Raw genomic sequence first — 56,598 nt, 5'->3', positions numbered from 1 at the left:
CCGGGCACGGGGCGGGCGGGCTGCGCCGGGCCCTGGAGGTCTCCGTCGAGGGACGCCGGGTGCTGCGGGCGGTGGTCTCCCGCAGGGCGCGCGGGCGGGGCTGACCCGGACGGGCGGGGCGTACCGCCACTCCGGGCGTGCCGTGCCGTCCGTTCAGGTGCGCCGCCGGGTCCGGGCGTGCCGCGGGCTCCGGAGAGCCCTCGGCTCGGCGGGACCGCCCGCTCACCGGCTCAGGAGTGCAGCCACTTCACCACCGCGTCGCCGTACCGCGCGGTCGTCGTGTAGAAGGCCGTCAGGTCGGCGTGGGCGGAGGCGAAGACGGCACGGGTGCGGGCCTCCTGGGCCGGGCCGCCGTAGCGGGGGAGCAGCTCGGGGCGGACCGGGCGCCACAGGTCGTCGAAGTCGGACGTGGCGAGGAACGCCGCCACCCGTGCCGTCTGGGCCGCGGTGAGCAGCAGGAACGGCGGCTGCTTCGGGCCGGTGGCGTAGACCCGCTGGCCGCCGAGGACCACATGGGCCCCGGGCCCGGCGTCGACGTGCTCCGGCGGGGCGTCGGCGTACAGGAGCTGCTGGTCGGGGTAGCGGCCGTCCAGGATCTCCTCGCGGTGCCGTCTGATCCGGCCGCGCATCGCGTCCTGGTCGTCCTCGAAGAGTCTCCGCAGCCAGCCGGCGCTGTTGCGCAGCGCCGAGGCCGGTACGGCGCGGAAGTGGAAGTACGCGCTCATCACTCCGGCAGCGCGCGGGCGGGCGCAAGTGTCACTCCCGTGTCCGTCGTGCGGGGAAGACGGGGCGGTCCCGCGCCGGTTCCGGGAACAGCCCGGCGCGCGGTGACGGAATGCGGGCGGACCTCGCTGTTCCGTATGTGACGTGGAATGTGACTCAGGACGCGACGGGCGCCGTGACGGACGCCGTGACGGGGGCTCCGGCACCGGGGCAGACCCAGCCGGGCGGCCGGCCCTCCGCCGCGGCCAAGCCGGCGCGGTGGGCGGCGGACGCCGTGAGCGCGCTGCGCGAGGGCGCGCGGCTGCACCTCGACTACTCGGCGCGGAGCCTGTGGCGCGTCGACCGGGTGATCGACGAGCTGCGCCGCGAGGAGACCCCGTACGGCGCCGTCGAGAACGTGCTGCGCGGGCTCGGGGCGTACGGCGGTGAGGTGATCGTCCGCGAGACCGGCGGCGAGTGGTGGGCGACGGGCGGCGACCACTGGGTCCGCACCCCCGACGGGCGGCTGTGGGACCCGGTCGACGAGGCCCGCCGCTGCTTCGGCGGCCACGGCTCCCTGCGCCTGCTGTGCCGGGACGCGACCCTCACGGACCGGGCCTGACCACGGTGCGGCCCGCGGCCGCCGCCACGGACCCGCACGGCACGGCGCCCTGCTCACCGCCGGTGTGACCAGCGACACAGTCAGGACCCGTGATGCTTGCGCGCACCGATCCGCTGGGGCAGGCGGAGGGACCCGACCCGACGGTCCCGCCACCCGAGAGGAGGGGCGGCGCCATGGACGACGCGGACGGCATGAGAGCCCGCGCGGCCGGATTCGTCGCGCGCGTCGGCGCACGCGGCCGGCTGCCGCTGGACTACTCCGTCGCCAGCCTGCGCGTCGTCGACTTCCTGGTCGACGGGCTCCGCAAGGGCGGCGCCGACCGGGAGCGGGCGCACGACACGCTCGTCGAACTCGGGGCGTACGTGGGGGAGGTGCTGGTCCGCCGGGCCGGCGCGGTGTGGGTCGACCTCGACGAGCGGCAGCGGGCCTGGCTCGGCCAGTCCGTGGGGGTGCGCATGCCGGACGGACGGGTCTGGAACCCCCTCGGCAAGGTCGTCAACCGCTTCGAGGCGGGCGGCACCGACGAGTCCCTGCACACCTTCTACCTGACCCTGCACGGCAGGGCCCGCCGGACACCGGGCAGGGGCGCCCCCGCCAGGGGGGCGGCCGCCTGACCCGGGGGTGCGTCGCCGGCACCGGCACGGTCCCACGGGGGTGGGCCGAGCCGGCGCCGACGGCGTCCTGTGACACTTCTGTGAGGCCTGACGCTGATGACCGTGGGGGCGAGGACGCGACCGGGACCGGTGCACGGCGCGTTCGTCACGCACCCGCCACGAACTCCGCACGAACGAGGACAGTCTTGGGCCAGGGAGGGGAACCCCGGCGCGCGCAGGCGTACGACGGGGAACTGGGCGCGGCGGTAGCGCGGGCGCAGGACGGCGACGAGGCCGCGTTCGCGGTCGCGTACCGGATCGTGCAACCGGGGCTGCTCGGCTATCTGCGCGGCATCGTGGGCGACGACGCCGAGGACGTCGCCTCCGACGCCTGGCTGGAGATAGCCCGAGACCTCGGGCGGTTCAAGGGCGACGGCGCGGGATTCCGGGGCTGGACGGCGACCATCGCCCGGCACCGGGCCCTGGACCACCTGCGCAGGCTGCGCGTGCGGCCCCGGGCCGCCACGCTGGAACAGGACGTCCTCGACCTGCCCGGCCGGCACGACACCCACGACCAGGTCGTGGAGTCCCTGTCCACCGAGCGGGCCCTGGAGCTGGTGCGCGGACTGCCGCGCGACCAGGCCGAGGCCGTCCTGCTGCGGGTCGTGGTCGGCCTGGACGGGCCCGCCGCGGCCCGTGCCCTCGGCAAGCGCCCCGGCGCGGTCCGCACGGCCGCCCACCGGGGCCTGAAACGGCTCGCGCGCCAGCTCGGCGGCGAAGGTGTGACGGATGACGGCCCCCGGACGCTGGGGGAGTCGAAATGAACGGTGACGGTCGCGGCCCGTATGGATCAGGGGCGGCGGACGCGCCCGGAGGCAGAGCTCGCACAAGCACGACAGGCGGAATCGGACATGGGTGAACGGATGAGCGGCGGCGAGGACGTCCATCGCCGACACGCCCGCCCCGCCCGCCCCGTACCCGGCGACGACGACGGTCATGCCCGGGTGGAGGCGCTGCTCGCGCGTGCCCTGCGGGACACCTCCGGCGGCGCCGAGCGCGAACGGCAGGCCGTCGCCGCCTTCCGGGCCGCGCGGGACGCCGGCGCGCACCGTGCCCGTACCCGGCGGCGGGACGACTGGCGGCCCCGTGGACAGCGGCACACCGTCCGCTCGCTGCGGGCCACGCTCTCCGTGGTCCTGGCCAGCCTCACCCTCGGCGGTGTCGCGGTCGCCGCGATCGGCTCGGCCGGCTCCTCGGCGGACACCGCGGACGGCGCCGGCCGCGGCACGTCGTCGGCGAGCGCGTCGTCGGCGAGCACGCCGGACGGCCGGCGCGCCGGAGCCGCCGCCACGCCGTCCTCCGGCGCCGCCGCGGACCGGGACCGGCCGCCGTCCGCCGAGGACACCGAGGCCCACTGCCGCGCCTACGAGCAGGTGGCGGGCCGGGGCAGGGCGATGGACGCGACGGCGTGGCAGCGCCTGGTCGCCGCCGCGGGCGGCGAGGAGAACGTGACCGCCTACTGCGCGGCGCGGACCGCGTCGCCCACGGCGACCCCCGGGAACGGCGGCGAGGGCAGGGGCGCCGGCTCCGCCGACCCGGCCGGCGGGAACACGGGAAACACCGGCAACACCGGCACCACGGGGAACGCGGGCAACACCGGCACCACGGGGAACGCGGGGAACGCGGCGAGTGCGGGAACCGCCGGGAACAGCGGAACCGGAACCGGAACCGGAACCGGAACGGCCGGGAACACCGCGACCTCCGGAACCGCCGGAAACACCGGAGGCTCCGGAAACACGGAGAACACCGGGAACACCGGAAACACCGGAAACGGTCGGCCGTAGCCCGCGAGGACGCCGAAAGCCGAGTACGGACGGGGACCGGTGGCCGTCCACCGGCCGGCCTGTCGAGGGTGCCGTCGTGACGAGCCGGCCGCAGCCGTGGTGCCGTCATGAGGAGCCGTCCCGGCGGCGGTCGGCACTGCCGCCGAAGCGACGGCCGGAGCCGCCACCCCCCACAGGAGAGGCCCCGGCCGTCGCGCGGCACGGGCCGCGCGGCGACCCGTACCTCCTACAGCGCCGTGCGTGCGTTTTGTGTCACACCCGGTGCCCGCGCGTCCGCGTCACGACTGGGTTGCAGCTTGTGCGGACGTGGACGATCGGTGGTTTCAGGTCGTAACGTGCCTTTCGCGCCGGAGGGCGGAAGGGCTGGAGCAGTGTGACCGACTGCGGCCGCCACCATCAGCGGCCCCGGCCGACTGCGGTCGGCGAACCGCACCATCGACCGAGGAACCACCACGTGGGGGACGACGCGGAGCTGACAGCCGCGGTGCTTGCGGCACAGGACGGGGACGAGGCCGCCTTCCGCGCGGTGTACCGCTCGGTGCACCCGCGGCTCCTCGGGTACGTCCGCACCCTGGTCGGTGACCTCGACGCCGAGGACGTGACCTCGGAGTCCTGGCTCCAGATAGCGCGCGACCTGGAGCGGTTCGACGGGGACGCCGACCGTTTCCGCGGCTGGGCCGCCCGGATCGCCCGCAACCGCGCGCTGGACCACATCCGGATGCGGGGGCGCCGGCCCGTGGCCGCCGGCGACGAGACGGAACTGACCGGCCGGGCCGCCGACTCCGACACCGCCGGCGAGGCCATCGAGGCGCTCGCCACCGGCCGCACCCTCGATCTCATCGCCCGCCTGCCCCAGGACCAGGCCGAGGCGGTCGTCCTGCGGGTGGTGGTGGGCCTCGACGCCAAGACGGCCGCCGAGACGCTCGGCAAACGGCCCGGCGCCGTACGTACGGCCGCGCACCGCGGGCTCAGGAAGCTCGCCGAGCTGCTCGGCGAGGACCCGGACACGGCGGGCGTGCTCGACGCGCTGCCGGCGCAGCGGGCGCCGAGGGGGCGCGCGGTGGCATCCGGCGGTGTGACGCATGCGTGCGCGCCGACGCAGAAGGACGTGTGATGGCCGACGATCGCTGTGTCCTCCCCGGAGACGCCGGAGACACGGAGCCCCCGGCAGGCCCCGCAAAGGGCCGTTCCACCGGCCGCTGGCTGACCCGCGAGACGGCGGAACGCCTGCTGGCCGGGGAGGCGGCGGACAACGCTGTCGCGCCCGTCCACCGCCACGAGGCCGACCGGCTCGCCAGGACCCTGGGTGCGCTCGCCGCGATGTCGGCCCCGCCCGCCCCCGAGGACGAGGAACTTCCCGGTGAGGCGGCGGCCCTCGCCGCGTTCCGCAAGGTCCGGGCGGACCGCGCGCCGGACGCCGTCCCGGCCTTCTCTCCCGGGCGGGCCGCCGCCCGCGAGCCGGTGCCCGGCGACGAGCCGGGCTTCCCGTGCCGGCCCGCGCCCGCGCCCGGCGAGGACGCCGGCCTGGTCCGCATCGGCGGTCCCGTCCTGTCGTACGGCCGCCGCCCCCGGCTGCGCCGCCCCGCCCGCCTCGCACTGGCCGCCGCGCTGACCGTCGGGATGGTCGGCGGGGTCGCGGCCGCGGCCGGCACCGGGCTCCTGCCCACGCCGTTCGACGACGCCGAACCGGGCCCGGCGGCCTCCGTGTCCGCTGCCGTGACCCCCGGACCGGACCGCCCCCTCGGCTCGTCCGCGCCCGGCACCTCCCCCGGCGGCACCGGCTCGGCGCTCCCGGACGGCGGCACGCGGGGCACCTCGGCCCCGGGCCCGGACGGCTCCGCCGACGACTCCGGCGCCCGCGCCCGCGCCGACGAGCTGGCCGCGTCCTGCCGGGAGAAGGGCGCCGGCCGGGCGCTGGCCGCCGAGCGCCGCCACACCCTGGAGCGCGCCGCGGGCGGCTCCGCGCGCGTACCGGCGTACTGCGCGGGCCTCCTCGGCGACCGCGAGGGCCAGGACCCCGGCGAGCCGAACGGCGGCAAGGCCACGGACGAGGGCGACGCCGGCATCGACGGTGACGAGCAGGGCGGCGGCCGGAACGGCGGCCAGGGCGCGGGGCAGCCCGGCGGGACGACCGGCAAGGGCAGCGAGAGCCGGGGCGGAAAGAAGAACGCGGAGAGCGAGAAGGCCGACAAGGCCGACAAGGCCGAGAAGAGCAAGGCCGACAAGGCCGAGAAGAGTGAGGGGACCGACAAGAGCGCCGCGAAGGCCGACAAGAGCGCCGCGAAGGAGTCGGCGAAGAAGGCGAAGAAGGACGGCAAGGACGCCGAGGCGCCGTAGGCCGGACGAACCGACGCCCTTCACCCTCCTCGTACCCCCTCTGAGCTGCGTCTTCGTGCGCCGTAAAAATTTCTGGCCGCAGGGTGTGACGTTTTCGGCGGCCCAGCCGCAGTAACTAGTGAGCCGACTGGTCATCGGCCCTCGCACTGAGCCGGGGTTCCCCCCGTACCCACGGCTCGTGCACCTGGCGCGGGCGGGACACGTTCCCCCGGTCCCGCCCGCGCCCCATACCTCTCTCCCAGGTCTCCTCGGGACGACGTCCCTCCTCCGCGCCGACGCGGGTCCGCGATCTCCGTCACGCCCTCCGCCACGATCTCCACCATGCCCTTCGGCGCGCCCGTCGGAGCCGCCGGCGGCCTCCGCGCGCGTGCCCCCGGATGACGCCGCGCGAACGGCCCGGCATGGTGGTGACGGGGACCGCAGCAAGTCTGTGAGCAAGGTCCCAGCGTGCTCCCCTCCACGGGGTGGAGGCACGCGGCTACAGTCCGTCGAAGGGTCGGGCAGGCCCAGCCGGTAACCGGCGAGTAACCGTTCAGCGGGAGGCAACACACCATGGCGCGCGAGTCTGAGTCCGGACTGCCCATCGAACCGGTCTACGGGCCGGACGCCCTCGACGGCTGGGATCCGGCGGAGAAGCTGGGCGAGCCGGGCGCCTACCCCTACACGCGCGGCGTGTACCCGTCGATGTACACCGGCCGGCCGTGGACGATGCGCCAGTACGCCGGTTTCGGCACGGCGGCGGAGTCCAACGCCCGCTACCAGCAGCTCATCGCCAACGGCACGATGGGCCTGTCGGTCGCCTTCGACCTGCCCACCCAGATGGGCCACGACTCCGACGCCCCGATCTCCTCCGGCGAGGTCGGCAAGGTCGGCGTCGCCATCGACTCGATCGACGACATGCGGGTGCTGTTCGGCGGGATCCCGCTGGACAAGGTGTCCACGTCGATGACGATCAACGCGCCCGCCGCCCTGCTGCTGCTCCTGTACCAACTCGTCGCGGAGGAGCAGGGCGTCGGCGCCGACCAGCTCACCGGCACGATCCAGAACGACGTGCTGAAGGAGTACATCGCGCGCGGGACGTACATCTTCCCGCCGAAGCCGTCGCTGCGTCTGATCGCCGACATCTTCAAGTACTGCAAGGCCGAGATCCCGAAGTGGAACACGATCTCGATCTCCGGCTACCACATGGCCGAGGCGGGTGCCTCGCCCGCGCAGGAGATCGCCTTCACCCTGGCCGACGGCATCGAGTACGTGCGGACGGCGGTCGCGGCCGGCATGGACGTCGACGACTTCGCCCCGCGCCTGTCCTTCTTCTTCGTCGCCCGCACGACGATCCTGGAGGAGGTCGCCAAGTTCCGCGCCGCACGCCGGATCTGGGCGAAGGTGATGCGCGAGGAGTTCGGCGCGAAGAACCCCAAGTCGCTGATGCTGCGCTTCCACACGCAGACCGCCGGTGTCCAGCTGACCGCCCAGCAGCCCGAGGTCAACCTGGTCCGGGTCGCCGTCCAGGGGCTCGCGGCCGTCCTGGGCGGCACCCAGTCCCTGCACACCAACTCCTTCGACGAGGCGATCGCGCTGCCCACCGACAAGTCGGCCCGGCTCGCGCTGCGCACGCAGCAGGTTCTCGCCTACGAGACGGACGTGACGGCGACGGTCGACCCCTTCGCCGGCTCCTACGTCGTGGAGAAGATGACCGACGACGTCGAGGCCGCCGCCCTGGAACTGATGACCAAGGTCGAGGACCTCGGCGGCGCGGTGTCCGCGATCGAGCACGGCTTCCAGAAGGGCGAGATCGAGCGCAGCGCGTACCGCATCGCCCAGGAGACCGACTCCGGCGAGCGGGTCGTGGTCGGCGTCAACCGCTACCAGCTCGACGCGGAGGAGCCCTACGAGCCGCTGCGCGTGGACCCCGCCATCGAGGCCCAGCAGGCGGCCCGCCTCGCGAAGCTGCGCGCCGAGCGCGACCAGGCGGCGGTCGACGCGGCCCTCGCCGAGCTGAAGAAGGCCGCCGAGGGCGAGGACAACGTCCTCTACCCGATGAAGGACGCCCTCAAGGCCCGCGCGACGGTCGGCGAGGTGTGCAACGCCCTGCGCGAGATCTGGGGCACCTACGTGCCGTCCGACGCGTTCTGATCCGTGCCGAAGCGGCCCGGGTGGTCAGCCGGCTGCCGGCCGCCGGCTTCACCCTCGCCCAGGCGGTCCGCGCCACCTCGACGACGTACCTCTACACGCTCGGGTTCGTGATCGAGGAGCAGAGCGTCGAGCCGCTGCCCGGCGAGCGGCACGAAGGGTTCGACGTCGAGGAACGCGCCCGGAGGATGAGCGGGTTCCCCCTGTCGGCGCGGGCGGGCGCGGAGATCTTCACCGACTACGAACGGCACTTCGGCGAGGGCCTGGAGGTCGTCCTCGCCGGGATCTCGGCCCGCTACGGCATCCGGTGAGCCGGCCTCCGGGCCGGTCGCCCCCTCCGGCTCAGAGCGGCCGGGACAGCACCCCGCGCAGCCGCGGGGTCAGCGGCTTCTCGACGAAGCGGTTCATCAGCCAGGCCAGGGCCAGCATCGCGGTCACGGTCAGCGCGAAGGTCACCCCGGCCGGCAGGCCCAGGGTGCGGTGCAGGACGCGGATGACCACCCAGCCGAGGTGCTCGTGCACCAGGTAGAAGGGGTACGTCAGAGCCCCCGCCACCGTCAGCCAGCGCCAGTTCGCCCAGCTCAGGTGGCCGAGCGCGATCGCCGCCACGGCGACGAACCCGAACGCGACCACGCCGGCGATGCCGATGGTGGTGCGGTGGGCGAAGGCGTCCGGGTCCGAGGCGTTCCACAGCTCGCCCACCGCGTAGTGCTGGCCGATCAGGAAGCTGACGGTCACGATGCCCCAGGCGTAGGCGTCCCCGCGGTCGCGGTGGACGAGGTAAAGGCCGATGCCGCCGATGAAGAACGGCGCGTACTCCGGCATCAGGACGAGGTCGAGCACCGGCTGGTGCGCGGCCTGCGCGATGGCGGCGGCCAGCGTCCAGCCCGCACAGAACATGACGACCCGGCGGCGGTTCGCCCCCGGCAGGACGACGCACAGCGCGAACAGGGCGTAGAAGCGGATCTCCACCCACAGCGTCCAGCACACGCCGAGCACCCGGTCCGCACCCAGCGGCTGCTGAAGCAGCGTCAGGTTCACCAGGGCGTCGCTCGGCGACACGGCCTCGTAGACGACCGGCGGCAGGGCGAACACCGCCGTCACGAGCAGGACGGCCACCCAGTAGGCCGGCATCAGCCGGGACGCGCGGGAGGCGAAGAACGACGTGAGGGACCTGCCCCAGCCGCTCATGCAGATCACGAACCCGCTGATCACGAAGAACACCTGGACGCCCAGGCACCCGTAGGCGGCGAACGCGTGCAGGGTGGGGAACTGGTGCTTCGGCGAAGTGCCCCAGGCCTCGGTGACGTAGCCGCCGCGGCCGGCGTAGTGGTACACCGCCACCATCAGCGCGGCGACCAGCCGCAGTCCGTCCAGCGCGCGGAGCCTGCCGCCCTCCCGGCGGGCCGGTGCCGGCGCGGGCGGGAGCGCGACACCCGGTTCCTGGACGGACGCAGCCGCGGTGGGCTCGGACTTCGATGTGCTCACGACCGTTTCGGTCACGCTGGTATCCCTCGCAGTGCCCCGTGGGTTCTTCTTGCGCACGCTCCTGACCGGAGACGATCGGATCACCGGAGAGTCGTCAACGGGGATCCTAGAGCCTGATCAGGAGGTCTTTTGTTCGACGAGGCGGCCTTTGTCCAGCCGTCGTCGCGCGTTCACCGCGACGTCAGTTCCGCTTCAGCAGCCGGGCCGAACGGCTGCCGATCCGGATGCGGACCGACTCCCTGCGCGCGAGCTGCCGGACGGACCGGCCCCGCGCGCCGAGCAGGCCCGCGACCCGCGCGATCTCCGTCCAGACCTGGGCCCGGTCGCCGCCCGCCACCGCCGCCGCGGACAGCAGCCGGCACGCCTCGTCCGACTCGCCGCGCCCCGCCCTGATCTCCGCCATGCCGACGAGGACGTCCACCGGCTGCCGGTGGCGCAGGATCTCGGTGCCCACCCGCAGGGCGTCGTCGTCACGGCCCGCCGTGACGTGCCGGACGAAGTCCTCGATGAGATAGCTGCCGTGCCGCGGCGCCACCGCGGAGAACGGCGCGGGCGCGGGGTCCCCGCCCGACTCGCCGCCGGCCTCCTCGCCACCGGCCCCCGGCGCGCCGTCACCGGCCGGGCGCCGTACGGGCTCACCGGGGCCCGGCAGGCCCAGGGCCGTCGTCATCCGGGCGGTGAAGGCCGCGATGTCGAAGAGTTCCTCGACGTCCCGGTACCCGGCCTCCGAGATCTCGTCGTCCAGCACCCGGCGCAGCGCGTCGAGCGCCGCGTCGGGCGTGTACTCGGCGAAGGAACGGTAGCCGGACACGCCCTCCAGGACCTCCCGGGACCCCACCCGGTGGTAGGTGACCGTGCGCAGCCGCTGCTGCACCGCCTCGACCACGGACAGCGGCATCGGGTCGTCGACGCTGGACAGGAAGAAGACGTCGGAGGCGGCCAGTTCCTCCCGCACGCGGTTGCGGGAGAGCGCCCCCAGCCACTCGACCCGGTCCGACAGCAGGGTGGCGGAGCCGATGCGCCACGTCCGCTGGCCGATCCACGCGAAACGCCACGGCAGCCCCTGCGCGTACGCCAGTTCGGCGACCCGGGAGAACAGGTCGAGGCCCTTGCGGTCCTGCATCGAACCGACCATCACGATGCGCGGCCGCGCACCGGGCGTACGCCGGGCACGGACGCGGTGGGCGTCACGGGGAACCGTGTTGTAGACCACGACCGGATCGCTCACTCCCAGCCCGCGGAACATGTCGGCCTGGGCGTTCGACACGCACAGCACCTTCAGGCCGGGCAGCAGGTCGACCAGTTCCTGGTGCCGCAGCGGGTTGCGCGAACCCTCGAAGTTCATGACGTACTCGGTCTCGTGGGCGTACAGCGCCACCGACTTCCCCCGCTCCTGCAACCCCGCGACGAGTTCGCCCGCCAGCGGCGAACGCCAGAACGGGGCGAGGCTGTTGACCAGGACGACCTCGGCGTCCGCCAGGTCCGCCAGGACGTCCTCGGAGCGGCCGTAGGCCTCGAGGTCGAAGTAGCGGATGTCGACCGGACCGCGCGCGAGCAGGGCCTGGGTGTAGGTGAGGACGGGGATCGCCACCCCGGTGACGTAGTCGAAGCCGAGTCCCAGCACGGCCAGCGAGCGTGGCCGTTCCATCCGCCCGCGCACGGCGCGCAGCGCCCGCTCGGCCCGCGACAGGCCGGCCCCCGCCTCGTCGCCCGTCGGCGTCCAGCGCGGAGCCGGCGGTTCGGCCGGTACGGCGGCCCCCTCGACGACGCGCAGCACCCGCCCGGCGACGTCGTCCTGGAAGGCGAGGAAGTGCTCGACGGGCTCACCGTGCGCGTTGGCCACGAACTCGCCCGAGCGCTTGAGGCCGGCGACCACGTCGACGAGTTCGCCGAGCGTGCCCGCATTGCGCAGCAGCGGGTGGCTGACGGTGGGGAAGACGATGTCCAGCGCGGGCGGGCTGAACCAGATCAGCGGGGTGCCCGCCCGCAGCGCCTGGAGGTGGGCCGGGGCGAAGAACGTGACCGCGAGGTCGTATCCGTCGAGCGCGGTGGGATGCCGCTCGACCTCGACCTCGCCGAACTCGGCCAGTGCCTCGCGCAGCCGGGTGAGCAGTTCGCGGTGCTCCTCGCGGGACAGCCTGCCCTGCTTGCCCAGCGGCTGGTCGAGCACCACCATGCGCAGCGGCTCGCCGGGGTCCTTGGCGTGCCGGTGGGTGGTGGAGCGGGCGGCCCGCAGCAGGGCCGGGTCGTCGCTGTGGCCGAGGGCGCCGGTGATGTGGACGGGCGGGTCGGCGTCGGCGGAGCGGAACAGCAGGTGGTGCGCGGTCGCCGGGCCCCAGACGCAGACGGCGGCCGGGGCCGAGGAGCCGTAGTGCCGGCTCGGGTCGCGCCGTCCGGTGCCGGTCCTGCGGTGGTGGAAGTCGAGGTGGCGGTCCTGGACGAGGACGAGCGGCAGGGTGCGGCCCAGCGTGCCGGCCAGCCGCCGGCTGCGTTGCGACAGGTCCTCGAAGAACACCAGCCGGTCGATGCGCTCCTTTTCGACGAAGGCGCGTACGCGGTGGCCGAATTCCTCCAGGAAATCGGCGTCGCTCAGCTCCTCGTCCCCCGTGAAGAGAGAGCGTGCCGGCCGGCCGCCGAATCGGGCGGCGGCCTCCTCCTCCGTCCATCCGACGATTTTTCCGTCCCGGTCGGCGCCGAGGAGGTGGAACGAGTGGGCGTCGGCTCCCTCGGCCCGCAGGATCTCCGAGGCGAGGCCGACGCCATTGCGGTTCTCGACAAACACAGCGATGCGCACGGTGTGAATGAAATACGACCGGGATTCCCCGGACGGGCCACCCGGATCAAACTCTCGGTGAACATTCGATGTGTTCGGGGATGCGGCTGGATGTCTCGAAGCCCTGCGTTTCCCGAAGCCCTGCGTTTCCCGAAGCCCTGTGTTTCCGGAAGCCCTGTGTTTCCGGAAGCCCTGGGCGTCCCGAAGCCTTCGGTGCCCCCAGGCCCTGGGCGTCCCCGAGTCCGGTACGCCCCAGGCCCCGGGTGCCCCGAAGTCCCCGCCGCCCGCCGCCCGTGCCCGCCGCCCGTGCCCGCGCCTTTCGGGTCCGCCGTTCTCACCCCCGCCGGAGCGGTCTGCCCGCCGCCTTCGTCCGGCGTACCGCCTTGCGGAGCGCCCTGGCCCGTCGTACGACCCGGCGCGCGGTGGAGTTGTGCGGGAGGAACGACAGCCGCTCCGGGATACCGCCCGGCAGACCCAGCGCGGTGAGCCGCCGGCGCTTGAAGTACCGCTTGGTGCGCGGCCCGAGAAGGGTGCGCAGGTACCGCTCGGCTTCCGGGCGCAGGCCCGGATGGATCTGGGCCTGCATCACGTAGCCCACCGTCCTGACCAGATCGGCCAGCGACTCCTCGGGGATGCGCGTCTCGCCCTCGCCGTCCTCCAGGTCCGGCAGCAGCGCGTCCGCCAGCACGGCCGGCACCCGGTTGCTGTTCTGGTACGGGGCCAGCCGGTCCATCAGCCGCTCGGTGCCGATCCGGGCGACCGGCAGCCCGTAGAACGTCGACGCGGTGAACAGGGCGGTGGAGAAGCAGCCCACCACCAGCGCCGGCCGGGCTCCGGCGAACAGGACCTCGGCGAGGACCGGGGTGTCCAGCACCGTGAGGTCGACGCCCAGCTTCCCGGCCTCGGCCTCCAGGACCCGGCTGTAGCGGGCCGGTGCGGTGGGGTGCGGCTTGAACACCACCGCGCGGTGCCCGCGGGCCACCGCCCCCCGCATCATCCGTACGTGCAGGTCCTCCTCCTCCTCCACGGTGAGGATGTCGAGCGCGGACAGGTACTGGCCCAGCAGCAGCGCGGCGCCGTCGGGCAGCGCGGGCAGGTCCGCCACGGCCTCGCCGATCTCGTCGAGGACCTTCAGGAAGCCGCTCGTCGGCACGGTCCGCGCGGGCACCCCGAACTCGGTGAGCAGCAGCGGCACCAGCCCCGGCACCAGGTCGAGGTGGAGCAGCCGGCGCACGCGCGTGCCGATCAGCGGGTCGAGCTTGTTGCGGGTCGGCCCGTAGCTCATCAGCCCGTCGGCGTACACGTCGACGGGCGCTCCGGGGAACACCTGCGCGATGGCCTGCGCGGGGTTGACCTGGATCGACTCCAGGACGATCTCCACCCGGTCCTCGCCGAGCCCCCACAGCAGCCGCAGGTAGCGCTCCAGGAGCGGCACGTCGTCCGGGCGCGGCGCCCAGGCGCCCGGATGGAAGGGGCTGATCGCCTCGTTCCAGGACAGCACCGCGTCGAAGCGGCTCCGCAGCGGCGCGAAGCCCGGCATCTCGTCGACGGACGGGGTGGTCTCCGGGGTCGTCGTGTTGTTGCACACCAGCAGCACCCGGCGGTCCGCGGCGGGGAAACCGCCGGAATCCAGCGCGGCGGCCAGTGTCGCGACGCCGTACAGCGTGGAGGCGCAGAAGATCTGGGTCGTGCGAGGCATCAGGCGGCCGCCTTCGGTGTGCCGGTCCGGGAGGAGGTGCTCCTGCGGCGCAGCCGGCGCAGGGTCGACGAGCGTTCCAGGTCCATCGTGTCCAGGACCTCGGCGAACAGGTCCTGCGGCAGGCGCCTGACGGCGGCCGCGCTCATCGTGCGCAGCTGCCGGGCCACCGGCGGTTCGAACTTCTCGATCTCGCCGAGGTGGTGGGCGATGATCGCGCAGTAGGTGCGCACCGCCTTGGGCAGCAGCCGGTCGGCCTCGGGGTCCCGCGCGGTCTCCTCGACGACCTGGTCGAACGCCCGGATGAAGTCCAGCTGACGGGCGTCGCCGATCTGGGTGAGGGAGGAGGCGACCCCGCGCCGGTAGAACACGCCGAGCAGGTTCAGCACGGCGAACGACTCCGCCTCCCGGTGCAGTTTCCAGATCCACGGCCGGTCCTCGGCGGTCCGCAGCCCGTGGGTGAAGTGCAGCAGCCCGCGGTCGACGAGGCGGCGGTGGTAGGCGCCGGCCCAGGCGTAGGGGTAGTCCACCGACGTCGAGCGGTCCGCGGGCAGGATCGCCTCGCGCGGGTTCAGCACCTCCCCCCGCAGCCCGTGCGGATGCCGCACCAGGGTGCGGGCGCGCGCGGTGGCCTGCACGTGGTCGACGCGCACGAAGTCGCAGCCCAGCTCCTCGATCGCGGTGACGAGATCGGTCAGATAGCCGCGCGCGAGCCAGTCGTCGCCGTCCAGGAACGTCAGGTACTCGCCCCGCGCGGCGTCCAGTCCGGTGTTGCGCGCGGTGGCGAGCCCTCCGTTCTCCTCATGACGGATCAGACGCACCTCGGCGACCTTCGACAGCTCTTCGGCGGCCCGTTCGAGAATGGCGGGCGTCCCGTCCTTCGAACGGTCGTCGACCAGCACGAACTCGAAGTCCGGGCGGGCGTTCAGGAGAAGGCTTCTGAGGGTGTCCGGCGCGTATTGCTGGACGTTGTAGAACGGCACGATCACGGAAAGCTTGGGCACGCCGAAATCCTAGGAGCGCGCCCGGCGGTGGAAATTTCCGGTAAGGGTACGGGCGATGAACTCGATGTGTCGGATCGGTGCATCCCGTGTATTTCCGCGGAGTTGACGAGCCGGTTCGGTAACCGGTGGCGCGCTGTTAACTTTCCGTTGCGTCGCGGTTGGACAAAGCCTGGGTTTTGCTTCCTAGCGTCTTCGGCGTGCCACCACGTACTTCGAAGCCCTCACGGATCGCCGTACTCGCGGACTCCGACACCCGCTGGAAATGGGGTGCGGCGACCGCGGGCCGGATCGCTCCGGGCGCGTCCATGGAAGCCGGACCGGGGGACGGCGCGCAAGTCGCCCCCGTCCTCGACGGCTACCTCCTGCGCGGCCGGGCGACCCCCACCCCCCGTCAGCTCGCCGAGGTCGGCGTGCGCGCCGACTCGCTGCGCGAGGTGACGGCCGTCGAGTTCCTGCGCGCCATGGCGGCCGAGAAGTACGACGTCCTCGTCCTCGCGCTGGTCGGCGGCGGCGTCCAGGCGATCCTGCACGGCCTCAAGCGGATCTGGGAGGACGGCACCGAGCGGCCCGTCGTCGTCACCGGCTACGTGGGCGTCGTCTACGAGAAGCTCGCCGACGGTCTGCTGCTGCGGCACGGCGCCGACCTCGTCCTCGCCAACTCCCGCCAGGACGCGGAGCGTTTCCGCGCCGTGTACGACGGGGTCGGCGCCGACGCCTCCTCGGTCACCGAGGTCGCCCTGCCGTTCCTCGGCGGCGCCCCCTACACCGGCGGGCACGACCCGTACACCGTGGTCTTCGCCGCGCAGCCCTCGGTCCCCGACAACCGCAGGGACCGCGCCTACCTCCTCGAACGGCTCGTCCGGCACGCCCGGTCGCACCCCGAGCGCGAGGTGCTGCTCAAGCTGCGCTCCCGGCCCGGCGAACACACCACCCACATCGAGGAGCTGCCGTACCAGAAGCTGGCGCAGCGGCTCGACCCGCCCGCCAACTTCCGCCTCGTGTACGGCAACATGGGCGAGGTCCTCGACCGCACCGACCTCATGGTCACGGTCAGTTCCACCGCCGCCCTGGAATCCCTGCACCGCCGCATCCCCACCGTGGTCCTCACCGACCTCGGGGTGCGCGAGGCGCTCGGCAACCACCACTTCGTCGGCTCCGGCTGCCTCGCCTCCTGGGACCAGCTCGACGCCGGGCACCTGCCCGTCCCCGACGAGGAATGGGTGGCCCGGCAGGGCGTCGCCGCCGGGGGCGGCTCGTACGAACGCGCCTTCGACACGGCCCGCGAACGCATCACCGAGCTGCTCGACCGCCCCGGCGGCCTGCCGCCGCTCACCCCCTACTACACACCCGCCACCGCCCCCGGCTACCTCCCCGCCATCCTGGCCCGCCACCACCTCGGTCCCGACGGCAGCCCGCTGCCCGGAGCCCCGGCCGCGGACCGGGGACCCGGACCGGTCCGCCAGATCGTCCGCCGCGCCGCCCGCGGCGCCTACCGCCACGGCGTCCAGCGCGTCGCCCCGGTCATCCGCCGGATGGGCGACCTGTGAACGCCCGCCACACGGCCGTCGGCCCCCTCGGATCCGTGCGCGGCGCGTCATGAGCGGCGTCCGTCCTCCCCTCCCTCCCCGTCAAGGAGTCCCGCCCATGTCCCCCTCCCAGGCGGGCGTGCGCCGCGTCCTCGCCGTGATCCCCGCGCGCGGCGGGTCCAAGGGCGTCCCCGCGAAGAACCTCGCGCCCGTCGGCGGCGTGCCCCTGGTGGCGCGGGCCGTGCGGGAGTGCCTGGCCGGCCGGCTCGTCACCGACGTCGTGGTGTCCACCGACGACCAGGACATCGCCGCGGCCGCCCGCGAGGCCGGTGCCGAGGTCGTGCTGCGCCCGGCCGCCATCGCCGGCGACACCGCCACCTCCGAGGCCGCCGTCCTGCACGCCATGGACACCCACGAGGCCCGGCACGGCACGACCGTCGACGCGGTGCTCCTGGTGCAGTGCACCAGCCCGTTCCTCGTCCGCGAGGACATCGACGGCGTGGCCGCCGCGGTCGTCGAGCACGGTGCCGACACCGCCGTCACCGTCGCCCCCTTCCACGGTTTCGTCTGGCGCGACGGCACCGACGACAGCACCGACGGCACCGGCCCGGACGGCGGCTTCGGCGTCAACCACGACAAGTCGTACCGCCCACGCCGCCAGGACCGCCCCCAGGACCTCCTGGAGACCGGCGCCGCCTACGCCATGGACGCGGCCGGCTTCCGCGAGCACGGCCACCGCTTCTTCGGCCGCACCGACCTCGTGCGCACCGACCCGGCCCGCGTGCTGGAGATCGACGACCCGCACGACCTGGCCCGCGCCCGCGCCCTCGCCCCCCTCTTCGACGCGGACCTCCCCGAGGCCGGGCCCCGCCCGCGCGCGGGGACCCCGGCCCCCGCCGGTCCGCTCCCGACCGCCGCCGACATCGACGCGGTCGTCCTCGACTTCGACGGCACCCAGACCGACGACCGGGTGCTGATCGACTCCGACGGACGGGAGTTCGTCTCCGTGCACCGCGGCGACGGCCTCGGCATCGCCGCCCTGCGCAGGAGCGGACTGAAGCTGCTGATCCTGTCCACGGAACAGAACCCCGTGGTCGCCGCCCGCGCCCGGAAGCTCAGGCTCCCGGTCCTGCACGGCATCGACCACAAGGACCTCGCACTCAAGCACTGGTGCGAGGAGCAGGGCATCGCGCCGGAGCGCGTGCTCTACGTCGGCAACGACGTCAACGACCTCCCGTGCTTCGCCCTCGTGGGCTGGCCCGTGGCGGTCGCGAGCGCCCACGACGTCGTACGCGGCGCCGCACGCGCGGTCACCACCCTCCCCGGCGGCGACGGCGCGATCCGGGAGATCGCCGGCTGGATCCTCGGCCCCTCTCTCGACTCCCCCGCCCCCCTCACCACGTAAGGAACCCCTCTCATGAGCACCAACTCCCGCCTCCGCCAGTTCGGTTCCCGCACGGCCGGCCCCGGCCACCCCGTCTACATCTGCGGCGAGATCGGCATCAACCACAACGGCGACCTCGACAACGCCTTCAAGCTCATCGACGTGGCCGCCGAGGCCGGCTGCGACGCCGTCAAGTTCCAGAAGCGCACGCCCGAGATCTGCACCCCGCGCGACCAGTGGGACATCGAGCGCGACACCCCCTGGGGCCGGATGACGTACATCGACTACCGCCACCGCGTGGAGTTCGGCGAGGACGAGTACCGGCAGATCGACGCGCACTGCAAGGAGAAGGGCATCGCCTGGTTCGCCTCCCCGTGGGACACCGAGGCCGTCGCCTTCCTGGAGAAGTTCGACGTCCCCGCCCACAAGGTGGCCTCCGCGTCCCTCACCGACGACGAGCTGCTGCGCGCCCTGCGCGCGACCGGCCGCACCGTCATCCTCTCCACCGGCATGTCCACCCCGAAGCAGATCCGCCACGCCGTCGAGGTCCTGGGCAGCGACAACATCCTGCTCTGCCACGCCACGTCGACGTACCCGGCGAAGGCCGAGGAGCTGAACCTCCGCGTCATCAACACCCTGCAGGCCGAGTACCCCAACGTCCCGATCGGCTACTCCGGTCACGAGACGGGCCTGCAGACCACCCTCGCCGCGGTCGCCCTCGGCGCCACCTTCGTCGAGCGCCACATCACCCTCGACCGCGCCATGTGGGGCTCCGACCAGGCCGCCTCCGTCGAGCCGCAGGGCCTGCAGCGCCTGGTGCGCGACATCCGCACCATCGAGTCCTCCCTCGGTGACGGCGTCAAGAAGGTCTACGAGTCCGAGCTGGGCCCGATGAAGAAGCTGCGCCGCGTCCCGGGCGTCGTCGCCGAGGCGGAGATCGCCGCGGCGGCCGGCGAACCCGTCGGCGTCTGACCCCGCAGCCCCTCCGGCCACCGCTACCAGTGCCTCACGGGACGGTCGTACGACGATGAGCCCTCGCGCCGGGAACCCCGGCACCACCCCCCACACCCTCGCGTTCGTCGAGAGTCCGGTGCAGCTCCTGAACGTCCTGGAGTGGGCGCACGCCCAGGGACCGCGTCCCCAGGAGGAGCCCGGCGCGGGGTTCACCCTCGTCGTCCTGTCCCCGACCGACCCCATGACCCGCGGCCAGCTGCGCCGCATGGCCGAACTGGCCCGCCAGGACGGCCACGAGGTCCGCTGGGAGGAGGCCCGCGGCGGCCCCGCGGCCCCCTTCCAGACCATCGGCGGCCTCACCCGCGAGCTGCGCCGGGCCGACCGGATCGTCATGGGGGACCCGTTCTCCCGGTACGTCCAGCTCCTGCTGACCATCACCCGCGCCCACGACCTCGTCGTCGTCGACGACGGCACCGCCACCATGGAGTTCGTCGGCCAGCTCGCCCGCGGCGAACGCCTGGTGCGCTGGCACCGCAAGGGCGGCCGTCCCGGCCCCCGCGACCTGCTGTTCGCGCCGGTGTCCTCCTCGGCCCGCCGCCGCCTCACCCCCGGCCCGGCCCGTCGCGTGGAGGTCTTCTCCGCCATGCCGATAACGGACGCCCCGGACGGGGTGTCCGTCACCTCCCACACCTTCGCCTGGACCCGCGAGCGCTTCGGCCCGCCCCGGGTGACGAACGGCGCCGACATGGTCGGTACGTCCCTCGTCGAGACCGGCGTCATCGACGGCGACCGCTATCTGCACGCCGTCGGCGTCCTCGCCAGGGCCCACGGCGCCGCCCGCTACTTCGCCCACCGCCGCGAGAGCACCGAGAAACTCCACCGCCTCGCCGTGGAGACGGGCCTGGAGGTCGTCCGTCCCGACCTGCCCCTCGAACTCATCGCCCGCCGCGGTCCCGTCGGCAGGACCGTCCTCAGCTTCCCCTCCACGGTCGTCCACACCCTCCCGCTGGCCCTCGCCGGCACGGACGTCCGCGTCGCGGTCTGCGACATCGACCCGGCCTGGCTGACCCGCACCGCGTCGCCCCGGGCCCAGAGCTTCCTCTCCGGCGTCACGGGGACGGCCCGCGGAGTGGACCGCCTGGCCCGGGTCGCCACGGCCTGATCCCGGGCCCGGTCCCGGGCCTGATACCGGCGGAGCGGCAGGCCCCCGCACCCCTCCACACACCGGCACCGCGCCCGCTCCACGCCCCGGCCCCTGTCAACCGGCGGTCCGCTCCGTGGACAGCCGGGCGTGCTTCGAGTGAGCCGTGGTAACCGTGGAGGAGGAAGATGGAGGGACGGGCCGGTACACCATGATCCACTCGATGGAAACCGGCGGAGTTTACCCAGCACGAATGCCAGCCATGCGCCGGGCGGCCAACTTTTCTTCCCCTAACAGGTTGAAGTTTTGTTGATCGTGGGTCAGCCGACCACCCCGGCGTCCTACCCTTCAGAGGGTGAAGCAACTGATGTCCCGAGAGTCCGAGGCCGATCCTTCAGGGGAAGCCGTGCTCCCCGGCAGCTTGCCGGAGGCCCTGCGCGCCGAGCTCGTCGCCTTCCGCCGCGACATGCACATGCACCCCGAGCTGGGCAACCAGGAGTTCCGTACGACGGCGGCGATCAAGGAGCGCCTGGAGAGGGCGGGCCTCAAGCCCCGTGTCCTCACCGCCGGCACCGGGCTCATCTGCGACATCGGCGACTGGACCGACGGCACCCCCGTCCTGGCGATGCGCGCCGACATCGACGCGCTGCCCATCCCCGACACCAAGGCCGACTGCGCCTACCGCTCCACCGTCCCCGACCGCGCCCACGCCTGCGGTCACGACGTGCACACCACGGTCGTCCTCGGCGCCGGCCTGGTCCTCGCCGGCCTGCACCGCGAGGGCCGGCTCCCGCGGCCGGTGCGGCTGATCTTCCAGCCCGCCGAGGAGGTGCTGCCCGGCGGCGCCGCCGACGCCATCGAGGACGGCGCCCTGGAGGGCGTCGGCCGGATCATCGCCGTCCACTGCGACCCGCGCGTGGACGCCGGTCTGATCGGTCTGCGCAACGGTGCCATCACCTCCGCCTGCGACCGGCTGGAGATCTCCCTGGAGGGGCCCGGCGGCCACACCGCCCGCCCGCACCTGACCACCGACCTCGTCACCGCCGCCGCCCGCGTCGTCACCGACGTGCCCGCGCTGGTCGGCCGCCGCGTCGACACCCGGGCCGGTCTCGCGGTGACCTGGGGCCGGATCGACTGCGGCCACGCCCCGAACGTCATCCCCCAGCACGCCGAGCTGTCCGGCACCGTGCGCTGCCTGGACATCGAGGCCTGGCGGGACGCCCCGGACCTCGTCGTCGCCGCGATCGACGAGGTCGCCAACCTGCACCGCGCCAAGTCGGAGATCAACTACGTCCGCGGCGTCCCCCCGGTCGTCAACGACCCCGACGTCACCGGCCTGCTCCGGGACGCCATGGTCGCCCGGCGCGGCGAGGAGGCGGTGGAGAGCACCGAGCAGAGCCTCGGCGGCGAGGACTTCTCCTGGTACCTGGAGCGCGTCCCCGGCGCCATGGCCCGCCTCGGCGTCCGCACCCCCGGCGAGCGCACCGTCCGCGACCTGCACCAGGGCGACTTCGACGCCGACGAGCACGCCATCACCGTGGGGGTGGAGCTGTTCACCGCGGCGGCCCTGCTGGACGCGGCGACCCGGACGGCGTGAGCGCGGGACGCCGGTGACGGCCCGGACGAAGGGGTGCCCGAAAGGCGCCCCTTCGTCCACCTGTGTCACCGGGGTGTAACCCGCGCGACCCGGGGGCGACCCGGGGGCGGCACGAATCGATAACGGCCACCGGGAACCCCGTTCCCCTCCCCTTCTACGCGCGTTACTGTGCGCCGGAATCGCCCCTCGGGACGGCCCGTCGGGGAGCCGTGCCGGAGGCGTCACATTGGGGAATGCGGGCCGGTGACGGCGCCGTGGGGATGAAGGGTGCTGCTGTGCGTCTCATATCTCGAAGGACCGGGTTCGTCCAGGCGGCGGCGGCCGTCGCGGTCGTGGCCCTGGTGGCCACCGGCTGCGGCGAGTCGAGCACCGGCTCCAAGGCCGACGCCAAGGAGTCCGGCACGTACTCCGGAAAGGGCATCGGCCTGGCGTACGACATCGGCGGCAAGGGCGACCAGTCCTTCAACGACGCCGCGTACGCCGGCTTCCAGAAGGCCGACAAGGAGTTCGGCATCGGCGGCCGGGACGTCGAGCCCCAGGACGGCGAGTCGGACGCGGACAAGGTCCAGCGGCTCACCCAGCTCGCCCAGTCGGGCTACAACCCGGTGATCGGCGTCGGCTACATCTACGCGCCGGCCGTCAAGGAGGTCGCCGCGAAGTTCCCGGACACCACCTTCGGCATCATCGACGACGAGACCGTGACGGCGAAGAACGTCGCCGACCTCGTCTTCCACGAGGAGCAGGCCTCCTACCTCGCCGGCGTCGCCGCCGCGAAGGCCTCCAAGAAGGCGCACATCGGCTTCATCGGCGGCGTGGACATCCCGCTCATCCACAAGTTCGAGGCCGGCTACGTCCAGGGGGCCAAGTCGGTCAACCCGGCCATCAAGATCGAGTCGCAGTACCTCACCGAGACGCCCCAGGAGGGCGGCTTCTCCAGCCCCGACAAGGGCAAGGCGGGGGCGAGCGGCCAGATCGAGGCCGGCGCGGACGTCATCTACCACGCGGCCGGCCTGTCCGGGCAGGGCGTGATCTCCGAGGCCGCCGGCAAGAAGGTGTGGGCCATCGGCGTCGACTCCGACCAGTACTCCCAGACCTCGCTGGCCGCGTACAAGGACTACATCCTCGGCTCGGCGCTGAAGAACGTCGGCGGCGCGGTCTACGACCTCGCCAAGTCCGTCCACGAGGGCAAGCCCCTGGCCGGCGTGGTCCGCGGCAGCCTCTCCAACGACGGCGTCGGCTTCGCCGACACCAACCCCAAGTACAAGGCCATGACGGACGTCGTCGGCGCCGTGGACAAGGCCAAGCAGGACATCATCGACGGCAAGGTCACCGTCGACACGAAGTGACCCACCCGTCGCGGCAGCGGCCCTGCCCGCGCGCCCCGTCCGGGGGTGCGCGGGCAGGGCCGTCCGCGTTCTCCGGCCTCGCTCCTCTCACGTCGGGGGCCGACTCCCAGCCCGTCCGGCGCTTGAGGACGAGGCCGTTCAGGCCGAGAGCGGGGGTATGGGGGCGGCAGTCTCCAGGGTCGGGACGGAAAGGGGCGGCGGGAGCGGGACACCCGCCCCGGTCCCGGCGGGGGCCGCTGCCCGCCCCACGAGGCGCCCCCGGCCCGGAGCCCCCGTCACCGGCGGAGCCACCCGCGGAGCCGCCCGCGGAGCCCCCCCTCCTGCGCCCATCGAGGGCGTCCTCGCAGACCAGCGGCCCTGACCTCCCGCACGTGGCGCTCCGGGGTCCGTAGGCTGGAGCGTGAACTGTGGCCACAGCTCGGTAACGGACCGGACAGAAGGGTTTTTCCGTCTGGTCTACGCGCGTTACGCTGCGGCGGAACCAGCGCCTGGTATGGGCGCTTGCACAAAGGAGTCTCGTTCCATGCGCCGGGTGTCCCGTATCGCGGTTGCTGGTGTTGCTACCGCAGCCTTCGCTGTCACCGTTTCCGCTTGCGGAAGCTCCTCCACGTCGTCCTCCTCCGGTGACGACAAGAACCTGGGCCTCGCCCTCGCGTACGACGTCGGCGGCAAGGGCGACCAGTCCTTCAACGACGCCGCCACCGCGGGCATGGAGAAGGCCGACAAGGAGTTCGGCTACAAGTCGACCGCCGTCGAGCCGCAGGACGGCGAGTCCGACGCCGACAAGGTGCAGCGTCTGGAGAGCCTCGCCAAGCAGGGCTACAACCCGGTGATCGGCGTCGGCTTCGCCTACGCGCCGGCCGTCAAGGAGGTCGCGGCCAAGTACCCGAAGACCACCTTCGGCATCGTGGACGACGAGCAGACCAAGGCCGACAACGTGGCCGACCTCGTCTTCTCCGAGGAGCAGGCCTCCTACCTGGCGGGCGTCGCCGCCGCCAAGGCGACCAAGTCCAACGTGGTCGGCTTCATCGGCGGTGTGGACGTCCCCCTGATCCACAAGTTCGAGGCCGGCTACAAGCAGGGCGTCGCGGACACCAAGAAGGGCGTCACGGTCAAGTCGCAGTACCTGACCGAGACCGCGGCCGAGGGCGGCTTCTCCAGCCCGGACAAGGGCGAGAACGCCGCGGACGGCCAGATCGACGCCGGCGCCGACGTCGTCTACGCCGCCGCCGGCCTCTCCGGCCAGGGCGTCATCAAGGCCGCCAGCGCCAACAAGATCTGGGCCATCGGCGTCGACTCGGACCAGTACAAGCAGGACGCGCTCAAGGCGTACAAGGACTCGATCCTCACCTCCGCCATGAAGAACGTCGAGGGCGCGGTCTTCACGCTCGCCAAGTCGGTCGAGGACGGCAAGCCCGCCACCGGTGTGGTCCGCGGCGACCTCGCCAACGGCGGCGTGAGCCTGGCGAACTCCAACCCGACCTTCTCGGGCAACAAGGAGATCCAGGACGCCGTCAAGAAGGCCGAGGAAGGCATCAAGAGCGGCACCATCACGGTGAAGACCTCCTGACCGGCCTGACCGACCTGACGACCGTGTCGTCGACCTGCCGGGACCTGACGAGAACGGTCGAAGGCATGGCCGAAGAAGCGCTGTAATGACAGCGTTACGACCTCGGAACGGGGTGCGGGGACGATGACTCCCCGCGCCCCGTTCGCGCGGCAGAATGCTCGGAACGGATCGAGACCGACCGAAAGGCCGGTCATCAAGATCGATCAGATCCGGGCACTATTTAAAGCAGGGGCGCTACGCGCGTAGAGCGGCCCCTTTCCCGAGGAGAGTGCGCCATCGACGCGTCCAGCAGCCCTCCGCTCACCGCCCCGTCGACCGTCGCGGTGGAGCTCGCGGGCATCACCAAGCGATTCCCCGGTGTCGTCGCCAACCACGACATCCACCTGACCGTCCGTGAGGGCACCGTGCACGCCCTCGTCGGCGAGAACGGCGCCGGCAAGTCGACCCTGATGAAGATCCTCTACGGCATGCAGAAGCCGGACGAGGGCACCATCGCGGTCGACGGCGAGCAGGTGAGCTTCTCCAGCCCCGCCGACGCCATCGCATGCGGCATCGGCATGGTCCACCAGCACTTCATGCTCGCGGACAACCTGACCGTCCTGGAGAACGTGGTGCTCGGCAGCGAGAAGCTGTACGGCATCGGCGGCGGCGCCCGCAGGAAGATCAAGGAGATCTCCGACCGCTACGGTCTCGGCGTACGCCCCGACGCCCTGGTCGAGGACCTCGGTGTCGCCGACCGCCAGCGCGTGGAGATCCTCAAGGTCCTCTACCGCGGCGCCCGCCACCTCATCCTCGACGAGCCGACCGCCGTCCTGGTCCCGCAGGAGGTCGACGCCCTCTTCGCCAACCTGCGCGAACTGAAGTCCGAGGGCCTCTCCGTCATCTTCATCTCCCACAAGCTGGGCGAGGTCCTGTCGGTGGCCGACGAGATCACGGTCATCCGGCGCGGGACGACCGTCGGCACGGCCGTACCCGCCGAGACGACCCCCCGCCAGCTCGCCGAGATGATGGTCGGCAGCGAACTCCCCACCCCGGAGACGGCCGAGTCGACCGTCACCGACCAGCCCGTCATCAAGGTCGAGAACCTCACCGTCTACGCCGGCGGCGGCGCCTCCCTGGGCGTGGAGGCCGAGCCCGTGGGCCCCGGCTCCCTCGTCGAGGCGCCCGGCGTGATCAAGAAGGCCCTCGACGACGTCACCTTCACCATCCACGCCGGCGAGATCATGGGCATCGCCGGTGTCGAGGGCAACGGCCAGACGGAACTGATCGACGCCCTGATCGGCACCAAGAACGCCGACTCCGGCACCATCGCCTTCCTCGGCGAGGACATCACCCCCTGGCCGACCCGCAGGCGCCGCGAGTCCGGCGTCGGCTACATCCCCGAGGACCGCCACCGCCAGGGCCTGCTCCTGGAGGCCCCCCTCTGGGAGAACCGCATCCTCGGCCACGTCACCGAGACCCCCAACGCCAAGGGCTTCTGGCTCAACCCCAAGGGCGCGCAGGCCGACACCCGCCGGATCGTCGAGGAGTACGACGTCCGCACCCCCGGCATCGACGTCACCGCCGCCTCCCTCTCCGGCGGCAACCAGCAGAAGCTGATCGTCGGCCGCGAGATGAGCCACAACCCCAAGTTCCTGATCGCCGCCCACCCCACCCGCGGTGTGGACGTCGGCGCGCAGGCGCAGATCTGGGACCGCATCCGCGAGGCCCGCCGCGAAGGCCTGGCCGTGCTGCTGATCTCCGCCGACCTGGACGAGCTGATCGGCCTGTCGGACACCCTCCGGGTGATCTTCGACGGCAGGCTGGTCGCCGACGCCGACCCGGCGACCGTCACCCCCGAGGAACTCGGCTCGGCCATGACCGGCGCCGTGTCCGGGCACCTCGAGCACGTCGAAGAAGAAGCCGCCCCGGAGGACGAGGCCCGATGAAGAAGTTCGACAAGGAGCGCCTGCTCCTCGCGGTGGCCGGCCCGGTCATCGCGCTGGTCTCGGCGATCCTGCTGACGTCGATCGTGCTGATCGCCTCCGGCAAGAACCCGTTCGAGCCGTACCGGCTGATGCTGGAGCAGATCCCCTACTCCGACGTCCAGGTCCTGATCGTCAACCAGGCCTCGCTGTACTACGTCGCCGCCCTCGCGGTCGCCCTCGGCTTCCGGATGAACCTGTTCAACATCGGCGTCGACGGCCAGTACCGCCTCGCCGCGATGATGACCGCGGTGGTCGGCGCCCACGTGGCGCTGCCGTCCTTCCTCCAGATCCCGCTGCTGCTCCTCGTCGGCGCGCTCACCGGCGCCTTCTGGGCGGGCATCGCGGGCGTCCTGAAGGTCACCCGGGGCGTCAGCGAGGTCGTCGCGACGATCATGCTCAACGCGATCGCCACCAGCCTCATCGGCTACCTCACCCTCCGCGAGAACTTCGGCGTCCTGGTCGGCGACAACGTCACCACCGGCGTCATGAAGGACTCCGGCTGGGTGCCCGGCATCGACCTGGGCCCGGACGTCGGCGAGATCTACGGCCTGGTCTTCCTCGCCATCGCCCTCGGCATCGGCTACTGGGTCGTCCTCAACCGCACCCGCTTCGGCTTCGACCTGCGCGCCACCGGCGAGTCCGAGACGGCCGCCGCGGCCTCCGGCGTCAACGCCAAGCGCATGGTCCTCACCGCGATGCTGATCTCCGGCGCCGTCGCCGGCCTGTCCGGTCTGCCGCTGCTGCTCGGTGCCGCGCACACCTACAGCCTCAGCTTCCCGGCCGGCCTCGGCTTCACCGCCATCGGCATCGCCCTGCTCGGCCGCAACAACCCGGGCGGCATCGCGCTCGCCGCCCTGCTGTGGGCCTTCCTGGAGAAGACCTCGCCCGCCCTCGACTACGCGACCCCGGTGGCGTACGAGAAGGAGATCGCCACGATCATGCAGGGCCTGATCGTCTTCGCGGTCGTCATCTCCTACGAGGCCGTGCGCCAGTGGGGTCTGCGCCGCCAGCAGAAGCGGGTCGGCGCCGAACTGGCCGAGGCCGCCAACAACAACGCCAAGAAGGAGGTGGCGGCCTGATGTCCACCGCGACCATCGCCAAGCCGCAGGCGAAGCAGCCCGGCAAGGGCGGCCGCCGCATGTCTCTCCCGGTGCTCCTGCTGGTCATCGCGGGCGTGCTGGTCCTGACCTCGATCGTCCGCCTGATCTCCGGCGCGGACGGCATCACCTCGACCGGCCAGATGTCCACCGCGCTGCGTCTCGCCGTGCCGATCGGTCTCGCCGGCCTCGGCGGTCTGTGGGCCGAGCGGGCGGGCGTCGTCAACATCGGTCTCGAGGGCATGATGATCCTCGGCACCTGGTTCGGCGCCTGGGCCGGCTACCAGTGGGGCCCCTGGACCGGTGTCGCCTTCGGCATCATCGGCGGCGCGCTCGGCGCCGTCCTGCACGCCGTCGCCACCGTCACCTTCAACGTCAACCACATCGTCTCAGGTGTGGCGCTGAACATCCTGGCCCTGGGCACCACCCGCTACCTGTCGAAGTTCACCTTCGAGGAGGCCCCGCAGGGCTCCTCCAAGCAGTCCCCGCCGATCGAGTCGCTGGGCACCTTCGACATCCCCGGCCTGTCCGGCTGGCTGGAGACCCTCAACGACAAGCACTGGTTCCTGGTCTCCGACATCGCCGGCCTGGTCGGCGGCGTGGTCACCAACCTCTCCCCGCTGACCGTCGTCGCGGTGGCGCTCGTCCCCGCCACCTGGTGGGTGCTGTGGCGGACCGCCTTCGGCCTGCGCCTGCGCTCCTGCGGCGAGAACCCGGTGGCCGCCGAGTCCCTCGGCGTCAACGTCTACAAGTACAAGTACATCGCCGTGATCATCTCGGGCGGTTTCGCCGGCCTCGGCGGCGCCTTCCTGTCGATCGTCGCCTCGAACGTGTACCTCGACGGCCAGACCGCGGGCCGCGGCTACATCGGCCTCGCCGCGATGATCTTCGGCAACTGGATGCCGGGCGGCCTCGCCCTCGGCGCCGGCCTGTTCGGCTACACCGACAGCCTCAACCTGCGCGGCGGCACCACCAACGTGCACGCCCTGATCCTGCTCCTCGCGATCCTGCTGGTGTTCGGCGCGGCCTACCTGGCCTGGAAGAAGAAGTACGTCTCCGCCGTCGTCACCGCGGTGATCTCGGCCGTGATGTTCTTCTGGTACACCAGCGTGGACGAGGTGCCGCGCCAGGTCGTCTCGGCGGCCCCGTACATCGTGACGCTGCTGGTGCTGTCGCTCTCCGCGCAACGCCTGCGCATGCCCAAGGCCGACGGTCTGCCCTACCGCAAGGGGCAGGGCAAGTGACCCCGGCCGCCGGCACCGTCGACTGGGACGCCCTGCGCGAGCTGGCCCGCGAGGCCATGAGCCACGCGTACGCCCCCTATTCGGGGTACCCGGTCGGCGTGGCGGCCCTGGTCGACGACGGCCGTACCGTCTCCGGCTGCAACGTCGAGAACGCCTCCTACGGCATCGGCCTGTGCGCCGAGTGCGGGCTGGTCTCGGAGCTGCAGCGCACCGGCGGCGGCCGGCTCACGCACTTCACCTGCGTGGACGGCCGGGGCGAGATCCTCGTCCCGTGCGGCCGCTGCCGCCAGTTGCTCCACGAGTTCGGCGGACCGGACCTGCTGCTGGAGACGCCGGCGGGGATCCTGCCGCTGGCGGAGATGCTCCCGCAGGCCTTCGGCCCGGACCACCTCGCCAAGTGACTCCCGTGCGGCCCCTCTGACTCGCGTGAACCGCCGGGCAGAGGGGCCGCGCACGTTTCCGCGCCGGCTTCCCCCGGAAGCCGGCGCACCTCAGAAACTTCTGCACCCCGGAAGGAAACCCATGGCCATGGACGCCATCTCCGTCATCCGCACCAAGCGGGACCGCGGTGAGCTCAGCGACGAACAGATCGACTGGGTCATCGACGCCTACACCCGTGGCGAGGTCGCCGACGAGCAGATGTCCGCGCTCGCCATGGCGATCCTGCTCAACGGCATGAACCGCCGCGAGATCGCCCGCTGGACGGCCGCGATGATCGCCTCCGGCGAGCGCATGGACTTCTCGTCCCTGTCCCGTCCGACCGCCGACAAGCACTCCACGGGCGGCGTCGGCGACAAGATCACCCTCCCGCTCGCCCCCCTGGTGGCCGCCTGCGGCGCGGCGGTCCCGCAGCTCTCGGGCCGCGGCCTCGGCCACACCGGCGGCACCCTCGACAAGCTGGAGTCCATCCCCGGCTGGCGCGCCCTCCTCTCCAACGAGGAGATGCTGCACGTCCTCGACACCACCGGCGCCGTGATCTGCGCGGCGGGCGACGGCCTGGCCCCCGCCGACAAGAAGCTGTACGCCCTGCGCGACGTCACCGGCACGGTCGAGGCGATCCCCCTGATCGCCTCCTCGATCATGTCGAAGAAGATCGCCGAGGGAACGGGCTCCCTCGTCCTGGACGTGAAGGTCGGGACCGGCGCCTTCATGAAGACCATCGAGGACGCACGCGAGCTGGCCTCCACGATGGTGGGCCTCGGCACCGACCACGGCGTCCGGACGGTCGCCCTCCTCACCGACATGGCCACCCCCCTCGGCCTGACCGCGGGCAACGCCCTGGAGGTCCGTGAGTCGGTCGAGGTCCTGGCGGGCGGCGGCCCGGCCGACGTCGTCGAACTCACCCTGGCGCTGGCCCGCGAGATGCTGGACGCGGCCGGCCTCAGGGACGCCGATCCGGCGAAGGCCCTGGCCGACGGCTCCGCGATGGACGCCTGGCGCCGCATGATCACCGCCCAGGGCGGCGACCCCGACGCCCCCCTGCCCACCGCCCGGGAACAGCACGTCGTCAAGGCCCCGGCCGGCGGTGTCCTCACCCGTCTGGACGCCTACGGCGTCGGAGTCGCCGCCTGGCGTCTGGGCGCGGGCCGCGCCCGCAAGGAGGACCCGGTGCAGGCGGGCGCCGGCATCGAACTCCACGCCAAGCCCGGCGACACCGTCACCGAGGGCCAGCCCCTGCTGACCCTCCACACCGACACCCCGGACCGCTTCGCCTACGCCCTCCAGGCGGTGGAGGGCTCGTACGACATCGCCGCCGCGGGAACGCCGTACACGGCGTCGCCGGTGGTGCTGGAGCGCATCGCCTGAGAGCCGGCATCCAGGAGCCGGTACGGACGGGTGGGCCGGGCCCGCGGTGCTCTGCGGGCGAGGGCCGGTCCCACCAGCCCGTCCGGCGCTTGGGGACGAGGCCGTCCAGGCCGAAAGCGGGGGTCCGGGGGCGGCAGCCCCCGGAAAGGGGCGGTGGGGGCCCCGGCCGCCCTCACCCGAACGCTCCCCCTTCGCCGAAGGCGGCCGCGGCGAACCGCTCGCCCATCAGCCGGTGCGTCGCCGCGTCCGGGTGCAGCTGGTCGGGCAGCGGGAACTCCTCGACGTCCCGCTCCCCGTACAGCTCCCGCCCGTCGAGGTGGTGCAGCTCCGGATCGTCGGCGGCCCGCTCCCCGACGATCCGCGCCAGCTCCTCCCGGACGACCCGCAGGGTCAGCTTCCCGCCCGGCACCTCCGCCGGGTCCCCCATGGGGACGAACCGCAGCACCCCCTTCTCCAGCCCCCGCATGTCCGGCGCGGTGGGACCGGGCGTGTCCTCGTGCATGGGGCACAGGATGGGCGACACGACCAGCAGCGGCGTGTCGGGATGCCCCTCCCGCACGGTGTCGAGGAACCCGTGCACGGCGGGCCCGAAGGCCCGCAGCCGCATCAGGTCCGTGTTGACGAGGTTGATGCCGATCTTGACGCTGATCAGATCGGCCGGAGTGTCCCGCAGCACCCGCGCGACGAACGGGTCGAGCAGGGCGCTCCCGCCCAGCCCGAGGTTGATCAGCTCCACCCCGCCGAGCCCGGCGGCGTGCGCGGGCCAGATGCGGGTGGGGCTCGCGCCGTCCGAGCCGTGGCTGATCGAACTGCCGTGGTGCAGCCAGACCCGGCGGTCCGGGGCGCCCACCGGTTCCACGGGGGCGTCGGTGCGCAGGGCGACGAGTTCGGTGGTCTCGTTGTGCGGCAGCCAGATCTCGACCTTCTTGACGCCCTCGGGCAGGTCCGTGAAGCGGAGCGTGCCGGGGCGGCCGGGGCGGCGTTCGAAGGTTCCCGCCGCCATGTCGACGGTCAGGACGTGACCGGCCGTCACGGTGCCCTGGCCCACCAGGCGTCCGTCGACGACCAGGTCGTACAGGCCGTCCGGCCGGGGCGGCGCGCCCACGTAGTCCCGCTTGGTGGGCAGCGTGTCCAGTTCGACGGCGGTGGCCCGGGTGCGGAAGACCAGCCGGACGCCGGACGGCTGGGACTCGGCCATGGCCAGCTGCCCGTCGGCGCACTGGGCGCGGGCCCGGGCGGGCAGCCGGTGCGGCAGCAGACCGTGCTCGGTGCGCTCGGTCTCCAGGGCCCCGCGCAGCAGGTCGTCGGTGAGGGGGGTGGTGATCCAGTGGGTCTCGGAAGACATCGCTTCATCCTGCGTTTCGACGGGTCGTGGGGGAGGGGTCCGGGCCGGGCCAGTTGCGCAGCAGCGCGTCGAGGGCGTCGAGGATGCGGGACCAGGACTCCTGGGAGTCGGGCGCGCTGTGGCTGAAGCCGCCGGCCTGTTCGAGGCTGACGTAGCCCTGGAAGACGCTGCCGAGCAGCCGCACGGCGTGCGTCTGGTCGGGTTCGGTGAGGTCGTAGCCGCGCAGGACGGCCCGGGTCATCCGGGAGTGCCGCGCCCCCGCGCTCGCCGCGGCGGCCTCCGGGGCGAGCCGGAACCGGGCGGCCTCGTAGCGGCCGGGGTGCTCGTGGGCGTAGTCGCGGTAGACGTCGGCCAGGGCGGTGAGGGCGTCCTTGCCGGAGCGGCCGGCCAGCGCGGCGGAGCCCCGGTCGGCCAGCTCCTCCAGGGCCAGCAGCGCGATCCGCGTCTTCAGGTCGTGCGAGTTCCGCACGTGCGAGTACAGGCTCGCGACCTTGACGTCGAACCGGCGGGCCAGCGCCGAGACGGTCACCTGGTCGAAGCCGACCTCGTCGGCCATCTCCGCGCCCGCCCGGGTCAGCCGCTCCGGGGTCAGGCCTGCGCGCACCATGACGGTTCTCCACGTCCTCTCGCCGGATACCTGAGACCAGTCTGCATCTGCCTAAAGGCTTTAGGCAAACAGGTGTGTGACGTAGTCCGGTGATGCGATGAGTCGTGGCGGCGATGAGTTGTGCGCGCCCGTCCGGTCCACCCTCCGTGGACGCGACGACACCCCCCGTACTCATCCTGACCGGCCCCGTCACCCGGAGCCGGGTGGCAGGGCTCTGCGACGAACTGCGGGTTCTGTTGGAGAACACCGCGGACGCCGAGAACACCGCGGACGCCGAGAACACCGCGGACGCCGAGAACACCGCGGACGCCGAGGGCGCCGCGGCCGGCGTGGTCGTCTGCGACGCGGCCGGGCTCGGGACGCCGGGGCTCATGGCCGTCGACCTGCTGGCGCGGCTCCGGCTGACGGCCGGCCGGGTCGGCGGGCGCATCCGCCTGCGCGCCCCCGATCCGGCGCTACTCGCCCTGCTCGACCTGGTCGGACTCCGCTTCGAGGTGGAGGGGGACCCCGAACAGCGGGAACCACCGCTGGGTGTCGAGGAAGAAGTGGAATCCGGTGAGGCGGCCGTCTGAGATCTCCAGCACCTGCACCGCCCAGGGCGTGTACCCGCCCCTCTCCGGGTCCGGCTTGTACTGCGCGAACCCCGGCAGGCCGTTGACCTGGACCGGCAGCAGGCGCGAACCCTCGCAGGCCGAGCCGATCGTGGTCATGAAGCCCGCGATGTCGTCGTGGCCGGTCAGCCACAGGTCGAACGGCGGCATCGTCATGACGGCGTCCTCGTGGAGGAGGGCCGTCAGCGCCGACATGTCGTACCCCTCGAAGGCCGCCACATAGCGCTCCAGGAGTTTTTGCTGCTCCTCGTCCAACGGGTCGGAGACCGCCGCGTCGGCGGCGGAGTCGGCGCGCTCGGCGAGGGTCGCGCGGGCCCGCTGGAGCGCGCTGTTCACCGAGGCGACCGAGGTCTCCAGCAGTTCGGCGACCTCGCTCGCCCGCCACGCCAGCACCTCGCGCAGGATCAGCACGGCCCGCTGCTTGGGCGGCAGTTGCTGGAGCGCGGCCACGAACGCCAGCCGCACCGACTCCTTGGCCACGGCGGCCTCCGCCGGGTCCTCCACCGTGGGCAGCACGCGCGCGTCGGGCACGGGCTCCAGCCAGGTGTGGTCCGGGCGGGGGGAGAGCGCGGCCCGGGCGAGCGGCGTGGACTCGGAGAGGTCCATCGGGCGGGCCCGCTTGCTGCCCGCGGACAGCATGTCCAGGCAGACGTTGGTCGCGATGCGGTACAGCCAGGACCGCAGGGAGGAACGGCCCTCGAACCTGTCGTAGCTCCGCCAGGCGCGCACCAGGGTGTTCTGCACCGCGTCCTCCGCCTCGAAGGAGGAGCCGAGCATGCGGTAGCAGTACCCCGTCAGCTCGACCCGGTGTCTCTCCAGCCTGGCATCGAGGTCTTCCACCGTCGCCGTACTGTCGCTCATCGTCGTCCACCCGCCCCTGTGGGCCGTTCTGTCGCGCCTTGTGCGCCCCCGTACTTCGGAAGCTACCGCAGCCCACTGACAACGGCCCCTCGAGCCGGCGGAGCCGCAGCTCGCAGGGGGTAGGACGGGACGAATACCGTGGAGTGCCCGGACGCGTGGACCTCAGTGCGCGGCGGCCGGGGGCTGCCGGCGCGCCGCCCGCGAACCGAGCACCGTGATCGCCACGACGCCGGCCACCGCCAGGACGCCCACGCCCACCGTGCCGGCCCAGCCGCCCGCGTGGAACGCCGTCGCGCCGACCGTGCTGCCCGCGCTGGAACCGATGTAGTACGCGGACTGGTAGAGCGCCGAGGCCTGCGCGCGGCCCGTCGTCGCCGTCTTGCCGACCGCCGAGGACGCCACCGCGTGCCCCGCGAAGAAGCCCGCCGTGATCAGCACCAGGCCCAGCAGGACCAGCGGGAGCGAGTCGGCGAGGGAGACCAGCAGACCGGTGGCCGTCGTACCGCCCGCCAGGTACAGGGCCCCGCGCCGGCCCAGGCGGCCGACCAGCCGGCCCGCCGTCGACGCGGACACCGTGCCCACCAGGTAGACGAGGAAGATCGAGCCGACGATGCCCTGCGGCAGCGAGAACGGCGCCCCGGTCAGCCGGTAGCCGATGACCGTGTACACGCCGCCGAAGACGGTCATGAACAGCGCGCCGATCGCGTACAGACGGCGCAGCAGCGGATCGGCCAGGTGGTCGCGGACCGTACGGGCCAGCACCCGCGGACGCAGCGAACCGGGCGTGAAGTGCCGCGGCGCCGGCAGCAGCAGACGGAACGCGACCGCGCAGACCACCGCGACCACGCCGATCACCGCGACCGCGACCCGCCAGCCCCACTCCTGCGCGACCCAGCCGGTGATGACCCGGCCGCTCATCCCGCCGACGCTGTTGCCCGCCACGAACAGGCCGATCGCCGTGACCAGGGCCCGCGGACGGACCTCCTCGGCGAGATAGGCGGTGGCGGACGCCGGCAGACCGGCCAGCGCCGCCCCCTGCAGACCGCGCAGCACCACCAGGGCGCCCAGCGACGGCGCGAAGGGGACCAGCAGCCCCAGACCGACCGCGACCGCCAACGAGCCGGTCATCACCGTACGACGGCCGTAGCGCTCCGACAGGGCGCTCATCGGCAGGACGAACAGGGCCAGGCCGCCGGTCGCCGCCGCCACCGTCCAGCTCGCGTCGCTCGCCGCGACCCCGAACTCGCCGGAGATCAGCGGCAGCAGCGCCTGCGTGGAGTACAGCAGGGCGAAGGTCGCCACCCCGGCCAGGAACAGGGCGAAACTCATCCGGCGGTAGCCGGGACCGCCCGGAGCCATCCGCGAGTCGGAGGAGGAGCGGGAACCGGCGGAGGGTGTGGCGGGGGCGGAGGGGGCGGGAACGGTCGCGACGGCGTCCATGGTGGTGGACGCCCCGGTACTGGCGGGAGACATGCCTCGAACCTACGGACCGCCCCGCTCATCCGTCCAATGCACGGAAACTCCATAATCGTTCCCATGGCGCATCAGCAGAGGTCACAGAGGCAGCTGTCACCGTCCGGTGACACAGAAGACATCGTCACACTGCTCGCCCCGCGGCTCGCACACTTCGCGGGCGTCGCCCGCACCGAGCACGTCACACGGGCCGCGCAGGAGATGCAGGTCCCGCAGTCGACCCTGTCGCGCGCCATGGTCCGCCTCGAACAGGACCTCGGCGTCGACCTCTTCGCCCGCCGCGGCCGCACCGTCTCCCTCACCCCCGCCGGCCGCACCTTCCTCACCTCCGTCGAACGCGCCCTCGCCGAGGTCGAGCGCGCCGCCGACGAGGTGCGCGCCGACGCCGACGCGGCCACCGGCAAGGTCGCCTTCGGCTTCCTGCACACCATGGGCGCCGAGACCGTCCCCGGCCTGATCCACGCCTTCCGCGCGGATCATCCCCGCGTCCGCTTCAGCCTGGTCCAGAACTACGGCGAGGCGATGCTGGAGCGGCTGCGCGCCGGCGAACTGGACCTGTGCCTGACCTCGCCGGTGCCGGACGCCCCCGACCTCGTCGCCCGCCGCCTCGACGAACAGAAGCTGCGCCTGGTCGTGCCCGCCGACCACCGCCTCGCCGCCCGCCGGCGCGTCCGCCTCGCCGAGGCCGCCGACGAGACCTTCGTGACCCTGGAACCCGGCTACGGCCTGCGCCGCATCACCGACGACCTCTGCCAGGAGGCGGGCTTCCGCCCGCGGATCGCCTTCGAGGGCGAGGAGGCGGAGACCCTGCGCGGCCTGGTGGCCGCGGGCCTCGGTGTGGCGCTGCTGCCGCCCCCCGCCGTCCCCCGCCCCGGCGTGGTCGAACTGACGGTCACCGCCCCCAGGGCGGCCCGCGAGATCGGGGTGGCCTGGCTGGACGGCCACCCCGACACCCCGCCGGTGGCGGCCTTCAAGAAGTTCCTGCTGTCGAGGAGGGGCAACCTGCTGCCGTAGACCGGGACCCCGCCGCCTACCGCCGCAACGACCGCCCGAACCCCGAGGCCAGCGGCATCCGGAGCCCCAGCGGCGGCGGGGCGGCGAACGCGTCCTCGACGGGCCGGGAGAAACCCTTCCCGAACAACGCCCCCATCACGAAGTCCTCGCACAGGCACAGCACTTCGGCACGGTGCTGGTGCAAGCCGTGCCCGTCCGAGTGCACTTCGAACCGGCACACGTCCCGGTTCGCCTTCTTCGCCCGCGCCGCCAGCCGGAACGACAGCTCCGGGTCGGTCCGTTCGTCATTGGTGCCGTGCACGATCAGCACCCGCCGCCCCGCCAGCTGCTTCACCGGTTCGGGTGGCACCGCCACATCCTCCTCGGGCAGCCAGGGAGCCACGGCCAGCACGGAGTCGACGGCCTCGTGGCCGGCCGCGCGCAGCGCCGCCCGTCCGCCCATGTCGACGCCGGCCAGACACACGGGGACGTCCCCGTAGCGCCGTACGGTCTCGTCGGCGGCCCAGGAGGCGTCGGCGGCCAGATGGGCCTCGCTGCCGTTCCAGCCGCGGTAGCGGTACCGCACGACGTGCACGGCCAGGCCCTCCTCCCGTCCCGCGCGGGCGAGTTTGCGCCCGAGGGCGCGCACGGAGGCGGTCGGCCACAGGGGCGAGGGCCTGCGGCCGGAGACTTCCTCACCGCCGGGGAGCAGCAGTACCGCCCCGCTCACCGCCCGCGGCTCCGGACCGATGACCCTCCCCAGGCTGGCCGACCGAAGCGGCGTCGCTTGCTGTCCCATGACAGAACAGTGTCAGAAGCGTCGGTGTACTCCACCCGGCCGTGCGGTCACCGTTGCGTATCGACCGAGTGGTCCACCGGGCGGTCTACGCGCGTAGGAGTTAGAGTGCGGAAATGACGAGCCAGAGCATCCAGAAGGGCGCCGCCCCCAGCCCGGAGCAGATCCGCCGGGCGCCCAAGGTTCTGCTGCACGACCATCTCGACGGCGGACTGCGGCCCGGCACCGTCGTCGACCTCGCCCGGGACGCCGGGTACACCCGCCTCCCCGAGACCGACCCCGACAAGCTCGGCATCTGGTTCCGGGAGGCCGCCGACTCCGGTTCGCTGGAACGGTACTTGGAGACCTTCTCCCACACCGTCGCCGTCATGCAGACCCGCGAGGCGCTGGTCCGGGTCGCCCGCGAGTGCGCCGAGGACCTCGCCGAGGACGGCGTCGTCTACGCCGAGGTGCGGTACGCGCCCGAGCAGCACCTCGACGGCGGCCTCACCCTCGAGGAGGTCGTCGAGGCCGTCGACGAGGGCTTCCGGGACGGCGAGCGGATCGCCCGCGAGAACGGCCACCGGATCCGCGTCGGCGCCCTGCTCACCGCGATGCGGCACGCCGCCCGTGCGCTGGAGATCGCCGAACTCGCCAACCGCCACCGCGACCGGGGCGTCGTCGGCTTCGACATCGCCGGCGCGGAGGCGGGCTACCCGCCCACCCGGCACCTCGACGCCTTCGAGTACCTCAAGCGCGAGAACAACCACTTCACCATCCACGCCGGCGAGGCCTTCGGGCTGCCGTCGATCTGGCAGGCCCTCCAGTGGTGCGGCGCGGACCGGCTCGGGCACGGGGTCCGCATCATCGACGACATCGAGATCGCCGCGGACGGCTCGGTGAAGCTCGGACGGCTCGCCTCGTACGTCCGCGACAAGCGCATCCCGTTGGAGCTGTGCCCCAGCTCCAACCTCCAGACCGGGGCGGCCGCCTCGTACGCCGAGCACCCGATCGGGCTGCTGCGGCAACTGCACTTCCGGGCCACGGTGAACACCGACAACCGGCTGATGTCCGGCACCAGCATGAGCCTGGAATTCGAGCACCTTGTCGACGCGTTCGGCTATACGCTCGATGATCTCCAGTGGTTCTCCGTCAATGCTATGAAGTCAGCATTCATTCCTTTCGATGAACGACTGGCCATGATCAATGACGTGATCAAGCCCGGTTACGCAGAACTGAAGTCCGAATGGCTGTTCCGGCAGACCGCATCCACCAGCGGTTCTTCTGGCGAAGAGAGCTGATCGCCCGTTTTCCCGGGCTTTTCGTGCGGACGGGTCTTCACGATCCGTCCGCATTTCGATGTTTGCGGTGACCGGTATCCCGTGTCTACGGTCATGGACCGCTCATCTCCCCGTATTCGAGGACGCATTCATCATGAAGCAGTCTGCTGTCAAGACCCTCGGTGTCGCCGCCCTCGGCGCCGCCTTCGCCGCCGCCGGTGCGGGCGCCGCCAACGCCGCGCCGGCCGTCCCGGACGCCGCCCAGACCCTGGACGGCGTCACCAGGACGCTGCCGGCGGAGAACGTCGCCCAGGCCCTGCCGGGCGCCGGGGGCGCGCTGACGCAGGCCCAGCCGGCGCTGGGTGCGGGCCTGGCCGCGGCCCAGCCCGTCGCCCAGCAGCTCCTCGCCCAGGGGCCCACCGCCCCCGTCGCGGGTCTGCTCGGCGGTCTGCCGCTCCAGGGCCTGCCCACGCACGGGCTGCCGGTGAACGGGCTCCCGCTGGGCTGAACCGGCCCCGCCCGCACGCCGTCGGGGCGCGTCCGGTTTCCCGGGTGCGTCCCGACGGCGTCTGCGCTCACCAGGCCGTGCGGGCCTTGTCCTCGGAGGGAAGGAAGATCCACAGGGCTATGTAGAGCAGGAACTGCGGGCCCGGCAGGAGGCAGGAGAGCAGGAAGATCACGCGCATGGTCGTGGCGGACGTACCGAAGCGGCGGGCCAGCGCGGCGCACACTCCGCCGATCATGCGGCCGTGGGTGGGGCGGGCGAGGCTGCTGGACATCTGCGGCTCCTTCGTGAGCGTCGGTCCGGGGCGGGTCCTGGTCGGCCGCCCCCGGTGAACACCACGCTACGCAGACGAAGCGGATGAAACGTCGCTCTACGGGGCGATCCCGACCCTGGGAATCGTCGGGGTCAGACCCTGAGCCGGCTCCTCCGGGCCCGCGCCGTACGGCCCCCGCCGCGCACCGCGCCGGCGCAGCCGGGACCGGGCCGCCGGGACCAGCGCCACGTGGGCCAGGGCCACGCCCGTCGCGTTCAGCAGCACCGAGTCGACGTCGACCACGCGGCCGGGCACACCCGTCTGGAGCAGGGCGATCGCCAGGGACAGCAGGGTGCCCGCCGTGAGCGTGCGGACCAGGGAGGCCAGCGGGGAGACGGCCAGCCTGCCGTGCACCAGCGGGAGGAGGACGCCGAGCGGAGCCAGCAGGGCCAGGTCCTCACCGATACGGCGGACCGCCTCGGACCGGCCCAGCCTCAGGTCCGCCCGGATGCCCGCGAAGGGATGCAGGTTGGTCGGCATCACCCAGGGGACGTCCAGTGGGCGCAGCGTGAGCCAGGCTACGAACAGGAGATGTGCGACCAGGAGGACACTCCCGGCCGCGCGGATGCGGATCACGGCGCTGCCGCCGATGCCTTGACGCTGCACGTTCCCCTAGACGCGGAAGGCGGCGGGATCGGTTCCGGGGCGGGAGGGGCGTGCGTCACCCCGTCCGGCGTGGGCGTGCGTCACCCCGTCCGGCGTCAGCTGTTCGCGGCGTCCGTCGACGGGGGTTCCGCCGAGCCGGGGCGGGAGCGGACCTCGTCGGTGCACTCGTAGCGGCGGGGGCGTTCCGGCGCGGGGCCGCCCAGCACCACCGAGCCGTCGCCCTCCGCCGCCGCCGAATCGGAGAAGGTGCACACCAGCTGGGCCAGGGCGTACGACGTGAGAGCGCCGGGGGAGGTGCTCAGGCGCAGGGTGTCGTCGGGGTCCCCGGGAGCCGGGCCGCTCACCTTCGTCCCGCCGCGCACGTCCGTGCTGTAACCGGCCTCCTTCTCGGCGGCGGACGGCGACTCGGCCAGTTCGTCCAGGAGGCCCTGGGCCACCAGGACCCGGCGTCCGGAGTCCGTCGTACCGTCGGGCACCCGCAGGGCGCGGTCCACGGCCACCAGGGAGGAGCCGCACAGGAGGAACACCTGGACCGGGACGCCCCGCGCGGTCTGGGTCGTCACCTCGGGCTCGGCGAGGGAGCAGCGCACCCGTGACGGTGCCGGGCCGAAGTCGGTCGGCACCTCCGTGGCCCGGATCCCGCAGCCGGTGAGCAGCCCGGCGAGCAGGGGGAGGGCGAGCAGACGGCGTACACGGCCCCTCTTCATGAGGCGTCCCCCTTGTCCTTCTCGGACTGTTCCGCCAGTTCCGAAGCGTCCCGTGGCAGGTGCAGGGTGAACACCGCGCCGCCGTCGGGGGAGTTGGCGGCCGTGATCCTGCCGCCGTGGATGTGGGCGTTCTCCAGGGCGATGGACAGGCCCAGGCCGCTGCCCTCGGAGCGGGGGCGGGAGGCGCTCGCCTTGTAGAAGCGGTCGAAGACGTGCGGGAGGACGTCCTCGGGGATGCCGGGGCCGTGGTCCCGGACGGCGATGACGACCTCGTCGTCCGACTCCCGGATCGAGACGCGTACCGGCGAGCCGCCGTGCTTGAGGGCGTTGCCGATCAGGTTGGCCATGATCACGTCCAGGCGGCGCGGGTCGAGGCGGGCGTGGATGCCGCGCTCGGAGTCCAGTTCCACCGCGTCGAGCCAGGCGCGCGCGTCGATGCAGTGGGTGATCTGGTCGGCGACGTCGACGTCGTCCAGGACCAGGCGGGCCGTTCCGGCGTCGAAGCGGGTGACCTCCATCAGGTTCTCGACCAGGTCACCGAGGCGCCGGGTCTCGCTGACGACGAGGCGGACCGCCGGTTCGATCATCGGGTCGATGCTGCCGGACTCCGCGTCCAGTTCCTCTTCCAGCACCTCGGTGACGGCGGTGATCGCGGTGAGCGGGGTGCGCAGTTCGTGGCTCATGTCCGCGACGAAGCGGCGGGACGCGTCGTCGCGGGCCGCCATGTCCGCCACCCGCTTCTCCAGGGCCTCGGCCGTTCGGTTGAAGGTGCGCGACAGATCGGCCAGTTCGTCCGTGCCCGAGACCAGCAGCCGGGTGTCCAGCTTGCCCTCGCCGAGGCGCCGGGCGGCCACGCCGAGGCGGTGCACCGGCTTCAGCACGGTCGTGGCGGCGGCCTGCGCGAGCAGCGCCGCGCCGATCAGCGCGAGACCGGTGGCGATCCCCAGCGACCAGGCGAGGGAGTTGAGGTCCTTGGCCTCCGGCTCGAGCGACTTGCGCATGTAGCCGGTCGGGCCGCCGCCGATCACCTTCGTGCCGGCCACCAGGTACGGCGTGCCGTGGTCGACCACCCGCTGCCAGTACAGGTGGTACGGCGACTTGTCGCCGGAGGAGGCGTCCTGCTCCTTGTTGACGGCCGCGCGCAGCGACTCGGGCACTGCCTCCAGGGAGAAGCCGTTCAGGCCCCCGGAGTTGCCGTACACGGCCGTGCCGGCGGTGTCCTCGCCGACGAGCAGCACGCTGAAGCGCTGGCTGCTGTTGGCCATCTGCCCCGCGGTGTGCTGGAGTTCGTCCTGCGACGGATGCTCGGGCAGCGAGCCCGCCCGGTTCTGCATCTCCTGCTCGAAGTCCCGCAGCACCGCGCCCTGGGTGCGCGTGAGCACGGCCTCGCGGTTGAGCCAGTACGCGATGCCCGAAGCGGACACCGCGGCGGTCAGCGCCACCGCTCCGAAGACCATGACGAGCCGCAGCCGCAGGCTGGTGAACCGCAGCCGTGAAAGATGCCCCCTGCGCGCCGCGGACCAGCCGCGGACCCCCCCTTGCGCTCGTGTCACTGAGGGGCGTCCAGGCGGTAGCCGACTCCGCGCACGGTGCGGATGAGGGTGGGGGAGGACGGCACGTCCTCGACCTTGGCGCGCAGCCGCTGGACGCACGCGTCCACCAGCCGTGAGTCACCCAGGTAGTCGTGCTCCCAGACCAGCCGCAGCAACTGCTGCCGGGACAGCGCCTGTCCGGGGCGTCGGCTCAGCTCCAGCAGCAGCCGCAGCTCGGTCGGGGTGAGCTGGAGGTCCTCGCCGTTCTTCGTCACCGTCATCGCCGCCCGGTCGATGACGAGGCTGCCGAAGGTCGCGGCGTCGTTCGACTCGCGCTCCCCGCGCCGCAGCACGGCCCGGATCCGGGCGTCTAGGACCCGCCCCTGCACCGGTTTGACGACGTAGTCGTCGGCGCCGGACTCCAGTCCCACCACCACGTCGATGTCGTCGTTGCGCGCGGTGAGCAGAATGATCGGCAGCTGGTCGGTGCGCCGGATACGGCGGCACACCTCGAACCCGTCGATGCCGGGCAGCATCACGTCCAGCACGATCAGATCCGGCCGCTGCTCGCGCAGCAGCTTCAGACCGTCCTCACCGCTCGCAGCGGTCGCCACCCGGTGTCCCTGGCGCGTCAGTGAGAGCTCCAGGGCCGTACGGATGGCGTCGTCGTCCTCGATCAGCAACAGGGAAGGCACGGGCTCATTCTGGCCCATGGAGGGCCTGTCGTTCGACCCGTGGTCCGGGCCCGGGTGCCGCGGGTGCGCGGTTTCCGCGCCGCGCGCGGCGCGCGGCGGCTCGGAGGGCGCCCCGCGAGCGCCGGTACGGAGGCCGGGCCCCGGTCCGCCGCCGGCCCGCGGACCTGCCTGTTCGAACGGTTTCGGGCAGCCCGCCGGGCGTGCGCGGACCGGGGCGGCGGTACGTGTCACCGGCCGGTCGCGGTGCCGGCGCCGCGCGTGCGCGGACCGACGCGTCCGGCCGGTCCCCGGAGACGGTCCTGCCCCCCTGGAGACCGGCCGGGCCGGGGAGCACCGGCCGGCCCTCGCCGCCCGGCCGGTGCTCCCCCGCCCCGCGTTCCCGCGCCGACCCGGGCGAAGCCGCGCCCGCGGCTACCGGCAACGCCTGTGCGGGATCTGTGGTGTCGCCGTGACGGGCCCCTGTGACAGGTCTGTGACAGTCGACGGACACGGCGATGAAGTGGCGTCGGCAAGCTTCTCGGCACGGGCAGGGAAGCAGGACACCGAGCCCGGAACGACAGACCGAATCACCGCAAGTCCACGACGGGGGGCGCGAGATGAACACGCTGCACAGCCTGAACACCAGCGCAGTGATCACGCGCCTGCACGACGTGAACCGGGGTTCGGAGAGGTCCGGTGCCGACGGGGGTGCCTCCCGCGCCGGTTTCGAGCGCGGGGGGCGGGGGTGCGCCCGCGGCACCGGGCGTCAGCACACCGGGTTCATGACGGTGGTCGACGCGAACACGGGGGAGACGCCCGCGGCGGCAGCCGCCACGGGTACGGCCGGGGGAGCCGCGTACAGGGAGGACACGGGGGAGCGCCGTTCGCTGTCGGAAGCGGAGTTCACCGCCTACGTCCAGGAGCGCCGCGCCTCCCTGTACGCCACCGCCTACCACCTCACCGGTGACCGCTTCGAGGCCGAGGACCTGCTCCAGAGCGCGCTGTTCTCGACCTACCGGGCGTGGGACCGGATCAGCGACAAGGCGGCCGTCGGCGGATACCTCCGGCGGACCATGACCAACCTGCACATCAGCGCGTGGCGCCGCCGCAAGCTGAACGAGTACCCGACCGAGGAACTGCCGGAGACGGCCGGCGACACGGACGCGATGCGCGGCACCGAACTGCGCACGGTCCTGTGGCAGGCGCTGGCCCGGCTGCCCGAACTCCAGCGGACGATGCTGGTCCTGCGGTACTACGAGGGCCGCACCGACCCGGAGATCGCGGGCATCCTCGGCATCAGTGTCGGCACGGTGAAGTCCAGCATCTGGCGGTCGCTCCGCCGGCTGCGGGAGGACGAGGTCCTCAGCTTCGGCCGTGACGAGGAGGACGCCTTCGGCGAGTTGGTCGCCTGAGGCGCACGGGGGATCCGGCTTCCGGTCACGGAAGCCGGTGCACGGGGGAAACGGGGGAAACGGGGGGGAACGGGGGAACGGGGAAAGCGGTACCGGGGGCCCGACGGGGGACGTGGGGAACGAGCGGTACCGCGCACGTGCACGGGGGAGCACCACCCGGGGGGGACACGGGGGAGCACGAAGGGGAGCGGGGCTGGAGGGCCGGGGGGTCCGTCCAGTCCCGCTTTCCCGCGTCTCCGGGCGGGTGTTCCCGGCTTCCCGCGCGCCCGACCGGCGTCAGGCCGCCGTGCGGGCCGCCGGGGCGCGGTGGCCGGCCGCCGCGGCCGCCAGGCGGTCCAGCGCCTCGTCGCGGTCGCAGGCGTGGGCGCCGAGCGCCCTCTGGCGGGCCACGATGGAGCGTTCGGCGCGCATCAGGCGCCAGCCGCGGCGCAGCAGGAACGGCACGGACTTGCGGCCCTCCCGCAGATCCCGCAGGAAACGGCGGCGGAACGTCTTCACCGGGCCGCGGCTCAGGCACAGCGCGTCGGCCAGCACGCCCAGTTCACGGCAGCGGTCGACGATCTCGGCGGCGAAGATGCCCTCCGCGAGGAACAGCGGGGTCCGTCCGATCCCGACGCTCTCCGTGCCGGTGCGGGCGCTCAGCGAGATGTCGTACACGGGCACCTCGGTACGGCCCGTGCGGCACAGGTCGACGATGGCGGCGACGGCCGTGTCCGCGTCCCAGGAACCGGGGTCGTCCCAGTCGATGTCGGAGCTTCCCGCGACCAGCGGCAGCGTCGGGTCGTCGCCCTCCTTGTAGAAGTCGTCGAGGCGCAGCACCGGGAGGCCGGAGCGGGCCGCGAGGAGGGACTTGCCGGAGCCGGAAGGGCCGCAGAGCAGCACGACTCGCGTGGGTACGGGCGGATGGGGACTCACGGGACACCAGTGTGAGGCATCGGCCGGGCCGTCAACGACCCCGCGGGTCGGCTTTGCAGCGCGCATCACACCGCAACTACCCTACGTGTCGACCGTATTACCCAGCGCACCAGAAGGTGGCATCGCCGATGGCCCGACACGCCTCCCCCCACAGCCCCACCGCCCAGCGCGCCCTGATCGCCCTCGCGACCGTCGGAGTGGCGCTGGGAGCCGGCGCGACGACGGCGTCCGCGAACGAGGCGGAGACCGTGGCGGGCGTGGCGCACACCCGTCCGACCTCGCTCGGCGACGTGGACCCGCAGGCCGGCCTGCGGGCGCTGACCGGCACGGTCGGCTACGTCACCGGCCCGCTCGCCGGCCTCAAGCCCAACCCGCTCGCGGGCACCGGCGTCGACCCGCTCGACAACGGCGTCGGCACCCAGCTCGGCGACTTCCGGCCGCTCACCTCGCAGGCCCTGACGGGGCCGGTGGCGCAGGCGCCGTCGATCGGGTCGATCCCGGTGCTCGGACAGGTGACGGGGCTGCTGGGCGGCCGGTCGTAGCGCACGCGCGCGGAAGAGGGCCGCGGCCTCCCCGGGCGGGGAGAGGGCGCGGCCCTCCGGCTTCTCGCGACGGCTCAGTGGCGCGACGGCTCAGTAGGACGAGCCGGACGCGCCCAGCGAACCCGTCGGGTGCCAGACCGTCTTCGTCTCCAGGAACGCCGTCATGCGGTCGGTGCCGGGCGTCGCCCGCCAGTCGTCCACAGGCTGTGGACGCAGGACGCGCTTGAGGTTGTCGGCCGCCGCGACCTCCAGCTCCTTCGCCAGCACGTCGTCGGCGCCGGCCAGGTCGATCGCGTTGACGTCCTGGTGCGCCGCCAGGGGCGCCGCGATCTCCGCCGTACGGCCGGAGAGGACGTTGACGACACCGCCGGGCAGGTCGGAGGTGGCCAGGACCTCGCCCAGGGACAGGGCCGGGAGCGGGGACCGCTCGCTCGCGATCACGACCGCCGTGTTGCCCGTGGCGATGACCGGGGCCACCACCGAGACCAGGCCCAGGAACGACGACTCCTGCGGGGCGAGGACCGCGACCACGCCCGTCGGCTCCGGGGACGACAGGTTGAAGTACGGGCCCGCCACCGGGTTCCCGCCCCCCACGACCTGGGCGATCTTGTCGGTCCAGCCCGCGTACCAGACCCAGCGGTCGATCGTGGCCTCTACCTGCTCGGCGGCCTTCGACTTCGACAGGCCCTCCGCGTCGGCGACCTCGTGCACGAACTGGCTCTTGCGGCCCTCCAGCATCTCGGCGACCCGGTAGAGGACCTGGCCCCGGTTGTAGGCCGTCGCGCCGGACCACGCGCCGAACGCCTTGCGCGCGGCCACGACCGCGTCACGGGCGTCCTTGCGGGAGGAGAGCGGCGCGTTCGCCAGCCACTTGCCCTTTGCGTCGGTCACCTCGTACACCCGGCCGCTCTCGGAACGCGGGAACTTCCCGCCGACGTACAGCTTGTAGGTCTTGAAGACGCTCAAACGGTCAACTGCACTCATTTATCGCTCGCCCTCCGGGCTCGACGGGGCGAGGTACGCCTCCAGGCCGTGGCGGCCGCCCTCGCGGCCGAAGCCCGACTCCTTGTAGCCGCCGAACGGCGAGGTCGGGTCGAACTTGTTGAACGTGTTGGACCAGACGACACCGGCCCGGAGCCTGCTCGCGACCGCGAGGATGCGGGAGCCCTTCTCCGTCCAGATGCCCGCCGACAGGCCGTACGGCGTGTTGTTGGCCTTGGCGACGGCCTCGTCCGGGGTGCGGAAGGTGAGGACCGACAGGACCGGACCGAAGATCTCGTCGCGGGCCACCGTGTGCGCCTGCGTGACGTTCGTGAACAGCGTCGGGGCGAACCAGAAACCGGAGGTGGGCAGTTCGCACGCCGGGGACCAGCGTTCCGCGCCCTCCGCCTCGCCGCGCTCCACCAGCGAGGTGATGCGCGCGAGCTGCTCGGCGGAGTTGATCGCGCCGATGTCGGTGTTCTTGTCCAGCGGGTCGCCCAGGCGCAGCGTGCCGAGCCTGCGCTTGAGGGAGTCCAGCAGCTCGTCGTGGATCGACTCCTGGACCAGCAGGCGCGAACCCGCGCAGCAGACCTGGCCCTGGTTGAAGAAGATGCCGCTGACGATGCCCTCGACGGCCTGGTCCAGGGGTGCGTCGTCGAAGACGATGTTCGCGCCCTTGCCGCCCAGTTCGAGGGTGAGCTTCTTGCGGGTGCCCGCGACGGTCCGCGCGATCTCCTTGCCGACCGCCGTGGAACCGGTGAAGGCGACCTTGTTCACGTCGGGGTGCGCGACCAGCGCGGCACCCGTGTCGCCGTAGCCGGGAAGGATGTTGACGACGCCCCTGGGCAGACCCGCCTGGCGGCAGATGTCGGCGAAGAACAGGGCCGACAGGGGGGTGGTCTCGGCGGGCTTGAGGACCACCGTGTTGCCCGTCGCCAGGGCCGGGGCGATCTTCCACGCCAGCATCAGCAGCGGGAAGTTCCAGGGGATGACCTGGCCCGCGACGCCCAGCGGGCGCGGGTTCGCGCCGAACCCGGCGTGGTCCAGCTTGTCGGCCCAGCCCGCGTAGTAGAAGAAGTGCGCGGCGACCAGGGGGAGGTCGGCGTCGCGGGTCTCCTTGATCGGCTTGCCGTTGTCCAGCGTCTCCAGGACGGCCAGTTCGCGGCTGCGCTCCTGGATGATCCGGGCGATGCGGAACAGGTACTTCGCGCGCTCCGAGCCGGGCAGCGCCGACCACTTCTCGAACGCCTTGCGGGCCGCCCGCACGGCACGGTCGACGTCCTCGGCGCCGGCCCGGGCGACCTCGGACAGCACCTCCTCGGTCGACGGGGACACCGTCTTGAAGACCTTGCCGTCGGCGGCCTCGGTGAACTCGCCGTCGATGAACAGGCCGTAGGAGGGCGCGATGTCGACGACCGAGCGGGACTCGGGCGCCGGTGCGTACTCGAACAGAGAAGCCATGGTGATCAGTCCACCGTCACGTAGTCGGGGCCGGAGTAGCGGCCGGTGGCCAGCTTCTGACGCTGCATCAGCAGGTCGTTCAGCAGCGAGGAGGCGCCGAAGCGGAACCAGTGGTTGTCCAGCCAGTCCTCACCCACGGTCTCGTTGACCAGGACCAGGAACTTGACGGCGTCCTTGGTGGTGCGGATGCCGCCGGCCGGCTTCACGCCGACCTGCACGCCGGTCTGCGCGCGGAAGTCGCGGACGGCCTCCAGCATCAGGAGGGTGTTCGCGGGCGTCGCGTTCACCGCGACCTTGCCGGTGGACGTCTTGATGAAGTCCGCCCCGGCGAGCATGCCGAGCCAGCTGGCACGGCGGATGTTGTCGTACGTCGACAGCTCGCCCGTCTCGAAGATGACCTTCAGGCGGGCGCTCGTGCCGCAGGCCTCCTTCACGGCGGTGATCTCGTCGTACACCTTCAGGTACCTGCCCGCGAGGAACGCGCCGCGGTCGATGACCATGTCGATCTCGTCGGCGCCCGCGTCGACGGCGTCGCGGACGTCCGCCAGCTTCACGCCGAGGGCGGCGCGGCCCGCCGGGAAGGCGGTGGCGACGGAGGCGACCTTGACGGACGAGCCGGCGACGGCGGCCTTCGCGGTGGCGACCATGTCCGGGTACACGCAGACCGCGGCGGTCGAGGGGGTCGTGCGGTCGGTCGGGTCGGGGTGGACCGCCTTCGCGCCGAGCGCCCGGACCTTGCCCGGGGTGTCCGCGCCTTCCAGCGTCGTCAGGTCGACCATCGAGATGGCGAGGTCGATGGCGTACGCCTTCGCGGTCGTCTTGATGGAACGGGTGCCGAGGGCCGCGGCGCGCGCCTCCAGGCCGACCGCGTCGACGCCGGGGAGCCCGTGGAGGAAGCGGCGCAGCGTGGCGTCGGACGTGGTGACGTCCGGGAGGGGGGGTGCCGCGGTGGGTGCGGGTGCGTTGGTGGGCATGGTCACCAGACGAGCATATCTACGCGCGTAGCGGGTGTACAGCCCTCGACGGGTTCCGGGGCACCGGTGGACGAGGGGGCGGGCGCGGCGGCCGGGGGCGGGTCCGCGCGAGTGGGCTCGGGCCGCCCGCAGCGGCCGGGGCGGGCCGCCGGGCGGGGGCGTCGGGGGAGGCGGTTCGGGCGGTCGGGCAGAATCGGGGGTATGACGAGTTCGGATGAGCAGGGGCCCGTGCCGGTGACCGGTGTCAAGGACCGGGTGTACCGGTCGCCCGCGGGGTTGGCCGGCGGGGTGCTGCTGCTCGGCCTGGTCGGCTGGCTCGGTGTGGACGCGATCGTCGCCGGGCAGGGCCGGACGCCCTGGCTGGCGCTCGCCCTGCTGATCCTGCTGGTGCCGCTGGTCATCGCCTTCACCCTGCGGCCGGCCGTGTACGCCGGTGACGACCGGCTGCGGGTGCGCAACCCGTTCCGCCTGGTCGTGCTGCCCTGGGGGCAGGTCGCCTCGCTGCGGTCGGCGTACTCCAACGAGGTCGTCGCCGAGTCCGGGCAGAAGTTCCAGCTCTGGGCGATCCCGGTCTCGCTGCGGGCGCGCAAGCGGGCCGCCCGGCAGCAGGACCGTCTCACCGCGGACCAGGCCGCCGAGCGCGAGGGGCGGCCGCGCCGCAGGCGCGGCGGCTTCGGTGGATCGGCCGGGTTCGGGGGCGGGCTGTCCTCGCACGCGGGCCCGGACGTTCCCGAGGGGCCCGCGCGCGCCGAGTCCGACAAGGCCATGGACGAGCTGCGGAACCTGTGGGAAGTGCGGCAGAAGGAAGAGTCCGCGCAGGGCGAGGTGACCGTGCGCTGGGCCTGGGAGATCATGGGCCCGGCCGCCGCCGGCGCCCTGCTGCTGGCGATCCTGCTGGCCGTGGGATGACCTCGCGCCCCCGGCGGGGCTGAGGGCTGGGGGCCCGCCCGGCGGCGCCCCGCGCCCCTGCGCTCCGGATGCGGGACGGGGTGCCACCGCCCGGCGGCACCCCGTCCCCGCGGCTCAGATGCCGGCCGCCGCCGACAGGTCCCGCTTCACGGCCGCGAGCAGCTCGCTCGCGCGGGCGCGGGCCGCCGGGAGGCCGTCGGGCGAGCCGACCGGCACCACGACCTCCAGGTAGCACTTCAGCTTCGGCTCGGTGCCGCTGGGCCGTACGACCACGCGGGCCCCGTCGAGCGTGTAGCGCAGCCCGTCGGTGGGCGGCAGCCGGTCCGTGCCCAGGGTGAGGTCCTCGGCGCGGGTGATCGCCAGCCCGGCCAGCTCGGTCGGGGGCTTCTCGCGCAGCCGCTCCATCGCACGGGCGATGACCGTCAGGTCCTCCACCCGCACCGACAGCTGGTCGGTGGCGTGCAGCCCGTGCTCCACGGCGAGCTCGTCCAGCAGGTCGAGCAGCGTGCGCCCGCGCTCCTTCAGCTCGGACGCCAGCTCGGTGACGAGGAGCGCGGCGGTGATGCCGTCCTTGTCGCGTACGCCGTCGGGGTCGACGCAGTAGCCGAGGGCCTCCTCGTAGCCGTAGCGCAGGCCGTCGACGCGGGCGATCCACTTGAAGCCGGTGAGGGTCTCCTCGTACGGCAGGCCGGCCTTCTCGGCGATCCGGCCGAGCAGGGAGGAGGAGACGATCGACTCGGCGAACGTCCCGCGCGCCCCACGGCTCACCAGGTGCGCGGCGAGCAGGGCGCCGACCTCGTCGCCGCGCAGCATCCGCCACCGGTCGCCGTCCTTGACGGCCACGGCGCAGCGGTCGGCGTCCGGGTCGTTGGCGACGACCAGGTCGGGGTCGGTCTCGCGGGCCTTCGCGAACGCGAGGTCCATCGCGCCGGGCTCCTCCGGGTTGGGGAACGCGACGGTCGGGAACTCCGGGTCCGGCTCGGCCTGCTCGGCGACCAGGACCGGCTCGGGGAACCCCGCCCGGGCGAAGGCCGCCAGCAGGACGTCCTTGCCCACGCCGTGCATCGCCGTGTAGACGGTGCGCGCGGTGCGGGGCGAGCCGGTGGCGAGGACGGCGTCCGTGCGGGCCAGGTAGGCGTCGAGCACGGAGTCGTCCAGGACCTGCCAGCCGCCGTCCGGACGGGGTACGTCGGCCAGGGAGCGGATCGCGTCGATCTCGGCGGCGATCTCCGCGTCGGCGGGCGGGACGATCTGCGAACCGTCGCCCAGGTAGACCTTGTAGCCGTTGTCGCGGGGCGGGTTGTGGCTGGCGGTGACCTCCACGCCGGCGACCGCGCCCAGGTGCCTTATGGCGTAGGCCAGGACCGGCGTCGGCAGCGGGCGGGGCAGGACGGCCGCGCGCAGGCCCGCGCCGGTCATCACGGCGGCGGTGTCGCGGGCGAACGCCTCCGACTTGTGGCGGGCGTCGTAGCCGATGACGACGAGGCCGTCGTGGCTGCCCTGCTTGCGGAGGTACGCGGCGAGGCCGGCGGCGGCGCGGATGACGACGGCGCGGTTCATGCGCAGGGGGCCCGCGCCGAGTTCGCCCCGCAGGCCGGCGGTGCCGAACTGGAGGGTGCCGGCGAAGCGCGCGGTGAGTTCGGCGTGGTCCCCGGCGTCGAGGAGGGCCGCGAGTTCCTCACGGGTCTCGGGGTCGGGGTCCTCGGCGAGCCAGGTGCGGGCGCGGGCGATCAGGTCGTCGTGCACGGGTGGTCAGCCTCTCGAGTCGTACGTGCGTGGTCTCGCCCCCGCCGCCCCTTGCCTTCCCGAATCCGGGGGCTGCCACCCCCGGGCCCCGCCGTCGGCCCTGGACGGGCCTCGTCCTCGGGCGCCGGACGGGCTGGATCGACCCCCCGTCGCCTCTCGGCTCACCGCGTCGGGACGGGGAAGTGCGGGCACGGGCCGGGGGCCGGTGTCCCCTACAGCCGGTCGAGGACCCGGGTCAGCAGGGCGCCCATGCGGGTCGCGGAGTCGCGGCCGGCCTGGAGGACCTCCTCGTGGTTCAGCGGCTCGCCGGTCATCCCGGCGGCGAGGTTGGTCACCAGGGAGATGCCCAGCACCTCGGCGCCGGCCTCGCGCGCCGCGATGGCCTCCAGCACCGTCGACATGCCCACGAGGTCCGCCCCGATCACCCGGGCCATCCGGATCTCCGCCGGCGTCTCGTAGTGCGGGCCGGGGAACTGGGCGTAGACGCCCTCCTCCAGCGTGGCGTCGATCTCCTTGCACAGCGCCCGCAGCCGCGGCGAGTACAGGTCCGTCAGGTCGACGAAGTTCGCGCCGACGATCGGGGACGTCGCCGTGAGGTTGATGTGGTCGCTGATCAGCACGGGCTGACCGGGCCGCATGCCCTCGCGGAGGCCGCCGCAGCCGTTGGTCAGCACGATCGTCTTGCTGCCGGCCGCCACCGCCGTACGGACGCCGTGGGCGACGGCGGCCACCCCGCGGCCCTCGTAGTAGTGCGTGCGGCCCAGGAACACCAGGGCGCGCTTCTCGCCGATCCGGTACGAGCGGATCTTGCCACCGTGGCCCTCGACCGCCGGCGGCGGGAAACCGGGCAGCTCGGTGACCTGGAACTCGGCGTCGGGGGCGCCCAGGGCGTCCACGGCCGGTGCCCAGCCGGAGCCCATCACGAGGGCGACGTCGTGGGTCTCGGCGCCCGTCAGCTCGCGCAGGCGCGCGGCTGCGGCGTCGGCGGCGGTGTGGGGGTCGCCCTGGATGTCGTCCGGGAGAAGAGATGCGTTCACGCGATGAGGGTAGCCGGTCCGGGCCTACGCGCGTAGATGACAGAGCCCACGGGATGGCGATCGTTGTCTTGTCGTTTCCGACGAGGACGGCGGGGAACCGCGCGGAAGGGGGGGGCGAAAGGGGCCCGGACCTCAGCAGGGGCGCTTGCGCAGCTCCATCACGTAGTCGTGCGGTGCCCCCGCCGACTCCGCCGCGTCGGCCACCTCGCCCAGGTAGCGGGCGGACGGCAGCCCGCCCTCGTAGCCGTTCAGGACGTACACCCAGCCCTGTTCCTCGCCCTCCAGGGTGTGCACCCGCACCCGTGTCCGGCGGTAGATGCCGAGGCCCACGCCCTCCCACCGGTCGAGCGACTCCTCGTCCGGCGGCGCCAGGTCGTACAGCGCGACGAAGACCTGGGAGAGGGGATCCTCCACGATCGTCGCGAGCGCGCCCTCCCAGCCCAGCTGCTCGCCCCCGAACGTCAGCCGCCACCCGTTCAGCCAGCCGGTGGCGCGCAACGGCGAGTGCGGAGCGCGGCGGGACATCAGCCGCGCGTCGAGGTTGCCGGCGTACGCGGCGTAGAGCGACATGCGACGAGACTACGGCAGCCGGTCCCGCACGCCACGGCCGTCGTCCGGGGCCCCTCCGGCAACGGGCGTACCTCCCCCGGCCCCCCGGGGAAGTAGCACCCCCGCCCGTGCGGGACAATGGAGTACGTGACTCGGATCGTGATCATCGGTGGCGGACCCGGCGGATACGAGGCGGCCCTGGTGGCCGCCCAGCTCGGCGCGGAGGTGACCGTCGTCGACTGCGACGGTCTGGGCGGGGCGTCGGTGCTGACCGACTGCGTGCCGTCGAAGACCCTGATCGCCACGGCCGAGGTGATGACCACCTTCGACTCCTCCTACGAGGAGCTGGGCATCATCGTCGCCGACGACACCCCGCCGCTGGAGCAGTCGGCCCGGGTGGTCGGCGTCGACCTCGACAAGGTCAACCGGCGTGTCAAACGGCTCGCGCTCGCCCAGTCCCACGACATCACCGCCTCCGTCACCCGGGCCGGCGCCCGCGTCCTGCGCGGCCGCGGCCGGCTCCAGGGCATGCAGGCCCTCGACGGCTCCCGCCAGGTCGTCGTCACCGCCGCCGACGGCACCGAGGAGACCCTCACCGCCGACGCCGTCCTCCTCGCCACCGGCGGTCACCCCCGCGAACTGCCCGACGCCCAGCCCGACGGCGAGCGCATCCTCAACTGGACGCAGGTCTACGACCTGCGCGAACTGCCCGAGGAACTCATCGTGGTCGGCTCCGGTGTCACCGGCGCCGAGTTCGCGGGCGCCTACCAGGCCCTCGGCTCCAAGGTCACCCTCGTCTCCTCCCGCGACCGCGTGCTGCCCGGCGAGGACCCGGACGCCGCCGCCGTCCTGGAGGACGTCTTCCGCCGCCGCGGCATGAACGTCATGGCCCGCTCGCGCGCCCAGTCCGCCAAGCGCGTCGGCGACCGCGTCGAGGTCACCCTCGCCGACGGCCGGGTCATCACCGGCTCGCACTGCCTGATGGCCGTCGGCGCCATCCCCAACAGTGCGGGCCTCGGCCTGGAGGAGGCCGGCGTCAGGGTCCGCGAGTCCGGCCACATCTGGACCGACCGGGTCTCCCGCACCACCGCCCCCGGCGTGTACGCCGCGGGCGACGTGACCGGCGTCTTCGCGCTGGCCTCCGTCGCCGCCATGCAGGGCCGTATCGCCATGTACCACTTCCTCGGCGACGCGGTGGCCCCGCTCAACCTCAAGACCGTCTCGTCGAACGTCTTCACCGACCCCGAGATCGCCACCGTCGGCTACTCCCAGTCCGACGTCGACAGCGGGAAGATCGACGCCCGCGTGGTGAAGCTGCCGCTGCTGCGCAACCCGCGCGCCAAGATGCAGGGCATCCGCGACGGCTTCGTCAAGATCTTCTGCCGTCCGGGCACGGAGATCGTCGTCGGCGGTGTCGTCGTGGCGCCGCGCGCCTCCGAACTCATCCACCCCATCTCGATCGCCGTCGACAACAACCTGACGGTCGAGCAGATCGCGAACGCCTTCACGGTGTACCCGTCCCTTTCGGGCTCGATCGCCGAAGTGGCACGGCAGTTGCACACCCGGAAGACGGGCAGCGACGCGTAGGGCCGGTCCGGCGGATCGAGTCGAAGGGAACCGGCGCCGACTCCCCGCTGTTCGCGGGGAGTTCACGGGGCGTCGTGGCACGTGCGGGTGGCGCGGGCGGGGTGACCGGGGCCGTATACCACTTCGTGTGCCGCTGTGCGAACAACTTCCGCTATTCGGCGCAAAGAGCTGAAAGCAGACGGTCGCCCGCGTTACTGTCAGTTTCGTGTTCGCTGCAGAACGTCGCCAATTGATCCTCGAAATGGTGCGAGCCAACGGAGCCGTGTCGCTCCGTGAACTCGCCCGCGTCGTCCAGACCTCCGAAGTGACCGTACGGCGGGACGTGCGCGCACTGGAGGCAGAAGGACTCCTCGACCGCCGGCACGGCGGTGCGGTACTGCCGGGCGGTTTCACCCGCGAGTCCGGCTTTCCGCAGAAATCCCATCTCGCGACCGCCGAGAAGACCGCCATCGCCGACCTCGCCGCCACCTTCGTCGAAGAGGGCGAGGCCATCGTGGTCGGGGCGGGAACCACCACCCAGGAGCTGGCCCGTCGGCTCGCCCGGATCCCCGGACTCACCGTCGTCACCAACTCCCTGCTGGTGGCCCAGGCGCTGGCGCACGCCAACCGCGTGGAGGTCGTGATGACCGGCGGCACCCTGCGCGGCTCCAACTACGCCCTCGTGGGCAGCGGAGCCGAACAGTCCCTCCAGGGACTGCGGGTCTCCAAGGCCTTCCTGTCCGGGAGCGGCCTGACCGCCGAGCGCGGTCTGTCCACCTCCAACATGCTGTCGGCGTCGGTCGACCGGGCCCTCGTCCAGGCCGCCGCCGAGGTCGTCGTGCTCGCCGACCACACCAAGCTCGGCACCGACACCATGTTCCAGACGGTGCCGACGGACGTCATCACCCGCCTGGTGACCGACGAGCCGCCGGCCCACGAGGACCGGGCCGGCACCGAACTCCAGGCTCTCGCCGACCAGGGGGTGCAGATCGCCGTGGCGGGGGCGGCGGGGAACCCGGGGGGTGAGGCCGTCCCGGCGCGTCGGCAGCAGCGTCGGGACGTGGCGTTGCCGGCCCCCCGGCGGGGGCAGATGCAGGGCGCCGCGGCGGCGTTGCGGGCGGCCGCGGTACTGGGGGAGCAGGCCCCGGGGGGCGAGCGGGCGCGGGTCGCGGACATGCGACGGCGATAGCCGCCGGCGGCCGGGCGGTGCGCCTTGTCGCCGTGGGTGGTGAGGTGAGTGGGCGGGCGGCGGTCCGTCGTGGCCGGTCGCGCCCCTGCGGCGGAGCCGCTGTGGGTACGGTCCCGCGCCCCTAGGGCGTGTCTGACAATTCGCGTCGGATCAGTGCGCGGCGTCTGGTGCGGTGCATCGCAAGGCGGAGGATCGCCCGTGTACTGGATGTACT

General features: G+C 72.9%; 51 protein-coding genes and 1 pseudogene (1 of these 52 only partly in view). 30 read left to right on the top strand and 22 right to left on the bottom strand.

What is annotated here, in order from left to right; translation table 11 throughout:
* Positions 1-104: the end of a hypothetical protein gene (locus tag ACH4N1_RS30215; protein ID WP_398102318.1), read on the top strand. Its footprint begins 472 nt before the window's first position; only the last 104 of its 576 coding nucleotides appear in the window; the start codon falls outside the window, past its left edge; it ends in the stop codon at positions 102-104.
* A 126-nt stretch (positions 105-230) separates the two neighbouring features.
* Here the strand turns inward: ACH4N1_RS30215 and ACH4N1_RS30210 are convergent, their stop codons facing one another.
* Positions 231-725, bottom strand: coding sequence for a DUF1877 family protein (locus ACH4N1_RS30210; protein WP_398102315.1), 495 nt, complete (start codon positions 723-725; stop codon positions 231-233).
* A 173-nt stretch (positions 726-898) separates the two neighbouring features.
* Here ACH4N1_RS30210 and ACH4N1_RS30205 point away from each other — a divergent pair, with 173 nt between their 5' ends.
* The 8 genes and pseudogenes from ACH4N1_RS30205 to ACH4N1_RS30170 all read left to right on the top strand — a co-directional run.
* A complete protein-coding gene (locus ACH4N1_RS30205; protein ID WP_398102312.1) occupies positions 899-1,324 on the top strand; it encodes a hypothetical protein in 426 nt (141 codons plus the stop codon).
* Positions 1,325-1,497: 173 nt separating this feature from the next.
* Positions 1,498-1,938, top strand: coding sequence for a hypothetical protein (locus ACH4N1_RS30200; RefSeq protein ID WP_398102309.1), 441 nt, complete (start codon positions 1,498-1,500; stop codon positions 1,936-1,938).
* A 185-nt stretch (positions 1,939-2,123) separates the two neighbouring features.
* Complete coding sequence (locus ACH4N1_RS30195) at positions 2,124-2,741, top strand: RNA polymerase sigma factor (protein ID WP_398102306.1); 618 nt, start codon at positions 2,124-2,126, stop codon at positions 2,739-2,741.
* Positions 2,742-2,828: 87 nt separating this feature from the next.
* Positions 2,829-3,761, top strand: a complete 933-nt coding sequence (locus ACH4N1_RS30190) for a hypothetical protein (protein WP_398102303.1) — start codon at positions 2,829-2,831, stop codon at positions 3,759-3,761.
* A gap of 454 nt (positions 3,762-4,215) precedes the next feature.
* Positions 4,216-4,875 carry an RNA polymerase sigma factor gene (locus ACH4N1_RS30185; protein ID WP_398102300.1) on the top strand — a complete coding sequence of 220 codons (660 nt, stop codon included), beginning with the start codon at positions 4,216-4,218 and terminating at the stop codon, positions 4,873-4,875.
* Positions 4,875-6,098, top strand: coding sequence for a hypothetical protein (locus ACH4N1_RS30180; RefSeq protein WP_398102297.1), 1,224 nt, complete (start codon positions 4,875-4,877; stop codon positions 6,096-6,098). Before ACH4N1_RS30185 ends, ACH4N1_RS30180 begins: the two co-directional genes overlap by 1 nt.
* Positions 6,099-6,650: 552 nt before the next feature.
* Positions 6,651-8,231 carry a methylmalonyl-CoA mutase gene (locus ACH4N1_RS30175; RefSeq protein ID WP_398102294.1) on the top strand — a complete coding sequence of 527 codons (1,581 nt, stop codon included), beginning with the start codon at positions 6,651-6,653 and terminating at the stop codon, positions 8,229-8,231.
* A gap of 29 nt (positions 8,232-8,260) precedes the next feature.
* Positions 8,261-8,539, top strand: a pseudogene (locus ACH4N1_RS30170) (TetR/AcrR family transcriptional regulator C-terminal domain-containing protein); the annotation flags it as partial.
* Positions 8,540-8,570: 31 nt separating this feature from the next.
* On the opposite strand, the gene ACH4N1_RS30165 reads toward ACH4N1_RS30170, so the two are convergent.
* The 4 genes from ACH4N1_RS30165 to ACH4N1_RS30150 form a co-directional block, all read right to left on the bottom strand.
* Entirely contained in the window at positions 8,571-9,731 is a 1,161-nt protein-coding gene (locus ACH4N1_RS30165) for an acyltransferase family protein (RefSeq protein ID WP_398102291.1), read from the bottom strand.
* A 166-nt stretch (positions 9,732-9,897) separates the two neighbouring features.
* Positions 9,898-12,510 (bottom strand): glycosyltransferase family 4 protein, encoded by a 2,613-nt coding sequence (locus ACH4N1_RS30160; protein WP_398102288.1) that lies wholly within the window; start codon positions 12,508-12,510, stop codon positions 9,898-9,900.
* 313 nt (positions 12,511-12,823) lie between these two features.
* Entirely contained in the window at positions 12,824-14,188 is a 1,365-nt protein-coding gene (locus tag ACH4N1_RS30155) for a polysialyltransferase family glycosyltransferase (RefSeq protein ID WP_398102285.1), read from the bottom strand.
* Positions 14,188-15,189, bottom strand: a complete 1,002-nt coding sequence (locus tag ACH4N1_RS30150) for a glycosyltransferase family 2 protein (RefSeq protein ID WP_398102282.1) — start codon at positions 15,187-15,189, stop codon at positions 14,188-14,190. The genes ACH4N1_RS30155 and ACH4N1_RS30150 overlap by 1 nt, the downstream gene beginning before the upstream one ends.
* Positions 15,190-15,386: 197 nt before the next feature.
* On the opposite strand from ACH4N1_RS30150, the gene ACH4N1_RS30145 reads away from it, so the two are divergent.
* The 12 genes from ACH4N1_RS30145 to ACH4N1_RS30090 all read left to right on the top strand — a co-directional run bounded on the left by ACH4N1_RS30145 (position 15,387) and on the right by ACH4N1_RS30090 (position 30,821).
* Positions 15,387-16,736: a DUF6716 putative glycosyltransferase gene (locus ACH4N1_RS30145; RefSeq protein WP_398102279.1), complete on the top strand. Its 1,350-nt coding sequence runs from the start codon at positions 15,387-15,389 to the stop codon at positions 16,734-16,736.
* Between the two features lie 97 nt (positions 16,737-16,833).
* Complete coding sequence (locus ACH4N1_RS30140) at positions 16,834-18,120, top strand: cytidylyltransferase domain-containing protein (protein ID WP_398102276.1); 1,287 nt, start codon at positions 16,834-16,836, stop codon at positions 18,118-18,120.
* A gap of 12 nt (positions 18,121-18,132) precedes the next feature.
* Complete coding sequence (locus ACH4N1_RS30135; RefSeq protein WP_398102273.1) at positions 18,133-19,071, top strand: N-acetylneuraminate synthase family protein; 939 nt, start codon at positions 18,133-18,135, stop codon at positions 19,069-19,071.
* A gap of 55 nt (positions 19,072-19,126) precedes the next feature.
* Positions 19,127-20,215, top strand: a complete 1,089-nt coding sequence (locus ACH4N1_RS30130; protein ID WP_398102270.1) for a hypothetical protein — start codon at positions 19,127-19,129, stop codon at positions 20,213-20,215.
* Positions 20,216-20,561: 346 nt separating this feature from the next.
* Positions 20,562-21,791, top strand: coding sequence for an amidohydrolase (locus ACH4N1_RS30125; protein ID WP_398102267.1), 1,230 nt, complete (start codon positions 20,562-20,564; stop codon positions 21,789-21,791).
* Between the two features lie 284 nt (positions 21,792-22,075).
* The gene (locus ACH4N1_RS30120; RefSeq protein WP_398102467.1) at positions 22,076-23,137 is read left to right on the top strand and encodes a BMP family protein; all 1,062 of its coding nucleotides are present in this window, start codon (positions 22,076-22,078) and stop codon (positions 23,135-23,137) included.
* 523 nt (positions 23,138-23,660) lie between these two features.
* On the top strand, positions 23,661-24,707 hold the full coding sequence (locus tag ACH4N1_RS30115; protein ID WP_398102264.1) for a BMP family protein: 1,047 nt from the start codon (positions 23,661-23,663) through the stop codon (positions 24,705-24,707).
* A gap of 275 nt (positions 24,708-24,982) precedes the next feature.
* A complete protein-coding gene (locus ACH4N1_RS30110) occupies positions 24,983-26,635 on the top strand; it encodes an ABC transporter ATP-binding protein (RefSeq protein WP_398102464.1) in 1,653 nt (550 codons plus the stop codon).
* Positions 26,632-27,753: an ABC transporter permease gene (locus tag ACH4N1_RS30105; protein ID WP_398102261.1), complete on the top strand. Its 1,122-nt coding sequence runs from the start codon at positions 26,632-26,634 to the stop codon at positions 27,751-27,753. Before ACH4N1_RS30110 ends, ACH4N1_RS30105 begins: the two co-directional genes overlap by 4 nt.
* On the top strand, positions 27,753-29,015 hold the full coding sequence (locus ACH4N1_RS30100) for an ABC transporter permease (protein WP_398102258.1): 1,263 nt from the start codon (positions 27,753-27,755) through the stop codon (positions 29,013-29,015). Before ACH4N1_RS30105 ends, ACH4N1_RS30100 begins: the two co-directional genes overlap by 1 nt.
* Positions 29,012-29,416, top strand: a complete 405-nt coding sequence (locus tag ACH4N1_RS30095; protein ID WP_382795877.1) for a cytidine deaminase — start codon at positions 29,012-29,014, stop codon at positions 29,414-29,416. The genes ACH4N1_RS30100 and ACH4N1_RS30095 overlap by 4 nt, the downstream gene beginning before the upstream one ends.
* A gap of 127 nt (positions 29,417-29,543) precedes the next feature.
* Positions 29,544-30,821, top strand: coding sequence for a thymidine phosphorylase (locus ACH4N1_RS30090; protein WP_398102254.1), 1,278 nt, complete (start codon positions 29,544-29,546; stop codon positions 30,819-30,821).
* A gap of 172 nt (positions 30,822-30,993) precedes the next feature.
* On the opposite strand, the gene ACH4N1_RS30085 is transcribed toward ACH4N1_RS30090, so the two are convergent.
* Together ACH4N1_RS30085 and ACH4N1_RS30080 are read right to left on the bottom strand one after the other, a co-directional pair.
* Positions 30,994-32,166: a GDSL-type esterase/lipase family protein gene (locus tag ACH4N1_RS30085; protein ID WP_398102251.1), complete on the bottom strand. Its 1,173-nt coding sequence runs from the start codon at positions 32,164-32,166 to the stop codon at positions 30,994-30,996.
* 4 nt (positions 32,167-32,170) lie between these two features.
* The gene (locus ACH4N1_RS30080; RefSeq protein ID WP_398102248.1) at positions 32,171-32,773 is read right to left on the bottom strand and encodes a TetR/AcrR family transcriptional regulator; all 603 of its coding nucleotides are present in this window, start codon (positions 32,771-32,773) and stop codon (positions 32,171-32,173) included.
* 113 nt (positions 32,774-32,886) lie between these two features.
* Here ACH4N1_RS30080 and ACH4N1_RS30075 point away from each other — a divergent pair, with 113 nt between their 5' ends.
* Positions 32,887-33,345: an STAS domain-containing protein gene (locus ACH4N1_RS30075; protein WP_398102245.1), complete on the top strand. Its 459-nt coding sequence runs from the start codon at positions 32,887-32,889 to the stop codon at positions 33,343-33,345.
* Here the strand turns inward: ACH4N1_RS30075 and ACH4N1_RS30070 are convergent.
* Both ACH4N1_RS30070 and ACH4N1_RS30065 read right to left on the bottom strand, forming a co-directional pair.
* Positions 33,229-34,245 carry a sigma-70 family RNA polymerase sigma factor gene (locus ACH4N1_RS30070; RefSeq protein WP_398102242.1) on the bottom strand — a complete coding sequence of 339 codons (1,017 nt, stop codon included), beginning with the start codon at positions 34,243-34,245 and terminating at the stop codon, positions 33,229-33,231. The genes ACH4N1_RS30075 and ACH4N1_RS30070 overlap by 117 nt on opposite strands.
* 162 nt (positions 34,246-34,407) lie before the next feature.
* Positions 34,408-35,718: an MFS transporter gene (locus ACH4N1_RS30065; RefSeq protein ID WP_398102240.1), complete on the bottom strand. Its 1,311-nt coding sequence runs from the start codon at positions 35,716-35,718 to the stop codon at positions 34,408-34,410.
* Positions 35,719-35,781: 63 nt separating this feature from the next.
* Between ACH4N1_RS30065 and ACH4N1_RS30060 the strand changes: the two genes are divergently transcribed.
* Positions 35,782-36,732 (top strand): LysR substrate-binding domain-containing protein, encoded by a 951-nt coding sequence (locus tag ACH4N1_RS30060; protein WP_398102238.1) that lies wholly within the window; start codon positions 35,782-35,784, stop codon positions 36,730-36,732.
* A 16-nt stretch (positions 36,733-36,748) separates the two neighbouring features.
* Here ACH4N1_RS30060 and ACH4N1_RS30055 read toward each other — a convergent pair whose 3' ends face one another.
* Positions 36,749-37,510, bottom strand: coding sequence for an alpha/beta hydrolase (locus ACH4N1_RS30055; protein ID WP_398102235.1), 762 nt, complete (start codon positions 37,508-37,510; stop codon positions 36,749-36,751).
* A 113-nt stretch (positions 37,511-37,623) separates the two neighbouring features.
* Here ACH4N1_RS30055 and ACH4N1_RS30050 point away from each other — a divergent pair, with 113 nt between their 5' ends.
* Both ACH4N1_RS30050 and ACH4N1_RS30045 read left to right on the top strand, forming a co-directional pair.
* Positions 37,624-38,787: an adenosine deaminase gene (locus ACH4N1_RS30050; protein ID WP_398102232.1), complete on the top strand. Its 1,164-nt coding sequence runs from the start codon at positions 37,624-37,626 to the stop codon at positions 38,785-38,787.
* A 133-nt stretch (positions 38,788-38,920) separates the two neighbouring features.
* Positions 38,921-39,274 carry an ATP-binding protein gene (locus ACH4N1_RS30045; RefSeq protein WP_398102230.1) on the top strand — a complete coding sequence of 118 codons (354 nt, stop codon included), beginning with the start codon at positions 38,921-38,923 and terminating at the stop codon, positions 39,272-39,274.
* Positions 39,275-39,341: 67 nt separating this feature from the next.
* Here ACH4N1_RS30045 and ACH4N1_RS30040 read toward each other — a convergent pair whose 3' ends face one another.
* The 5 genes from ACH4N1_RS30040 to afsQ1 form a co-directional block, all read right to left on the bottom strand.
* Positions 39,342-39,545, bottom strand: coding sequence for a PspC domain-containing protein (locus ACH4N1_RS30040; protein ID WP_365470621.1), 204 nt, complete (start codon positions 39,543-39,545; stop codon positions 39,342-39,344).
* 96 nt (positions 39,546-39,641) lie between these two features.
* Positions 39,642-40,190, bottom strand: a complete 549-nt coding sequence (locus ACH4N1_RS30035; RefSeq protein WP_398102228.1) for a VanZ family protein — start codon at positions 40,188-40,190, stop codon at positions 39,642-39,644.
* 95 nt (positions 40,191-40,285) lie between these two features.
* Positions 40,286-40,897, bottom strand: a complete 612-nt coding sequence (locus ACH4N1_RS30030) for a hypothetical protein (protein ID WP_398102225.1) — start codon at positions 40,895-40,897, stop codon at positions 40,286-40,288.
* On the bottom strand, positions 40,894-42,450 hold the full coding sequence (locus tag ACH4N1_RS30025; protein WP_398102222.1) for an ATP-binding protein: 1,557 nt from the start codon (positions 42,448-42,450) through the stop codon (positions 40,894-40,896). Before ACH4N1_RS30025 ends, ACH4N1_RS30030 begins: the two co-directional genes overlap by 4 nt.
* On the bottom strand, positions 42,447-43,124 hold the full coding sequence (gene afsQ1, locus ACH4N1_RS30020; protein ID WP_366059737.1) for a two-component system response regulator AfsQ1: 678 nt from the start codon (positions 43,122-43,124) through the stop codon (positions 42,447-42,449). The genes ACH4N1_RS30025 and afsQ1 overlap by 4 nt, the downstream gene beginning before the upstream one ends.
* 596 nt (positions 43,125-43,720) lie before the next feature.
* On the opposite strand from afsQ1, the gene ACH4N1_RS30015 reads away from it, so the two are divergent.
* Complete coding sequence (locus tag ACH4N1_RS30015; RefSeq protein WP_382791098.1) at positions 43,721-44,515, top strand: SigE family RNA polymerase sigma factor; 795 nt, start codon at positions 43,721-43,723, stop codon at positions 44,513-44,515.
* Positions 44,516-44,791: 276 nt separating this feature from the next.
* Here the strand turns inward: ACH4N1_RS30015 and ACH4N1_RS30010 are convergent, their stop codons facing one another.
* Positions 44,792-45,430 carry a uridine kinase gene (locus ACH4N1_RS30010; RefSeq protein WP_398102219.1) on the bottom strand — a complete coding sequence of 213 codons (639 nt, stop codon included), beginning with the start codon at positions 45,428-45,430 and terminating at the stop codon, positions 44,792-44,794.
* Between the two features lie 128 nt (positions 45,431-45,558).
* On the opposite strand from ACH4N1_RS30010, the gene ACH4N1_RS30005 reads away from it, so the two are divergent.
* Positions 45,559-45,972 (top strand): hypothetical protein, encoded by a 414-nt coding sequence (locus ACH4N1_RS30005; RefSeq protein ID WP_398102217.1) that lies wholly within the window; start codon positions 45,559-45,561, stop codon positions 45,970-45,972.
* 90 nt (positions 45,973-46,062) lie between these two features.
* Here the strand turns inward: ACH4N1_RS30005 and ACH4N1_RS30000 are convergent, their stop codons facing one another.
* Genes ACH4N1_RS30000 through deoC form a run of 3 tightly spaced genes read right to left on the bottom strand, consistent with a single transcriptional unit; the run spans position 46,063 to position 49,388 of the window.
* A complete protein-coding gene (locus tag ACH4N1_RS30000) occupies positions 46,063-46,956 on the bottom strand; it encodes an aldehyde dehydrogenase family protein (RefSeq protein ID WP_398102215.1) in 894 nt (297 codons plus the stop codon).
* Complete coding sequence (locus tag ACH4N1_RS29995; protein WP_398102212.1) at positions 46,957-48,414, bottom strand: aldehyde dehydrogenase family protein; 1,458 nt, start codon at positions 48,412-48,414, stop codon at positions 46,957-46,959.
* Between the two features lie 5 nt (positions 48,415-48,419).
* Positions 48,420-49,388 carry a deoxyribose-phosphate aldolase gene (gene deoC / locus ACH4N1_RS29990; protein WP_398102462.1) on the bottom strand — a complete coding sequence of 323 codons (969 nt, stop codon included), beginning with the start codon at positions 49,386-49,388 and terminating at the stop codon, positions 48,420-48,422.
* A 201-nt stretch (positions 49,389-49,589) separates the two neighbouring features.
* Here deoC and ACH4N1_RS29985 point away from each other — a divergent pair, with 201 nt between their 5' ends.
* Positions 49,590-50,297, top strand: coding sequence for a PH domain-containing protein (locus tag ACH4N1_RS29985; protein WP_398102209.1), 708 nt, complete (start codon positions 49,590-49,592; stop codon positions 50,295-50,297).
* Between the two features lie 114 nt (positions 50,298-50,411).
* Here ACH4N1_RS29985 and ACH4N1_RS29980 read toward each other — a convergent pair whose 3' ends face one another.
* From ACH4N1_RS29980 to ACH4N1_RS29970, 3 genes are all read right to left on the bottom strand, one after another.
* Positions 50,412-52,043, bottom strand: a complete 1,632-nt coding sequence (locus tag ACH4N1_RS29980) for a phospho-sugar mutase (RefSeq protein ID WP_398102206.1) — start codon at positions 52,041-52,043, stop codon at positions 50,412-50,414.
* A 212-nt stretch (positions 52,044-52,255) separates the two neighbouring features.
* Positions 52,256-53,080 carry a purine-nucleoside phosphorylase gene (locus ACH4N1_RS29975; RefSeq protein WP_398102203.1) on the bottom strand — a complete coding sequence of 275 codons (825 nt, stop codon included), beginning with the start codon at positions 53,078-53,080 and terminating at the stop codon, positions 52,256-52,258.
* Positions 53,081-53,212: 132 nt separating this feature from the next.
* Positions 53,213-53,650 carry a gamma-glutamylcyclotransferase gene (locus ACH4N1_RS29970; protein ID WP_398102200.1) on the bottom strand — a complete coding sequence of 146 codons (438 nt, stop codon included), beginning with the start codon at positions 53,648-53,650 and terminating at the stop codon, positions 53,213-53,215.
* 117 nt (positions 53,651-53,767) lie between these two features.
* Between ACH4N1_RS29970 and ACH4N1_RS29965 the strand changes: the two genes are divergently transcribed.
* Positions 53,768-55,216 carry an NAD(P)H-quinone dehydrogenase gene (locus ACH4N1_RS29965; RefSeq protein ID WP_398102197.1) on the top strand — a complete coding sequence of 483 codons (1,449 nt, stop codon included), beginning with the start codon at positions 53,768-53,770 and terminating at the stop codon, positions 55,214-55,216.
* Between the two features lie 205 nt (positions 55,217-55,421).
* Positions 55,422-56,384, top strand: coding sequence for a DeoR/GlpR family DNA-binding transcription regulator (locus tag ACH4N1_RS29960; RefSeq protein ID WP_398102194.1), 963 nt, complete (start codon positions 55,422-55,424; stop codon positions 56,382-56,384).
* Positions 56,385-56,598 lie beyond the last annotated feature (214 nt).

This window comes from Streptomyces sp. NPDC017202, assembly GCF_044331705.1.
Taxonomy (GTDB): domain Bacteria; phylum Actinomycetota; class Actinomycetes; order Streptomycetales; family Streptomycetaceae; genus Streptomyces.
Note: the sequence above shows the minus strand (reverse complement) of the source record. Positions and strands in the feature narration are given on the sequence as shown.

Bases quoted from the DNA above. Each gene is read 5' to 3' on its own strand.
- ACH4N1_RS30210 (WP_398102315.1), bottom strand. From the start codon at position 725: ATGAGCGCGTACTTCCACTTCCGCGCCGTACCGGCCTCGGCGCTGCGC.
- ACH4N1_RS30200 (WP_398102309.1), top strand. From the start codon at position 1,498: ATGGACGACGCGGACGGCATGAGAGCCCGCGCGGCCGGATTCGTCGCG.
- ACH4N1_RS30190 (WP_398102303.1), top strand. From the start codon at position 2,829: ATGGGTGAACGGATGAGCGGCGGCGAGGACGTCCATCGCCGACACGCC.
- ACH4N1_RS30180 (WP_398102297.1), top strand. From the start codon at position 4,875: ATGGCCGACGATCGCTGTGTCCTCCCCGGAGACGCCGGAGACACGGAG.
- ACH4N1_RS30175 (WP_398102294.1), top strand. From the start codon at position 6,651: ATGGCGCGCGAGTCTGAGTCCGGACTGCCCATCGAACCGGTCTACGGG.
- ACH4N1_RS30155 (WP_398102285.1), bottom strand. From the start codon at position 14,188: ATGCCTCGCACGACCCAGATCTTCTGCGCCTCCACGCTGTACGGCGTC.
- ACH4N1_RS30140 (WP_398102276.1), top strand. From the start codon at position 16,834: ATGTCCCCCTCCCAGGCGGGCGTGCGCCGCGTCCTCGCCGTGATCCCC.
- ACH4N1_RS30135 (WP_398102273.1), top strand. From the start codon at position 18,133: ATGAGCACCAACTCCCGCCTCCGCCAGTTCGGTTCCCGCACGGCCGGC.
- ACH4N1_RS30130 (WP_398102270.1), top strand. From the start codon at position 19,127: ATGAGCCCTCGCGCCGGGAACCCCGGCACCACCCCCCACACCCTCGCG.
- ACH4N1_RS30125 (WP_398102267.1), top strand. From the start codon at position 20,562: ATGTCCCGAGAGTCCGAGGCCGATCCTTCAGGGGAAGCCGTGCTCCCC.
- ACH4N1_RS30115 (WP_398102264.1), top strand. From the start codon at position 23,661: ATGCGCCGGGTGTCCCGTATCGCGGTTGCTGGTGTTGCTACCGCAGCC.
- ACH4N1_RS30105 (WP_398102261.1), top strand. From the start codon at position 26,632: ATGAAGAAGTTCGACAAGGAGCGCCTGCTCCTCGCGGTGGCCGGCCCG.
- ACH4N1_RS30100 (WP_398102258.1), top strand. From the start codon at position 27,753: ATGTCCACCGCGACCATCGCCAAGCCGCAGGCGAAGCAGCCCGGCAAG.
- ACH4N1_RS30090 (WP_398102254.1), top strand. From the start codon at position 29,544: ATGGACGCCATCTCCGTCATCCGCACCAAGCGGGACCGCGGTGAGCTC.
- ACH4N1_RS30085 (WP_398102251.1), bottom strand. From the start codon at position 32,166: ATGTCTTCCGAGACCCACTGGATCACCACCCCCCTCACCGACGACCTG.
- ACH4N1_RS30080 (WP_398102248.1), bottom strand. From the start codon at position 32,773: ATGGTGCGCGCAGGCCTGACCCCGGAGCGGCTGACCCGGGCGGGCGCG.
- ACH4N1_RS30075 (WP_398102245.1), top strand. From the start codon at position 32,887: ATGAGTTGTGCGCGCCCGTCCGGTCCACCCTCCGTGGACGCGACGACA.
- ACH4N1_RS30070 (WP_398102242.1), bottom strand. From the start codon at position 34,245: ATGAGCGACAGTACGGCGACGGTGGAAGACCTCGATGCCAGGCTGGAG.
- ACH4N1_RS30065 (WP_398102240.1), bottom strand. From the start codon at position 35,718: ATGTCTCCCGCCAGTACCGGGGCGTCCACCACCATGGACGCCGTCGCG.
- ACH4N1_RS30060 (WP_398102238.1), top strand. From the start codon at position 35,782: ATGGCGCATCAGCAGAGGTCACAGAGGCAGCTGTCACCGTCCGGTGAC.
- ACH4N1_RS30055 (WP_398102235.1), bottom strand. From the start codon at position 37,510: ATGGGACAGCAAGCGACGCCGCTTCGGTCGGCCAGCCTGGGGAGGGTC.
- ACH4N1_RS30050 (WP_398102232.1), top strand. From the start codon at position 37,624: ATGACGAGCCAGAGCATCCAGAAGGGCGCCGCCCCCAGCCCGGAGCAG.
- ACH4N1_RS30045 (WP_398102230.1), top strand. From the start codon at position 38,921: ATGAAGCAGTCTGCTGTCAAGACCCTCGGTGTCGCCGCCCTCGGCGCC.
- ACH4N1_RS30040 (WP_365470621.1), bottom strand. From the start codon at position 39,545: ATGTCCAGCAGCCTCGCCCGCCCCACCCACGGCCGCATGATCGGCGGA.
- ACH4N1_RS30030 (WP_398102225.1), bottom strand. From the start codon at position 40,897: ATGAAGAGGGGCCGTGTACGCCGTCTGCTCGCCCTCCCCCTGCTCGCC.
- ACH4N1_RS30015 (WP_382791098.1), top strand. From the start codon at position 43,721: ATGAACACGCTGCACAGCCTGAACACCAGCGCAGTGATCACGCGCCTG.
- ACH4N1_RS30005 (WP_398102217.1), top strand. From the start codon at position 45,559: ATGGCCCGACACGCCTCCCCCCACAGCCCCACCGCCCAGCGCGCCCTG.
- ACH4N1_RS30000 (WP_398102215.1), bottom strand. From the start codon at position 46,956: ATGAGTGCAGTTGACCGTTTGAGCGTCTTCAAGACCTACAAGCTGTAC.
- ACH4N1_RS29995 (WP_398102212.1), bottom strand. From the start codon at position 48,414: ATGGCTTCTCTGTTCGAGTACGCACCGGCGCCCGAGTCCCGCTCGGTC.
- deoC (WP_398102462.1), bottom strand. From the start codon at position 49,388: ATGCCCACCAACGCACCCGCACCCACCGCGGCACCCCCCCTCCCGGAC.
- ACH4N1_RS29985 (WP_398102209.1), top strand. From the start codon at position 49,590: ATGACGAGTTCGGATGAGCAGGGGCCCGTGCCGGTGACCGGTGTCAAG.
- ACH4N1_RS29970 (WP_398102200.1), bottom strand. From the start codon at position 53,650: ATGTCGCTCTACGCCGCGTACGCCGGCAACCTCGACGCGCGGCTGATG.
- ACH4N1_RS29965 (WP_398102197.1), top strand. From the start codon at position 53,768: ATGGAGTACGTGACTCGGATCGTGATCATCGGTGGCGGACCCGGCGGA.